The 56788-nt window shown below is 69.3% G+C and carries 51 protein-coding genes, 1 tRNA gene and 1 pseudogene (1 of these 53 running past the window's edge); 16 read left to right on the top strand and 37 right to left on the bottom strand.

Annotation, left to right across the window (positions count from 1 at the left end; translation table 11 throughout):
• From scy to ACF07B_RS26360, 6 genes are all read left to right on the top strand, one after another.
• On the top strand, nt 1–1757 hold the final stretch of the coding sequence (gene scy, locus ACF07B_RS26385) for a polarized growth protein Scy (protein ID WP_392180755.1). Its footprint begins 2092 nt before the window's first position; only the last 1757 of its 3849 coding nucleotides appear in the window; its start codon lies off the left edge, out of view; its stop codon occupies nt 1755–1757.
• A 182-nt stretch (nt 1758–1939) separates the two neighbouring features.
• A complete protein-coding gene (locus ACF07B_RS26380) occupies nt 1940–2875 on the top strand; it encodes a cellulose-binding protein (RefSeq protein WP_326785464.1) in 936 nt (311 codons plus the stop codon).
• A 95-nt stretch (nt 2876–2970) separates the two neighbouring features.
• Nucleotides 2971–3987 (top strand): ABC transporter ATP-binding protein, encoded by a 1017-nt coding sequence (locus tag ACF07B_RS26375; RefSeq protein WP_392180754.1) that lies wholly within the window; start codon nt 2971–2973, stop codon nt 3985–3987.
• 3 nt (nt 3988–3990) lie between these two features.
• Complete coding sequence (locus ACF07B_RS26370; RefSeq protein ID WP_369486345.1) at nt 3991–4758, top strand: ABC transporter permease; 768 nt, start codon at nt 3991–3993, stop codon at nt 4756–4758.
• A gap of 310 nt (nt 4759–5068) precedes the next feature.
• The gene (locus tag ACF07B_RS26365) at nt 5069–6346 is read left to right on the top strand and encodes an ABC transporter ATP-binding protein (protein ID WP_392180753.1); all 1278 of its coding nucleotides are present in this window, start codon (nt 5069–5071) and stop codon (nt 6344–6346) included.
• Nucleotides 6343–7200 carry an ABC transporter permease gene (locus tag ACF07B_RS26360; protein WP_384241137.1) on the top strand — a complete coding sequence of 286 codons (858 nt, stop codon included), beginning with the start codon at nt 6343–6345 and terminating at the stop codon, nt 7198–7200. Before ACF07B_RS26365 ends, ACF07B_RS26360 begins: the two co-directional genes overlap by 4 nt.
• A gap of 105 nt (nt 7201–7305) precedes the next feature.
• Here ACF07B_RS26360 and ACF07B_RS26355 read toward each other — a convergent pair whose 3' ends face one another.
• Nucleotides 7306–7638: an ATP/GTP-binding protein gene (locus ACF07B_RS26355; RefSeq protein ID WP_392180752.1), complete on the bottom strand. Its 333-nt coding sequence runs from the start codon at nt 7636–7638 to the stop codon at nt 7306–7308.
• A gap of 243 nt (nt 7639–7881) precedes the next feature.
• Between ACF07B_RS26355 and ACF07B_RS26350 the strand changes: the two genes are divergently transcribed.
• Nucleotides 7882–8910 (top strand): LLM class flavin-dependent oxidoreductase, encoded by a 1029-nt coding sequence (locus ACF07B_RS26350; RefSeq protein ID WP_369486134.1) that lies wholly within the window; start codon nt 7882–7884, stop codon nt 8908–8910.
• 104 nt (nt 8911–9014) lie between these two features.
• Here ACF07B_RS26350 and ACF07B_RS26345 read toward each other — a convergent pair whose 3' ends face one another.
• Nucleotides 9015–9407 carry an SCO5389 family protein gene (locus tag ACF07B_RS26345; RefSeq protein ID WP_266762851.1) on the bottom strand — a complete coding sequence of 131 codons (393 nt, stop codon included), beginning with the start codon at nt 9405–9407 and terminating at the stop codon, nt 9015–9017.
• A 364-nt stretch (nt 9408–9771) separates the two neighbouring features.
• Between ACF07B_RS26345 and nucS the strand changes: the two genes are divergently transcribed.
• Nucleotides 9772–10443 carry an endonuclease NucS gene (gene nucS, locus ACF07B_RS26340; RefSeq protein WP_351859505.1) on the top strand — a complete coding sequence of 224 codons (672 nt, stop codon included), beginning with the start codon at nt 9772–9774 and terminating at the stop codon, nt 10441–10443.
• A gap of 96 nt (nt 10444–10539) precedes the next feature.
• Here nucS and ACF07B_RS26335 read toward each other — a convergent pair whose 3' ends face one another.
• From ACF07B_RS26335 to ACF07B_RS26320, 4 genes are all read right to left on the bottom strand, one after another.
• A complete protein-coding gene (locus ACF07B_RS26335) occupies nt 10540–13074 on the bottom strand; it encodes an ATP-binding protein (RefSeq protein WP_392180751.1) in 2535 nt (844 codons plus the stop codon).
• Nucleotides 13075–13344: 270 nt separating this feature from the next.
• Entirely contained in the window at nt 13345–13668 is a 324-nt protein-coding gene (locus ACF07B_RS26330) for an STAS domain-containing protein (RefSeq protein ID WP_261707178.1), read from the bottom strand.
• 215 nt (nt 13669–13883) lie between these two features.
• The gene (locus ACF07B_RS26325) at nt 13884–14732 is read right to left on the bottom strand and encodes a 3-hydroxyacyl-CoA dehydrogenase family protein (protein ID WP_369486131.1); all 849 of its coding nucleotides are present in this window, start codon (nt 14730–14732) and stop codon (nt 13884–13886) included.
• Between the two features lie 149 nt (nt 14733–14881).
• A complete protein-coding gene (locus ACF07B_RS26320) occupies nt 14882–15523 on the bottom strand; it encodes a TetR/AcrR family transcriptional regulator (protein ID WP_392180750.1) in 642 nt (213 codons plus the stop codon).
• 81 nt (nt 15524–15604) lie between these two features.
• Between ACF07B_RS26320 and ACF07B_RS26315 the strand changes: the two genes are divergently transcribed.
• The 4 genes from ACF07B_RS26315 to ACF07B_RS26300 all read left to right on the top strand — a co-directional run bounded on the left by ACF07B_RS26315 (nt 15605) and on the right by ACF07B_RS26300 (nt 19932).
• Nucleotides 15605–16387 carry an ABC transporter ATP-binding protein gene (locus ACF07B_RS26315; RefSeq protein ID WP_392180749.1) on the top strand — a complete coding sequence of 261 codons (783 nt, stop codon included), beginning with the start codon at nt 15605–15607 and terminating at the stop codon, nt 16385–16387.
• A 13-nt stretch (nt 16388–16400) separates the two neighbouring features.
• Nucleotides 16401–17150, top strand: a complete 750-nt coding sequence (locus ACF07B_RS26310; protein WP_392180748.1) for an ABC transporter permease — start codon at nt 16401–16403, stop codon at nt 17148–17150.
• Nucleotides 17151–17163: 13 nt separating this feature from the next.
• Nucleotides 17164–17736 (top strand): cob(I)yrinic acid a,c-diamide adenosyltransferase, encoded by a 573-nt coding sequence (locus ACF07B_RS26305; protein ID WP_362398645.1) that lies wholly within the window; start codon nt 17164–17166, stop codon nt 17734–17736.
• Between the two features lie 369 nt (nt 17737–18105).
• Nucleotides 18106–19932 (top strand): glycosyl hydrolase family 18 protein, encoded by a 1827-nt coding sequence (locus ACF07B_RS26300; RefSeq protein WP_392180747.1) that lies wholly within the window; start codon nt 18106–18108, stop codon nt 19930–19932.
• Nucleotides 19933–20026: 94 nt separating this feature from the next.
• Here the strand turns inward: ACF07B_RS26300 and ACF07B_RS26295 are convergent, their stop codons facing one another.
• The 27 genes from ACF07B_RS26295 to ACF07B_RS26165 form a co-directional block, all read right to left on the bottom strand.
• Nucleotides 20027–20473: a DUF2550 domain-containing protein gene (locus ACF07B_RS26295; RefSeq protein WP_328671440.1), complete on the bottom strand. Its 447-nt coding sequence runs from the start codon at nt 20471–20473 to the stop codon at nt 20027–20029.
• Between the two features lie 160 nt (nt 20474–20633).
• Complete coding sequence (locus tag ACF07B_RS26290; RefSeq protein WP_362398653.1) at nt 20634–21008, bottom strand: F0F1 ATP synthase subunit epsilon; 375 nt, start codon at nt 21006–21008, stop codon at nt 20634–20636.
• Between the two features lie 127 nt (nt 21009–21135).
• Nucleotides 21136–22572 (bottom strand): F0F1 ATP synthase subunit beta, encoded by a 1437-nt coding sequence (atpD, locus tag ACF07B_RS26285; RefSeq protein WP_328448113.1) that lies wholly within the window; start codon nt 22570–22572, stop codon nt 21136–21138.
• Complete coding sequence (locus ACF07B_RS26280) at nt 22572–23486, bottom strand: F0F1 ATP synthase subunit gamma (RefSeq protein WP_392180746.1); 915 nt, start codon at nt 23484–23486, stop codon at nt 22572–22574. Before ACF07B_RS26280 ends, atpD begins: the two co-directional genes overlap by 1 nt.
• A 21-nt stretch (nt 23487–23507) precedes the next feature.
• Nucleotides 23508–25097, bottom strand: coding sequence for a F0F1 ATP synthase subunit alpha (gene atpA / locus ACF07B_RS26275; protein WP_328448117.1), 1590 nt, complete (start codon nt 25095–25097; stop codon nt 23508–23510).
• A 127-nt stretch (nt 25098–25224) separates the two neighbouring features.
• The gene (locus ACF07B_RS26270; RefSeq protein ID WP_369484096.1) at nt 25225–26046 is read right to left on the bottom strand and encodes a F0F1 ATP synthase subunit delta; all 822 of its coding nucleotides are present in this window, start codon (nt 26044–26046) and stop codon (nt 25225–25227) included.
• Nucleotides 26043–26588: a F0F1 ATP synthase subunit B gene (locus tag ACF07B_RS26265; protein ID WP_261707168.1), complete on the bottom strand. Its 546-nt coding sequence runs from the start codon at nt 26586–26588 to the stop codon at nt 26043–26045. Before ACF07B_RS26265 ends, ACF07B_RS26270 begins: the two co-directional genes overlap by 4 nt.
• A gap of 42 nt (nt 26589–26630) precedes the next feature.
• A complete protein-coding gene (gene atpE, locus ACF07B_RS26260) occupies nt 26631–26861 on the bottom strand; it encodes an ATP synthase F0 subunit C (protein ID WP_028804225.1) in 231 nt (76 codons plus the stop codon).
• Nucleotides 26862–26933: 72 nt separating this feature from the next.
• Complete coding sequence (atpB, locus tag ACF07B_RS26255) at nt 26934–27755, bottom strand: F0F1 ATP synthase subunit A (RefSeq protein ID WP_351859483.1); 822 nt, start codon at nt 27753–27755, stop codon at nt 26934–26936.
• 225 nt (nt 27756–27980) lie between these two features.
• Nucleotides 27981–28418 (bottom strand): hypothetical protein, encoded by a 438-nt coding sequence (locus ACF07B_RS26250; protein ID WP_392180745.1) that lies wholly within the window; start codon nt 28416–28418, stop codon nt 27981–27983.
• Between the two features lie 294 nt (nt 28419–28712).
• Nucleotides 28713–30068: an MraY family glycosyltransferase gene (locus ACF07B_RS26245; protein WP_392180744.1), complete on the bottom strand. Its 1356-nt coding sequence runs from the start codon at nt 30066–30068 to the stop codon at nt 28713–28715.
• Between the two features lie 129 nt (nt 30069–30197).
• Nucleotides 30198–31436 (bottom strand): serine hydroxymethyltransferase, encoded by a 1239-nt coding sequence (gene glyA / locus ACF07B_RS26240; protein ID WP_392180743.1) that lies wholly within the window; start codon nt 31434–31436, stop codon nt 30198–30200.
• 70 nt (nt 31437–31506) lie between these two features.
• Nucleotides 31507–32154, bottom strand: a complete 648-nt coding sequence (locus tag ACF07B_RS26235; protein ID WP_362398669.1) for a protein-tyrosine-phosphatase — start codon at nt 32152–32154, stop codon at nt 31507–31509.
• A gap of 52 nt (nt 32155–32206) precedes the next feature.
• A complete protein-coding gene (locus tag ACF07B_RS26230; RefSeq protein WP_362398672.1) occupies nt 32207–32854 on the bottom strand; it encodes an L-threonylcarbamoyladenylate synthase in 648 nt (215 codons plus the stop codon).
• On the bottom strand, nt 32855–32977 hold the full coding sequence (locus ACF07B_RS26225) for a hypothetical protein (protein WP_384239938.1): 123 nt from the start codon (nt 32975–32977) through the stop codon (nt 32855–32857). It abuts the gene before it with no gap.
• The gene (gene prmC, locus ACF07B_RS26220; RefSeq protein ID WP_369484102.1) at nt 32974–33813 is read right to left on the bottom strand and encodes a peptide chain release factor N(5)-glutamine methyltransferase; all 840 of its coding nucleotides are present in this window, start codon (nt 33811–33813) and stop codon (nt 32974–32976) included. Before prmC ends, ACF07B_RS26225 begins: the two co-directional genes overlap by 4 nt.
• A 78-nt stretch (nt 33814–33891) precedes the next feature.
• Nucleotides 33892–34968 carry a peptide chain release factor 1 gene (gene prfA, locus ACF07B_RS26215; protein ID WP_362398678.1) on the bottom strand — a complete coding sequence of 359 codons (1077 nt, stop codon included), beginning with the start codon at nt 34966–34968 and terminating at the stop codon, nt 33892–33894.
• Nucleotides 34969–35139: 171 nt separating this feature from the next.
• A complete protein-coding gene (gene rpmE / locus ACF07B_RS26210; protein ID WP_100595864.1) occupies nt 35140–35361 on the bottom strand; it encodes a 50S ribosomal protein L31 in 222 nt (73 codons plus the stop codon).
• A 169-nt stretch (nt 35362–35530) separates the two neighbouring features.
• Entirely contained in the window at nt 35531–36667 is a 1137-nt protein-coding gene (locus ACF07B_RS26205) for an LCP family protein (protein ID WP_392180742.1), read from the bottom strand.
• Nucleotides 36668–36879: 212 nt separating this feature from the next.
• Nucleotides 36880–38697, bottom strand: coding sequence for a trypsin-like serine protease (locus ACF07B_RS26200; RefSeq protein WP_392180741.1), 1818 nt, complete (start codon nt 38695–38697; stop codon nt 36880–36882).
• A 177-nt stretch (nt 38698–38874) separates the two neighbouring features.
• The gene (rho, locus tag ACF07B_RS26195; protein ID WP_392180740.1) at nt 38875–40932 is read right to left on the bottom strand and encodes a transcription termination factor Rho; all 2058 of its coding nucleotides are present in this window, start codon (nt 40930–40932) and stop codon (nt 38875–38877) included.
• A 388-nt stretch (nt 40933–41320) separates the two neighbouring features.
• Nucleotides 41321–42250 (bottom strand): homoserine kinase, encoded by a 930-nt coding sequence (gene thrB, locus ACF07B_RS26190; RefSeq protein ID WP_384233195.1) that lies wholly within the window; start codon nt 42248–42250, stop codon nt 41321–41323.
• Nucleotides 42251–42799: 549 nt separating this feature from the next.
• Nucleotides 42800–43858 (bottom strand): threonine synthase, encoded by a 1059-nt coding sequence (gene thrC, locus ACF07B_RS26185; protein ID WP_326785500.1) that lies wholly within the window; start codon nt 43856–43858, stop codon nt 42800–42802.
• A gap of 6 nt (nt 43859–43864) precedes the next feature.
• Nucleotides 43865–45157 carry a homoserine dehydrogenase gene (locus tag ACF07B_RS26180; protein ID WP_362398697.1) on the bottom strand — a complete coding sequence of 431 codons (1293 nt, stop codon included), beginning with the start codon at nt 45155–45157 and terminating at the stop codon, nt 43865–43867.
• Nucleotides 45158–45401: 244 nt separating this feature from the next.
• A complete protein-coding gene (gene lysA / locus ACF07B_RS26175; RefSeq protein WP_384233194.1) occupies nt 45402–46793 on the bottom strand; it encodes a diaminopimelate decarboxylase in 1392 nt (463 codons plus the stop codon).
• A gap of 34 nt (nt 46794–46827) precedes the next feature.
• Nucleotides 46828–48249 carry an ArgS-related anticodon-binding protein NrtL gene (gene nrtL, locus ACF07B_RS26170; RefSeq protein WP_392180739.1) on the bottom strand — a complete coding sequence of 474 codons (1422 nt, stop codon included), beginning with the start codon at nt 48247–48249 and terminating at the stop codon, nt 46828–46830.
• A gap of 815 nt (nt 48250–49064) precedes the next feature.
• Nucleotides 49065–49553 carry a response regulator gene (locus ACF07B_RS26165; protein WP_392180738.1) on the bottom strand — a complete coding sequence of 163 codons (489 nt, stop codon included), beginning with the start codon at nt 49551–49553 and terminating at the stop codon, nt 49065–49067.
• Nucleotides 49554–49729: 176 nt separating this feature from the next.
• On the opposite strand from ACF07B_RS26165, the gene ACF07B_RS26160 reads away from it, so the two are divergent.
• Nucleotides 49730–49801: transfer RNA gene (locus tag ACF07B_RS26160), tRNA-Arg, on the top strand.
• Nucleotides 49802–49976: 175 nt separating this feature from the next.
• On the opposite strand, the pseudogene ACF07B_RS26155 reads toward ACF07B_RS26160, so the two are convergent.
• Nucleotides 49977–50711: pseudogene (locus tag ACF07B_RS26155) on the bottom strand (transposase family protein); the annotation flags it as partial.
• A gap of 283 nt (nt 50712–50994) precedes the next feature.
• Nucleotides 50995–52161 carry a pentapeptide repeat-containing protein gene (locus tag ACF07B_RS26150; RefSeq protein ID WP_392180737.1) on the bottom strand — a complete coding sequence of 389 codons (1167 nt, stop codon included), beginning with the start codon at nt 52159–52161 and terminating at the stop codon, nt 50995–50997.
• A gap of 220 nt (nt 52162–52381) precedes the next feature.
• Here ACF07B_RS26150 and ACF07B_RS26145 point away from each other — a divergent pair, with 220 nt between their 5' ends.
• The 3 genes from ACF07B_RS26145 to ACF07B_RS26135 all read left to right on the top strand — a co-directional run bounded on the left by ACF07B_RS26145 (nt 52382) and on the right by ACF07B_RS26135 (nt 54874).
• A complete protein-coding gene (locus ACF07B_RS26145; RefSeq protein ID WP_392180736.1) occupies nt 52382–53074 on the top strand; it encodes a transposase family protein in 693 nt (230 codons plus the stop codon).
• Nucleotides 53075–53238: 164 nt separating this feature from the next.
• Nucleotides 53239–54048: a hypothetical protein gene (locus ACF07B_RS26140; RefSeq protein WP_392180735.1), complete on the top strand. Its 810-nt coding sequence runs from the start codon at nt 53239–53241 to the stop codon at nt 54046–54048.
• Nucleotides 54020–54874, top strand: a complete 855-nt coding sequence (locus ACF07B_RS26135; protein WP_392180734.1) for a hypothetical protein — start codon at nt 54020–54022, stop codon at nt 54872–54874. Before ACF07B_RS26140 ends, ACF07B_RS26135 begins: the two co-directional genes overlap by 29 nt.
• Nucleotides 54875–54954: 80 nt before the next feature.
• On the opposite strand, the gene ACF07B_RS26130 is transcribed toward ACF07B_RS26135, so the two are convergent.
• Both ACF07B_RS26130 and ACF07B_RS26125 read right to left on the bottom strand, forming a co-directional pair.
• Nucleotides 54955–56406 carry a tyrosine-type recombinase/integrase gene (locus ACF07B_RS26130; protein ID WP_392180733.1) on the bottom strand — a complete coding sequence of 484 codons (1452 nt, stop codon included), beginning with the start codon at nt 56404–56406 and terminating at the stop codon, nt 54955–54957.
• The gene (locus ACF07B_RS26125; protein ID WP_392180732.1) at nt 56403–56615 is read right to left on the bottom strand and encodes a helix-turn-helix transcriptional regulator; all 213 of its coding nucleotides are present in this window, start codon (nt 56613–56615) and stop codon (nt 56403–56405) included. The genes ACF07B_RS26130 and ACF07B_RS26125 overlap by 4 nt, the downstream gene beginning before the upstream one ends.
• Nucleotides 56616–56788: the final 173 nt, after the last annotated feature.

The following is a 56788-nucleotide window of genomic DNA, read 5'->3' as shown; positions in this document are numbered from 1 at the left end:
GTGCCGAGACGCTGGCCGCCGCGCAGGAGGAGGCCGCCCGGCGCCGCCGCGAGGCCGAGGAGACCCTCGGTTCGGCGCGCCAGGAGGCCGACCAGGAGCGCGAGCGGGCCCGCGAGCAGAGCGAGGAACTGCTGGCTTCCGCGCGCAAGCGCGTCGAGGAGGCACAGGCCGAGGCCGTACGTCTCGTGGAGGAGGCCGACCGGCGCGCGACCGAGATGGTCACCAACGCCGAGCAGACCGCGCAGCAGGTGCGGGACTCGGTGGCGGGGCTGCACGAGCAGGCCCAGGAGGAGATCACCGGGCTGCGCTCGGCCGCCGAGCACGTGGCGGACCGTACGCGGACCGAGGCGCAGGAGGAGGCGGACCGGGTCCGCGCCGACGCGTACGCCGAGCGCGAGCGGGCCTCCGAGGACGCGGCGCGGCTGCGGCGCGAGGCGAGCGAGGAGCGGGAGGCCGCGAGCGCGCTCGCGGAGCGCACGGTCGCGGAAGCGATCGCGGAGGCCGAGCGGATGCGCTCGGACGCCTCCGAGCACGCCCAGCGGGTGCGCACCGAGGTGTCGGACGCCATCGCGAACGCCGACCAGGACGCCGCGCGCACCCGTGCGGACGCCCGGGAGGACGCGAACCGGATCCGCTCGGACGCCGCCGCGCAGGTGGACACGCTCATCACCGAGGCGACGGCGGAGGCCGAGCGGCTCGGGACCGAGACCGCGGCCGAGGCCGAACGGGTACGCGCCGAGTCCGTGGCCAAGGCCGAGAAGCTCATCGCGGACGCGACCGGTGACGCGGAGCGGCTGCGCGCCGAGGCCGCCGAGGCGGTCGGTTCCGCTCAGCAGCACTCCGAGCGGATCCGCACCGAGGCCGAGCGCTTCAAGGTACGGGCGACGGAGGAGGGCGAGCGGCGTACGACGGCCGCGCGCGAGGAGGCCGACCGCCTGCTGGACGAGGCACGCCAGGAGGCCAACAAGAAGCGCTCCGAGGCGGCCGAGCAGGTCGACACGCTCATCTCCGAGACGGCGGCCGAGGCGGACAAGCTGCTCTCGGAGGCGCAGCAGAGCGCGCAGAAGACGACGGCGGACGCCGAGTCGCAGGCCGACACGATGGTCGGTGTGGCGCGTGGCGAGGCCGAGCGGCTCGTCTCGGAGGCGACCGTCGAGGGCAACACCCTCGTGGAGCGGTCCCGTGCGGACGCGGACGAGCTGCTGATCGGCGCGCGCCGGGACGCCACGGCGATCCGGGAGCGCGCCGAGGAACTGCGCGACCGTGTCACGTCCGAGATCGAGGATCTGCACGAGCGGGCGCGCCGCGAGTCGTCCGAGGCGATGAAGAACGCGGGCGACCGGTGCGACGCGCTCATCAAGGCCGCCGAGGACCAGCTCGCCGAGGCCGAGGCGAAGGCCAAGGACCTGGTGGCGGAGGCGAACTCCGAGGCGAGCAAGGTCCGTATCGCGGCCGTGCGCAAGGCCGAGGGGCTCCTCAAGGAGGCCGAGCAGAAGAAGTCCTCGCTCGTCGGCGAGGCGGAGAAGATCAGGTCTGAGGCCATCCAGGAGGCGAAGGCCGCCGTCGAGGAGGGCAAGCGCGACCTGGAGGTCCTCGTCCGGCGGCGTGAGGACATCAACACGGAGATCTCCCGTGTCCAGGACGTCCTGGAAGCGTTGGAGTCCTTCGAGGCTCCCGCGGCCGGCAAGGACGGCGGGGTGAAGGCCGGTGCGGCCGCGGGGGCGGCACGGTCGGGTGGCAAGGCGTCGGAGAGCTAGGCGGAAGCGCGGATTACGTGCTTAGTAGGACGTTTGTCACAGGTTCTGGCAAGTCTTCCGACGGCCGGCCACCCAAAAGGGGTGTCATTCTCCAGATCAAACACGTATCCGCTCGATGACACACCGCATTGCCCCCTAGGATTCCACCTATCACCTCACCGGTCTCATTCGACAGGAACCCCATGAGCGACACTTCCCCCTACGGCTTCGAGCTTGTGCGGCGTGGATACGACCGCGCTCAGGTGGACGAACGCATCTCGAAGCTCGTCTCCGACCGTGACAGCGCTCTGGCCCGTATCACCGCCCTTGAAAAGCGCATCGAGGAACTCCATCTCGAAACGCAGAACGCCCAGGCGCAGGTGAGCGACGCCGAGCCGTCGTACGCCGGTCTCGGCGCACGCGTCGAGAAGATCCTCCGCCTCGCCGAGGAGGAGGCCAAGGACCTGCGCGAGGAGGCCCGTCGCGCGTCCGAGCAGCACCGCGAGCTCGCCGAGTCGGCGGCTCAGCAGGTGCGCAACGACGCCGAGTCGTTCGCCGCGGACCGCAAGTCCAAGGCGGAGGACGAGGGCGTCCGGATCGTCGAGAAGGCCAAGAGCGACGCCTCTCAGCTGCGCTCCGAGGCGCAGAAGGACGCGTCCTCCAAGCGCGAGGAGGCGGACGCCCTCTTCGAGGAGACCCGCGCCAAGGCGGCCCAGGCCGCCGCCGATTTCGAGACGAACCTCGCCAAGCGCCGCGAGCAGTCCGAGCGCGACCTGGCCTCGCGGCAGGCCAAGGCCGAGAAGCGCCTCGCGGAGATCGAGCACCGCGCGGAGCAGCTCCGCCTGGAGGCCGAGAAGCTGCGCACGGACGCCGAGCGCCGCGCCCGCCAGACGGTGGAGACGGCTCAGCGCCAGGCCGAGGACATCGTGGCCGACGCCAACGCCAAGGCCGACCGGATCCGTTCGGAGTCCGAGCGCGAGCTGGCCGCCCTCACCAACCGCCGCGACTCGATCAACGCGCAGCTCACGAACGTCCGCGAGATGCTCGCGACGCTCACGGGCGCCGCGGTGGCCGCCGCCACCGGCCCGGCGGAGGACGAGCCGATCTCCCGCGGGGTTCCGGCACAGCAGTCCCGGTAACCGCACAGCACGACACCAGGGCCCGCTCCCTCTGCCGAGGGCGCGGGCCTTGTCGTCAAGTGGCAGGCCCCCGGGGGCCGTCTTAGCGTGGCCGCATGATCGAGCTCGAGGGGCTGACGAAGCGGTACGGCGAGAAGGTGGCGGTCAACAACCTCACCTTCTCCGTCAGACCCGGCATCGTGACCGGCTTCCTCGGTCCCAACGGCGCCGGGAAGTCCACGACGATGCGGATGATGCTCGGGCTCGACCGTCCCACGGCCGGCGACGTACGGATCGACGGGCAGCACTACGACCGGCTCAAGGACCCTCTCAAGTACATCGGCGCCCTGCTGGACGCCCAGGCCATGCACGGTGGCCGCAGCGCCTTCAACCATCTGCTGTGCCTCGCCCAGAGCAACGGCATCCCGCGGGCCCGGGTGCACGAGGTCCTCGACACCGTCGGCCTCACCGCGGTCGCGCGGAAGAAGGCGAAGGGGTTCTCGCTGGGCATGGGCCAGCGGCTCGGCATCGCGGGCGCGCTGCTGGGCGACCCGCGGATCCTGATGTTCGACGAGCCGGTCAACGGCCTCGACCCCGAGGGCATCCACTGGATCCGCAACCTGATGAAATCCCTCGCGTCCCAGGGCCGTACGGTCTTCGTCTCCTCCCACCTCATGAGCGAGATGGCGCTGACCGCCGACCATCTCGTCGTCATCGGCCAGGGCAGGCTGCTCGCCGACACCTCGATGGCGGACTTCATCCGGCAGAACTCGCGCAGTTACGTCCGGGTCCGCTCCCCGCAGCGCGAGCGGCTGCTCGACGTGCTGACGAGCGCGGGGATCACCGTCGTCCAGACGGGCGGCGGGGCGCTGGAGGTGGACGACGGGAAACCGGAGCGCATCGGGGAGCTGGCCGCGCAGCATCGGCTCGTGCTGCACGAGCTGAGCCCTCAGCAGGCTTCGCTGGAGGAGGCGTTCATGCGCCTGACCGCGGAGTCGGTGGAGTACCACGCGCACACGGACGCGCCGGGGCAGGAACTCGCGCCGGGGCAGGAACTCGCGTCGGGCCCGCCGGACGCGCGCCCCGTCCCCGCCCCTGGCCCGCAGTGGGGCAGCGACTGGAAGAAGGGCTGAGAGATGGCGGCCACCCAGGTCCTCAGGTCCGAGTGGACCAAGATCCGTTCAGTGTCGTCCACGGTGTGGACGCTGAGCCTCGCGGCAGTCGTCACGATCGCGCTGGGCCTGCTCATCTCGATCCTCTCCAAGAACGAGTTCGACAACCTGAGCCGCCAGGACCGGCTCACCTTCGACCCGACGTTCATCAGTTTCGCGGGCATGACCCTCGGCCAGCTCGCGATGATCGTGTTCGGCGTGCTCGTCGTCGGCAACGAGTACAGCACCGGCATGATCCGCACCTCGCTCTCGGCGGTCCCCCAGCGCGGCACCTTCCTGTTCAGCAAGGTCGCGGTGGCGGCCGGCCTCGCCCTGGCCGTCGGGATGATCACCAGCTTCATCACGTTCTTCGTGGGGCAGGCGGCGCTCGGCACGCACAAGGCGTCGATCAGCGACACGGGGGTGCTGCGCGCGGTGATCGGCGGAGGGCTCTACATGACGCTCATCGCCGTGTTCTCGATGGGTGTCGCGGCGATGCTGCGCTCCCCGATGCTCTCGCTGGGCATCCTGATGCCGTTCTTCTTCCTGATCTCCAACATCCTGGGCGCGGTCTCCGCGACCAAGAAGGTCGGCCGCTACCTCCCCGACCAGGCCGGCAGCAGGATCCTGCGGGTGGTGACACCCATCGACGACACCCCCTACGGTCCCTGGGGCGGCCTCGGCATCATGCTGCTGTGGGTGGCCGTGTCCCTGGCCGGCGGCTACGCCCTGCTCAAGAAACGGGACGCGTAGACCGCCCCGACGGATCGTCACCGTCCGGACCGGGGAGAAGTCGGCCCGTCGAAGTCTGACCAGCCACCAGCCGAAGAGTCTCAACGCGATCGACTTGATCAGGGCGACGCATTCTCTTTTCCCGTCCCACCAGGAAAGACGAGTACCTGACAGAACGGCCGTACGAAAACTCGCCCTCTCCTGGATCTTTCACCCGTTGATGGGCGGGACTTTACTTCCCCTTGAGTGGAACCGCCGACGCCCGGATATCCTCCTAACCCTTACGGGGGCGTGCGCCCCGACGTCCTGAACCTTTCGATGGGTGCGGAGAATGATCGAGGCAGTCGGCCTGACGAAGCGCTACGGCGCCAAGACGGCCGTGTACAACCTTTCCTTCCAGGTCCGGCCTGGTGCCGTCACCGGGTTCCTCGGGCCCAACGGCTCGGGCAAGTCGACGACGATGCGCATGATCCTGGGCCTCGACAACCCGACCTCCGGGCAGGTGACGATCGGCGGCTTCCCCTACCGCAGGCTGCCCAACGCGCCCCGCCAGGTCGGCGCGCTCCTCGACGCCAAGGCCGTCCACGGCGGCCGGAGCGCCCGCAACCACCTGCTGAGCCTGGCCCAGCTCTCGGGCATCCCGGCCCGCCGCGTGGACGAGGTGCTCGGTGTCGTCGGCCTCCAGGACGTGGCCCGGAAGCGCTCCAAGGGCTTCTCGCTCGGTATGGGCCAGCGCCTCGGCATCGCCGCCGCGCTCCTCGGCGACCCCCAGGTGCTGCTCTTCGACGAGCCGGTCAACGGCCTCGACCCCGAGGGCATCCTTTGGGTGCGCAACCTGATGAAGTCCCTGGCCGCCGAGGGCCGTACGGTCTTCGTCTCCTCGCACCTGATGAGCGAGATGGCGCTGACCGCCGACCACCTCATCGTGATCGGCCGCGGCCAGCTTCTCGCCGACCAGAACATCAAGGACTTCATCTCGCACAACTCGGCCGACTTCGCCCGGGTGCGCACCCCCGACACCGAGCCGCAGCAGCGCGAGAAGCTGACCGCCGCGCTGACCGAGGCCGGCGGCCAGGTGCTGCCCGAGCAGGACGGCGCGCTGCGCGTCACCGGACTTCCGCTCCCCCGCATCAGCGACCTCGCGCACTCCTCCGACGTCCGCCTGTGGGAGCTGTCGCCGCACCAGGCCTCGCTGGAGGAGGCGTACATGCGGATGACGCAGGGCGCCGTCGACTACCGCTCGACCGTCGACCAGAAGGCCGGGCTCCAGCAGCCGCTGCCGCCGGGCGCCATGCCGCCGCCGCAGATGCCGGTGGCGGGCCAGGGCCAGCCCGGCTGGTACGCGCCGCTGCCGCCCCAGCAGGGCGGGCAGCCCTTCGCCATGCCGCAGGCCGGTCCCTACGGCGCTCCCGCGGCCCCCGAGGCGGGCGCTCCGGGCCCGTACGGCGCTCCGGCGGCCCCCGGCGCCACGGACGTCAACCCGTACGCCCAGGGCCCCGCGAGCCCGCCCGCCGCCGCTCCCGCGCCCGCCGCCCCGGCACCCGCGCCCGAGTCCGCACCCACGACCGCGCCCGCCGCCGACCTGACCAAGCCCGAGGACGCCCGATGAGCACGCCCCAGCCCCCGATGCCGCAGCAGGCCGCCGCTGCCCCCGACTGGCAGGCGGCGCCCGGCCATTCGTACACCTCGCCGATCCCCGTCACCCGCACCCACCTCGGGCACGCGCTCAACTCCGAGTGGACGAAGATCAAGTCGGTGCGCTCCACGATGTGGACGCTCGGGATCTTCCTGCTCCTGGTGGTCGGCATCGGCTTCCTGGTCGCCGCGCAGACCACGAACGAGGACTTCGGCGACGTGCCGTACACGATCCCGGCGTTCTTCGGCCTGATGCTCGGGCAGATCTGCCTGATCACCCTGGGCGTGCTCGTGGTCTCCTCCGAGTACGGCACGGGCATGATCCGGACGACGTTCACGGCCTCGCCGCAGCGGTACCGGGTGCTGGCCGCCAAGCTGGTCATCTTCTTCGCGGTGGCGTTCGGCGTCTCGGCCTTCGCGATCGGGCTCGTCGGTCTGTTCACCGAGGGCATGCACAGCGACGCCTCCGGCGACGCCTCGGACATCGCCTGGGGCGGCACCGTCGTGATGGGCGCGCTGTACGTCTCCCTGCTGGGCGTGCTCGCGCTCGCGGTGGGCTCGATGCTGCGTCACTCGGCGGGCGCGATCACCACGATGCTCGGTGTCGTGCTCCTGCCCGCGATCATGCCCGCGTTCCTGATGATGTCCGAGAGCATGCGCACGATCGGCGAGAAGATGCAGGAGTACAACGCGCCGAACGCCCTCGCCCACGTCTTCCGGCTCGACTCGGAGAACGGCAACGGCGGTGCCCAGCTCGGTCTGCTCGCCGGGGTGACGGCGGCGGCGGTCGTCGGCGCCTTCGTCCTCCTGGAGCGCCGGGACGTCTGACGGCCGCGCCCACCGGCAGGACCGCCCGAACAGGACGGCCGCACAGGACCGCCCGGACAAGGCGGTCCGCGCAGGACGGTCTGCCGCCGGGAACGCCGAAGGCGCCTAGAACCTGGGCGCGTTACGGGACCGCTGCACCCGCGTGGTGCGGCGGTCCTTCGCGTTCCAGCAGGCCTTGTGCCAGTGCCGCCGCTCGTCGACGCCCGAGTGCTCCGGCCAGGCCACCACGTGCGGCACCCCGGAGGGGATCAACTGGTCGCAGCCGGGGCAGCGGTAGGTCTTTCCCTGCGCGCTCGCGCCCGCCACATGGCGCACGCTCCACTCCTCGCCCTGCCAGCTCTCATTGGACTGCCAGCCGCCGTACCGGTCCGACGAGTCCTCCTCCGGGCTCCTGCCGGAGGAGCCGGTGTCCTTCGGACGGTTGCGACGCGGGGACAAGGGACACCTCACGGAGCTATACAGGGAGCAGGGGCCGACACAAGCCTACGCGGCACGCACATGGGTACGCGTACTCCGCCAACCCGCACAGATCCCCTCTCGGACCGTCCTCGGACCGTCTCCGGACAGCCCAATTCCCAGACAATCCGCAAATCTCTCCGCAAGGCCGTGTCTTCGGCACGTGTCAGGCGGTTATGCCGGGTGGGGGAGCTCCGTGTCGGAGCCGAGGAAGCAGGAAGTTCGATGCACGTTGGAAGCTTTGTACTGGCCGCCCAGTTCCCTGGACAGGGCCAGGGAGAGGCCCTGCACCGCGCGGTGCGGTCGGCCGAGGTCGCCGAGGAGGCCGGACTCGACGCGGTCTGGCTGGCCGAACACCACTTCGTGCCGTACGGGACATGCCCGTCTGCCGTCACACTCGCCGCGTATCTGCTCGGCCGTACCGACCGTATCCGGATCGGCACCGCCGTCAGCGTGCTGCCCACCGTCCATCCCGTGGCGCTCGGCGAGCAGGCCGCCCTGCTGCACCTGACGTCCGGGGGGCGGTTCTCCCTGGGGGTCGGCCGCGGCGGCCCCTGGGTCGACCTGGAGGTCTTCGGCGCGGGCCTCGCGGCGTACGAACACGGGTTCCCGGATTCACTCGATCTGCTGCTCCGCTGGCTGCGCGAGCCGTCCGTCGCCGGCACCTCCGAGCGGTTCCCGTTCCGTGAAGTCCCCGTCGTACCACGCCCGTCGGAGGCGCTGAGCGGCGCTCCGGGCCCCGAGGTCGTCGTGGCGTGCACCTCGCCCGCGAGCGTGCGGCTCGCCGCCGAGCGCGGGCTGCCGATGCTTCTCGGCATGCACGTCGGGGACGAGGAGAAGGCCGAAATGGTCGCGCTGTGGAGGCGGCACGCGCGCGCGGCGGGCCGCCCGTCGGACGAGATCCTCACGGCCTCCCATGTCTCCGCCGGTGTCTGCCAGATCGCGGACCGCCGGACGGACGCCGTCGAGACGCTCGTCAAGGCGATGCCGGGCTGGCTGAAGCAGGGACTGGACGCCCACGTGACGGTCGACGGCCGTGCCCGCTCGATGCGGGACCCGGTGGCGTACACCGAACTGCTCTGCGGACTGCACCCGGTGGGCACCCCGCGGCTGTGCGCCGACCGGCTCGCGGCGACCTCGGAGCGGACCGGCATCGCACGGTTCGCCCTGCTCGTCGAGGGTTCGGGCGACCTGGCGGCGACCGAGGAGAACGTGCGGCGGCTCGGGGCCGAGGTCCTGCCCCAGCTCAGGTGACCGCACGGCGTCCGGCCCGACGGGACGGACACGCGGGGAGCTTGCCGCCCCAGTACCAATGCACCTCCCGCGTACGGAGCGGCAAGCAATGCGGCATCAGTGCGTCAGCAGTCCCTGAACTCCGGGGACTGGTTGAGCAGCTGACTGCGGACCGAGGTGAAGCGTGCCAGTGTGTCGTCCACCGAGTCGTCCAGTGGGAACACCGCCACCCGGTGGCAGTTCTGGAAGGCCAGCCGCACTCCGAAGTGCCGCTGCAGCGCGCCGCGTATCGCGTCACTCGCGAGCGCACGCAGCAGCTGGCCACGTGCCTGCTCGTCCGGCGGGGGCGTCTGGTTGTCGGCGAAGTTGCCGCCGTCCACCTTCAGCTGGGCCACCAGGGAGCTGATCATCTCCCACGCGTAGGGCAGGGAGGTCCGGACGCAGTCGACGAATTCAGCTTCATCGACCTCGCCTCGCTCGGCCTGTTGGAGTAGGGCCGGTGAGACGTCGAGCGACATGGGTACTCCTCTCGCACCCCCACACCTCGGGGGTTGCCGGACAGGGACGGGGACCGCGATACCGAACACGCTGAGTACATGTATCGCGACCTCCCGTTCATACGGTAAGCATCGGCAGGTAACGGCACCAGGAGAATGGGCACATAGCGAACCTCCGGTAGGCCGACAATCGGCCACGGAGGAACAGGGAATCTTCAGGATCAATGGGGTGACCCGCGAGAACGCCGGCCGGGCCGGACGACGGAAGCCGGAAGAACAAATGGGGCGAACCATGAGTTCCTCCTCGGGGCCGGGCGCGGGAGGCGTGAGCGGGACGGGCGCGAGAATCGCGTGCACCACCGCCGGTCGAGTAGCGTTGCCGACCATGCGTCTCGTCATTGCCCGCTGTTCCGTGGACTACGCGGGCCGGCTCACCGCCCATCTCCCGTCGGCTCCCCGCCTGATCCTCGTGAAGGCGGACGGCAGCGTCTCCATCCACGCGGACGACCGGGCCTACAAGCCCCTCAACTGGATGTCGCCGCCCTGCACACTGAAGGAGGGGTCCGGCGACGACGAAGGCACCTGGACCGTCATCAACAAGGCGGGCGAGAAACTCATCATCACGATGGAGGAGATCCTCCACGACTCCTCGCACGAACTCGGCGTGGACCCCGGCCTGATCAAGGACGGCGTGGAAGCGCACCTCCAGGAGCTGCTCGCCGACCGCATCGAGACCCTCGGCGAGGGCTACTCGCTCATCCGCCGCGAGTACATGACGGCCATCGGCCCGGTCGACATCCTGTGCCGGGACGCCGAGGGGCAGACCGTCGCCGTCGAGATCAAGCGCCGCGGCGAGATCGACGGCGTGGAGCAACTCACGCGCTACCTGGAGCTGTTGAACCGGGACCCGCACCTCGCGCCGGTCCGCGGCGTCTTCGCCGCCCAGGAGATCAAGCCGCAGGCCCGCGTCCTCGCCACCGACCGCGGCATCGGGTGCGCGGTCCTGGACTACGACGCCCTGCGCGGTATCGAGGACGACAAGCTGCGGCTGTTCTGAACCCCCCGGGTTCGTATACGACACAGGGCCGGGTCCGACATCGGACCCGGCCCTCCCCTTTACCCGGACAGTCCGGTATGTCCGGACCGCGCGGACTCAGATGACCGTGCCGCTCGGTGACGTCGTGGCGAAGCCGGTGCCCGTCGACGCGGTGCCGGCCGACGTCTGCGACGCCGACCTGCTCGGCACGGGGCCGCTCGCGGAGTCGGTGGTGGCCGGGGTCGTCGACGTACTGGCCGACGGCGACGTGGACGGCGAAGGGCTCGACGACTTCGTGGAGGAAGCCGACGGCGAGGCGCTCGACGACCTCGTCGGGGACGAGGAGGGCCTGTGCGTGGGCGGCTTCGACGGCGACGCGGACGACGACTTCGAGGGCTTGCTCGTGGCGGCGTGCGTCCCGCTGGGTTCGCCGGACGGCTGCCGGCTCGCCGTGGCCGTGGGGGTCGGGTCGTCCGAGGTGCCGTACGTGCCGTCGGGGCCCGGGTCGGTGGGGGTGGCCACCACGCCGGCGGAGGAGTCGTCGCCCTTCTTCGGCGTGTCCGCGCCCAGGCTGTCCTCCTGGCTGTCCTGCGTGGCCGACGGGTTGACGCCGACCTTCTCGGACGGCGTCCCGTTGTTGTGCTCCGAGGTCGCTCCGAGGGTCACCACGGTCCCGAGGACGGCGACGAGGAGCGCGCCCGCGCCCGCGGCCACCAGATTGCGCCGGGTGCCGGTGACCAGCCGCCCCGCGACGCTCCGCGGCCCGGCCGCGGGAATGCCGGGGCTGCCCGGGTGGGCGAGCACCGTGACGGTGTCGCCCGACGGGTCGGTGCGGGGGAAAGCGGCCGGCACACCGCCGGGAGGCGACACCGACTCCTCGTGACGCGCGTCGGGCACCTCCTCGCCCGCCGGGGTGCGCCCGCCGGTCAGCTGAAGGGTTCCGGAGCGGTCGGTGACCAGCGCGAGGGCGCGGCGGCCGGCGGTGGTGCCGCGCTTGTCGGCGACTTCGCCGCGCAGGGCGACGGAGGCCTCCAGCTCGGCGCGGGACCGGTCGAGCTGGTGGCCGCAGAGCGCGAGTACACCCAACTCGTGGTGGAAGTAGGCCTGTTCCCCGAGGTCGTCGGCCAGCTCGGAGGCCTCGACGCCGAACCGCAGGACGCGCTCCCAGGCGCTCCAGTGCAGCCCCGCCGCGAAGGCGGGCGCGGCCGTGCGGGCGAGCTGGACGGAGACGCTGTCCTCGTCCTCGTCCTGCGGCACGGTGGTGACCGGGACCCGGACGTCCAGGGCGGCGAGCAGGGCGTCGGCCTCGGCGCAGACCCGCTCCGGGGTGACCGAGGGGTGCCCGGCCCACCAGGTGTAGTGCCGCGCGGCGGCCAGCGCGCTCTCCTGGAGGGTTTCCGTGTATCCGGAGGCCTCCAGCTGGGCCTGCACACCGGCGGCGAGCCGGTAGCGGGAGCCGACCGGGGAGACCAGCGCGGAGGCCGCGAGTTCGGCGAGCGCGGCGTCGGCGTGGGTGTCTCCCACGAGTGCGGGCAGATGGGCCTGGTGGGGCACCTCGCCGCCGAGCGCGACGGCGAAGCGCAGGGTGGCGCGCGCCGACTCGCTGAGCCGGGAGGCGAGCAGCGCGGCGGGCGCGGCGCCCTCGGCGAGGGAGGGCAGTGGTACGTCGGTGCCGTCGCCGGTCGTGAAGGGCGCGTCGGCGGGGGCTTCCTGGAAGACGCCGTAGTCGTCGAAGGCCTCTTCGCTGGCCTGCATCCGGTCGCGCTGCCGCAGCAGTGCTCCGGCCTGTATGAAGCGCAGCGGCAGTCCCTCGGACTCGAACCAGAGGTCGCCCGCCCAGTTCGACTCGTCCTCGGTCAGGACGCGTCCGACGGAGCGCTCCAGCAGTTCGAGGCCGCCGCTGCGGTCGAGGCCGCCGAGGAGGACCTCGTCGAGCTGGGCGTGCACGGAGGGGGCCGGTATGTCGGGGGTGGCGGCGATGACGAAGGCGCACTCGGGGGTGGCGTCGAGCAGCACGTCGAGGGCGGTGCCGCCGATCTCCGCGTCGTCGAGGATGACGACGGCCCCGATCTCGCGGACGAGCCGGTGCAGGTCCTCGTGGTCCGGGCGGTACAGGGGGGCGTCGTAGACGGCGGCGAAGAGGTCGTACAGCACGTCGCCCGCGGTGCGCCCGTGGCCGGACAGGCGGACGACGCCGTCGGGGGCGAGGTCCGCGCAGTCCTCGGCGACGGCGTCCAGCAGGACGGTGCGGCCCGATCCCGAGGGGCCGGTGAGCCGTACCGAGCGGCCGCGCGCGAGGAGGCGTACGACCTGCTCGCGCTCCTCGTGGCGGTCGAGGAGCGGCAGCCGGGGCTGTGCCGGGCCGGGGGGAACGGGCGGCTGGGCCGCGCGGGCCAGTTCGGCGCGTTCGGCGGCGCCGAACCTGGCCGGCGTCGCCGGCCGCTCGTTCGGCGGGCAGTTCTCTATCTCGCTGCCGTCGACGGGGTTGACCGTGAGCGCGAATTCACCCGTGACGAGCCTGACCGTGCGGACGGGCACGGGTTTGTGCTGGCCGAGGTCGGCTGCGAGCGGGTCACGCGGCGGGCGCGGGCGGGTCACCTGACCGTCGTCGTCGTGGCCGTGCTCTTCGGCTCCCCGGTTGATCGGGTCCATGTTCCAAGCCCCCCAAAAGCGTCGTGTGCCGATGCCCTCCCGGCCTGGCTGCACACCGCTTCGTCGCTTCTGGTCCGGTGCCCGCTCGTAGGGTTTCGGTCGGCGGGCAGCCGAACCCTAAACCTTCGCACAGTATCTACGAACAGGCGGGGTACCGCGCCGCCCGAAGCATCACAGCTTCGTGAGGATTGTGCACGGGGTGCCCCCGTGCGCCGGTCGGGCGCGTACGCGGGTCACGCACGCGAGGCGGCGACGGGGCGCGCGCTCAGCTCACACCCGGGGCAGGGACTCGACCCCGATGCCACCCTCGATCGCCAGGATCCGGTGCAGTCGGGTAGCCACCAGCAGACGCTGCATCTGCGGCGGTACGCCGCGCAGCACGAGCCGCCGGCCGCACCGCCCGGCGCGTCGGTGGGCCCCCATGATGACGCCGAGGCCTGTGGCGTCCCAGGAATCCAGCTCGGACAGATCCAGCACGAGGTCGCCGGCACCGTCGTCGACGGCCGAGTGCAGGACCGTACGGGCGTCCGCCGCGCTGCGTACGTCGAGGCGGCCCCCGACGACCAGCTCGGCGTGGTCGCCCCTGATGTACATATGCGCTCCCCGAGAATGCGTCTCGTAACTCCGCGTGTGTCTGTTTCCGCGTCTTCGCGTCTGCATGTTGTGCATGGTCTGACTGCCTGAGGGCCGTGGAGGTTGCCGTCTGTAAGCGAACCGATACCGAATTCACCTCATGGAGTGACATCCGCGAGGCGTGCACGGCTTCCGCGACACATGCGGCGACCGGATCCCGGTCGCCGCATGATCGTTCAGTGCTTGTAGAAGCCCTGCCCGCTCTTGCGCCCGATGTCACCGGCGTCAACCATCCGGCGCATCAGCTCCGGCGGGGCGAACTTCTCGTCCTGGGTCTCGGTGTAGATGTTGCCGGTGGCGTGCAGCAGGATGTCGACGCCCGTGAGGTCGGCGGTGGCCAGGGGCCCCATGGCGTGGCCGAAGCCCAGCCGGCAGGCCAGGTCGATGTCCTCGGCGGTGGCCACGCCCGACTCGTACAGCTTCGTCGCCTCGACGACGAGGGCCGAGATGAGGCGGGTGGTCACGAAGCCGGCGACGTCGCGGTTGACGACGATGCAGGTCTTGCCGACGGACTCGCTGAACTCCCGTGCGGCGGCGAGCGTTTCGTCGCTGGTCTTGTAGCCGCGGACCAGCTCGACGAGCTGCATCATCGGCACCGGCGAGAAGAAGTGCACGCCCACGACCCGCTCCGGGCGCTCCGTGGCCGCCGCGATCTTGGTGATCGGGATCGCGGAGGTGTTGGAGGCGAGCACGGTGTCAGGGCGGACGATCTTGTCCAGGGCCTGGAAGATCTCGTGCTTGACCTCGAGCTTCTCGAAGACCGCCTCGACGACGATGTCCGCGTCGGCGGCCGCGTCCAGATCGGTGGTCGCCGTGATCCGCGCGAGCGCGGCGTCCGCGTCGGCGGCCTCCAGCCTGCCCTTGCTCACGAACCTGTCGTACGAGGCCCTGATGCCGTCGAGACCGCGGTTCAGCGCCTCGTCGGTGACATCGCGCAGAACGACGTCCCAGCCCGCCTGCGCGGAGACCTGGGCGATACCGGACCCCATGAGTCCGGCTCCGATGACGGCGAGCTTCCCAGCCACTCAGACTCCCTTAACACGCTGCTTGTGTATGCCTCTTCGGCGGAGAGTAGCGTTCGGAAGGGGGCGGGAAACCCGTAAGTAACGCGTGTCACGGTCTCAGGGCGTGAGACACCCGTCACGTCCGGTCCGGAAGCGTCACGGACCCCGGATCAGCCCTCGGCCCGTACGGCGTAGCCGAGAACCTTCGGGCTCAACAGCTCCTCCATGTCGTCGAGGAGCACGAGGATCTCGCGCGACACCTCGTCCGGGGCACGGCCCGCCTTCATCTCGCGGCCGATGGCCGTCGTGACGGTCTGGTGGACCCAGTTGATCTGGCCGGCGACGAGGCCCGGCAGAGGGTCCCCGGGCGGCGCGCCGGTCTCCTCGCGCAGGGCTTCCTCCAGGCTCTCCAGGGCTTCCTGACCGATCGCCCAGAGCCGCGAGCGGAGCGCGGGGGCTTCGTCGACGACCTGCATGAAGCGGGCGACACCCGCCGCCAGGCCGAGCCGGGGCGAGACCGCCTCCACCTCCTCGCGCAGTTCACGCAGGACGGCGACGGCGGCCGACTCGCCCTTCGGGCGGCCGCGCACCCAGCGCGCGAGCCGGTCGACCACGCCCGCGGACCGGTCGAGGAAGAGGTCCTCCTTGGCCGGGAAGTAGTTGTAGACGGTGTTCACGGAGACGTTCGCGGCGTCCGCGATCTCCGCGACCTTCACGGCGTCGAAGCCCCGCTCCAGGAACAGCCCGGTGGCGACATCGGAGATGTACTGCCGGGTCTGCCGCTTCTTCCGCTCCCTGAGCCCCTCGGTCATGCACGCATCGTAGCTTTCGCTGGAGCTTCTGAATTTTTGGAGTCATTGCAAATTTTCAGTGACTCTGTTTTTCTTGACGGCATGGCAATCATCAGTACGGCCGGCCTGGCCCGTACCTTCGCGACGAAGCACGGCCCGGTCGAGGCGGTGCGCGGCATCGACCTCACGGTGCGGCCCGGCGAGATCCTCGGCCTCCTCGGCCCCAACGGCGCGGGCAAGACCACCACCCTCAAGATGCTCACCACCCTGCTCGCGCCCACCGGCGGCGCGGCGACGGTCGCGGGCCACGACCTGGCCGGCGATCCGGCCGGTGTGCGCCGCGCCTGCGGCTATGTGGCCCAGTCGGGCGGCGTCGACCCGCAGGTGACGGTGCGGGAGGAACTCGTCACCCAGGGACGGCTGTACCGGCTGACGAAGCCGCGGGCGGCCGAGCGCGCCGGGGAGCTGGCCCACGAGCTCGGCCTCACCGACGTGCTGGACCGCCGGACGGCCGCGCTCTCCGGAGGGCAGCGACGGCGCCTGGACATCGCGCTCGGCCTCACCCACCGCCCCGAGGTGCTGTTCCTCGACGAGCCGACGACCGGTCTCGACCCCGGCAGCCGGGCCGGCCTCTGGGACCTCGTCCGCGAGCTGCGCGACGCCTACGGCACCACGGTCTTCCTGACCACCCACCACCTCGACGAGGCGGACGCGCTCGCGGACCGGATCGTGATCGTCGACCGGGGCGTCGTGGTCGCCGACGGCACGCCCTCCGCGCTCAAGCTCGCCCACGCCGGTTCCCTCGACGCGACCCTCCAGGACGCGTTCCTCGCCATCACCGGCCGCGGCCCCGAGCCCGCCGGCGCCGCCCCCGCAGCCGTATAGGACGTACTGGCCGATGCTTCTCCACGACACCGCGCTGATCTTCGGGCGCTACGCCCGCCAGACCCTGCGTTCCCGCTTCGCGATGCTCTTCGGCGTCCTCATGCCCCTGCTCTACCTGCTCCTCTTCGGCCCGCTCCTGACCGGTCTGCCGCTCGGTGCCCGGGGCACGTCCTGGCAGATCCTCGTCCCCGGACTGCTTCTCCAACTGAGCCTGTTCGGCGCCGCGTTCGCCGGGTTCTCCGTCATCGTCGAGAAGAACCTGGGCGTCGTGGAGCGCATGCGGGTCACCCCGGTGAGCCGCCTCGCGCTCCTGCTGGGCCGCATCCTCCGCGACGCCGCCGTCCTGGTGCTCCAGTCCGTGCTGCTCGTCCTGGCGGCGCTGGTGACGGGTCTGCGCGCGCCGCTCGCCGGCGTCCTGATCGGCTTCGCCTTCGTCGCCCTGCTGGCCCTCTCGCTCGCCTCCCTGTCCTACGCGCTCGCCATGAAGGTCCGTACACCCCAGGAGTTCGGCCCCGCCGTCAACGCGCTCACCGTGCCGTCCATGCTGCTGTCCGGCCTGATACTGCCGATGGCGCTCGCCCCCGGCTGGCTGGACGTCCTCTCGCACCTCATGCCGCTGCGCTACCTCGCGGACGCGATGCGGGACGCCTACGTCGGCTCGTACACCACCGCCCACATGCTGTACGGGGTGCTGGTGACCCTCGCCCTCGGCGCGCTCGCCGTGACGGTGGGCACACGGGCGTTCCGCACGGCCGGGGCATAACTAGGCTGGGCTCATGGTCAATCTGACGCGCATCTACACCAGGACCGGCGACCAGGGCACCACCGCCCTAGGCGACATGAGCCGGGTCGCCAAAACCGATCTGCGGATCTCGGCGTACGCCGACGCCAACGAGGCGAACGCGGTGATCGGAACGGCGATCGCCCTGGGCGGCCTGGAGGACGAGGTCGTCCAGGTCCTCACCCGCGTCCAGAACGACCTGTTCGACGTGGGCGCGGACCTGTCGACACCGGTGGTCGAGGACCCGAAGTACCCGCCGCTGCGGGTCGAGCAGTTCTACGTCGACCGACTGGAGGCGGACTGCGACCTGTTCAACGAGCGCCTGGAGAAGCTCCGCTCCTTCATCCTGCCCGGCGGCACCGCCGGCGCGGCGCTCCTGCACCAGGCGTGCACGGTCGTGCGCCGGGCCGAGCGCTCGACCTGGGCGGCGCTGGAGGTCCACGGCGAGGCGATGAACCCGCTGACCGCCACCTACCTCAACCGTCTCTCCGACCTGCTGTTCATCCTGGCCCGCACCGCGAACAAGGACACCGGTGACGTGCTGTGGGTCCCGGGCGGGGAGCGCTGAGCGACTCCCGGCCACCCGCCGAACCGGACGAAGGGCGTCCGCGCAGGGCCCGAAGGTCACTTCGGGCCCGCCGCCGCGGGCGCCCTTCGCCGTCCCCGCCCGGGGTTCCGGCCGGCCGCGCACAGGGCTCCGGCCGGCCCCTTACCGAGGCACGAAGGCCCACGTCAGCCGCCTGCCGGACCGTCAGAACCGCACAGTCGTTCGTCAATGCGCGGCACCCGCACGGGAGTTGAGGATCAAGAGTGGCAGCGAAACAGTGGTCCAGACCTATTGACCTGTGGTCCAGACCTTCCTATCCTCACGGGCACCGTGGGTGTGAAGGCTCAGTCACGCCCCCCTCTCCCCCAACTCCCCCTGAGGAGGCGCGGAATGCGCTTCAGACAACGAGCGACGGCAGGGCTCGCCACCCTGCTGCTCCCCCTGGCCGGCCTGGTCGGTCTGGCGAGTCCGGCGCACGCCGCCGACAGCGCCACCGCCACCTACAGCAAGACCCAGGACTGGGGCACGGGCTTCGAAGGCAAGTGGACCGTCAAGAACACCGGTACCACCGCGATCAGTTCGTGGACGATCCAGTGGGACTTCCCCTCCGGCACCTCGGTCACCTCGGCCTGGGACGCGGACGTCACCAGCTCGGGCAACCACTGGACCGCCAAGAACAAGTCCTGGAACGGCACCCTCGCCGCGGGCGCCTCCGTCTCCTTCGGCTTCAACGGGGCAGGCTCCGGCTCACCGTCCAACTGCACGCTCAACGGCGGCAGTTGTGACGGCGGCACCACCGTCCCCGGCGACAACCCGCCCTCCGCGACGGGCACCCCCACCGCGTCCTCGATCACCGACACCTCGGTGAAGCTCTCCTGGAGCGCGGCCACCGACGACAAGGGCGTCAAGAACTACGACGTCCTGCGCGGCGGCAGCAAGGTCGCGACGGTCACGACGAACTCGTACACGGACACCGGCCTGACCGCCGGCACCGACTACTCGTACACCGTCCAGGCCCGTGACACCGCCGACCAGACCGGTCCGGTCAGCGGCGCGGTCGCGGTCCACACCACCGGTGGCACCACCAACCCGCCGCCCACCGGCAAGAACGTCAAGCTCGGCTACTTCACCGAGTGGGGCATCTACGGCCGCAACTACAACGTCAAGAACCTGGTGACGTCCGGCTCGGCCGCCAAGATCACGCACATCAACTACGCGTTCGGCAACGTCACCAACGGCCAGTGCGCGATCGGCGACTCCTACGCCGACTACGACAAGGCCTTCACCGCCGACCAGTCGGTCAGCGGCGTCGCCGACACCTGGGACCAGCCGCTGCGCGGCAACTTCAACCAGCTCCGTGAGCTGAAGGCCAAGTACCCGAACATCAAGATCCTCTGGTCCTTCGGCGGCTGGACCTGGTCCGGCGGCTTCGCCCAGGCCGCCGCCAACCCGGCCGCCTTCGCGCAGTCCTGCTACAACCTGGTCGAGGACCCGCGCTGGGCCGATGTCTTCGACGGCATCGACATCGACTGGGAGTACCCGAACGCCTGCGGTCTGTCCTGTGACAGCAGCGGCGCCGCGGCCTACAAGAACCTCATGCAGGCCCTGCGCGCCAAGTTCGGCACGAGCAACCTGGTCACCGCGGCCACCACGGCCGACGGCACCTCCGGCGGCAAGATCGACGCGGCCGACTACGCGGGCGCCTCGCAGTACGTCGACTGGTACAACGTGATGTCGTACGACTTCTTCGGCGCGTTCGCCGCGCAGGGCCCGACCGCCCCGCACTCCCCGCTCACCTCGTACAGCGGCATCCCGACGCCCGGATTCACCACGGCCGACGCGATCGCCAAGTTCAAGTCGAAGGGCGTGCCCGCCAGCAAGCTGCTCATCGGCATCGGCTTCTACGGCCGCGGCTGGACCGGGGTCACCCAGTCCGCGCCCGGCGGCACCGCGACCGGCCCGGCCGCCGGTACGTACGAGCAGGGCATCGAGGACTACAAGGTCCTCAAGACGTCCTGCCCCTCCACCGGCCTCGTCGCCGGCACGGCGTACGCCTACTGCGGCAACAACTGGTGGTCCTACGACACCCCGGCCACCATCGGAACGAAGATGTCGTGGGCCAAGAGCCAGGGCCTGGGCGGCGCCTTCTTCTGGGAGTTCAGCGGTGACACCAGCAACGGTGAACTCGTCAGCGCCATCAACAGCGGCCTGAGCTGATCGCAGGCCCAGACCGGACACCGCTCCACCCCGCACCACGAAACGAACCGCGGGCAGACCTCATGGTCCGCCCGCGGTTCGCTGTCTCGGTGCCTCAGGCGACGTTCACCCGTTGTCCGGGCGGGGCCGCCTCCAGCCAGGCGAGGAATCCCGTCAGCGCGTCCTCGCTCATCGCCAGTTCGAGACGCGTCCCGCGGTGGAGGCAGGCCAGGATGATCGCGTCGGAGAGCAGCGCCAGCTCCTCCTCGCCGGCGGCGGCACGACGGCCGTCCACCTCGATCGCCGAACGTTCGAGGACGCGGCGCGGGCGGGGGGCGTACGAGAAGACGCGGTACCACTCGATCCGGTCGCCGTTGTAGCGGGCCACTCCGTAGCTCCAGCCCTTGCCGCTGGGGTCACCCTTCTCGGCGACGTCCCAGCGCAGACTGCAGTCGAACGTTCCGCCGGAACGCTGGATGAGCCGGCGGCGGAGGCCGAAGACGAACAGCCCCACCACCACGAGCGCCACTACCACTCCGCACACAGTCAGAGCGAGGACCATCGACACCGACCTCCTCGTCTCCTAGGTAACGGAAAAGAAAAAACTTCCGGATTCGCCTCAGCCGCGGCCAGGGCCGGAGTGATCCGGTCCCAGCCGCGGCTGAGTCAAAGCCTTGCACAGTGCTCCCCCAGCGCCTGCGGCGCCGGGGTCACACCGATGGTCAGCGGGTCGACACCGCACGCAGGCGGACGTCCGCGCGACGCTCGGCGGACGCGTCGGCGTCCGACTTCGCGCGCTCGAGCGCCCGCTCCGCACGCTGGACGTCGATCTCGTCCGAAAGCTCGGCGATCTCGGCCAGCAGCGACAGCTTGTTGTCGGCGAACGAGATGAAACCGCCGTGCACCGCGGCGATGACCGTTCCACCATCACTCGTACGAATGGTCACCGGGCCCGACTCCAGCACACCGAGAAGCGGCTGGTGACCGGGCATGACGCCGATGTCGCCGGACGCGGTACGCGCGACGACCAGGGTGGCCTCGCCGGACCAGACACTGCGGTCCGCGGCGACGAGCTCGACGTGCAGCTCAGTAGCCAAGGTGGGCTCCTCGGGTCACCACCCGGCGTTGCTGCCGGGTGTTGGGTCAAAGTCTAGTAGGCGTACGGAGGGGGAAGGACCGCACCCCGCGAGGCGCGGTCCAGCCCCCTCACTCAGAACACGAGGTTCAGGAGACGCCGAGCTCCTTGGCGTTGGCCTTGAGGTCCTCAATGCCACCGCAGAGGAAGAACGCCTGCTCCGGGAAGTGGTCGTACTCACCGTCGATGATCGCGTTGAAGGCCGCGATCGACTCGTCCAGCGGGACGTCCGACCCGTCGACGCCGGTGAACTGCTTGGCGACGTGGGTGTTCTGGGACAGGAAGCGCTCCACGCGACGGGCGCGGTGGACGGTGAGCTTGTCCTCCTCGCCCAGCTCGTCGATACCGAGGATCGCGATGATGTCCTGAAGGTCCTTGTACTTCTGAAGAACCGACTTGACGCGCATCGCGGCCGCGTAGTGGTCCGCCGCGATGTAGCGGGGGTCCAGGATGCGGGACGTGGAGTCCAGCGGGTCCACGGCCGGGTAGATGCCCTTCTCGGAGATCGGACGGGAGAGAACCGTCGTCGCGTCGAGGTGGGCGAACGTGGTGGCCGGGGCCGGGTCGGTCAGGTCGTCCGCGGGGACGTAGATCGCCTGCATCGAGGTGATCGAGTGACCACGGGTCGAGGTGATGCGCTCCTGGAGGAGACCCATCTCGTCGGCCAGGTTCGGCTGGTAACCCACCGCGGAGGGCATACGGCCGAGCAGGGTCGAGACCTCGGAACCGGCCTGCGTGAAGCGGAAGATGTTGTCGATGAAGAACAGCACGTCCTGCTTCTGCACATCGCGGAAGTACTCCGCCATGGTCAGACCCGCGAGGGCCACGCGCAGACGGGTGCCCGGGGGCTCGTCCATCTGGCCGAAGACAAGCGCCGTCTTGTCGATGACGCCCGACTCGGACATCTCCGCGATGAGGTCGTTGCCCTCACGCGTGCGCTCACCGACACCGGCGAACACGGAGACACCGTCGTGGTTGTTGGCGACGCGGTAGATCATCTCCTGGATGAGCACCGTCTTGCCGACACCGGCACCACCGAACAGACCGATCTTTCCACCCTTGACGTACGGGGTGAGAAGGTCGATGACCTTGACGCCGGTCTCGAACATCTCGGTCTTCGACTCGAGCTCGTCGAAGCGCGGGGCCTTGCGGTGGATGGTCCAGCGCTCGCCCGAGTAGGTCTCGTCCGAGTTCAGCACCTCACCGAGGGTGTTGAACACCTTGCCCTTGGTGAAGTCGCCGACCGGGACGCTGATGCCCGTTCCGGTGTCGGTGACCACGGCCTGGCGGACCAGACCGTCGGTGGGCTGCATGGAGATCGTACGGACCAGGCCGTCACCCAGGTGCTGGGCGACTTCCAGGGTCAGCGTCTTCAGCTCGCCGGCGTTGGCCGGGTCGGCCACCTCGACGTGAAGGGCGTTGTAAATCTCCGGCATCGCGTCGACGGGGAACTCCACGTCGACGACCGGGCCGATGACCCGGGCGACGCGGCCCGTGGCAACGGCCGTCTCAGAAGTCGTCGTCATTACTTGTCACTCCCCGCGGTCGCGTCGGCAAGGGCTGCGGAGCCGCCGACGATCTCGCTGATTTCCTGGGTGATTTCGGCCTGGCGGGCCGCATTGGCAAGTCGGGAGAGCGTGGTGATCAGGTCTCCCGCGTTGTCGGTCGCCGACTTCATCGCGCGGCGCGTGGCGGCGTGCTTGGAGGCAGCCGACTGGAGCAGCGCGTTGTAGATACGGCTCTCGACGTAGCGCGGCAGCAGGGCGTCGAGGACGTCCTCCGCCGACGGCTCGAACTCGAACAGCGGGAGGATCTCGCCCTTCGGCGCCTCCTCCGCGACCTCTTCGAGGCGAAGCGGCAGCAGACGGCCGTCGATGGCCGACTGCGTCATCATCGAGACGAACTCGGTGTAGACGATGTGGATTTCATCCACGCCGCCGTCCGCCGTGTCCTTCTCGATGGCCTCGATCAGCGGACCCGCGACCTTCTTCGCGTCCGCGTAGGTGGGCTCGTCGGTGAAACCCGACCACGACTCCACGACCTTGCGCTCGCGGAAGTTGTAGTGGGCCAGACCTCGGCGGCCGACGATGTACGTGTCGACCTTCTTGCCCTCGGCCTCGAGGCGGGCGGTCAGCAGCTCCGCCGCCTTGATGGCGTTGGAGTTGAAGGCGCCGGCCAGACCGCGGTCGCTCGTGAGGAGCAGCACCGCGGAACGGGTCGCCGTCTCCGCCTCCGTGGTCAGCGGGTGCTTGGTGTTCGAGCCGGTGCCGACCGCCGTGACCGCGCGGGTGAGCTCGGTCGCGTACGGCGTGGAGGCCGCCACCTTGCGCTGCGCCTTGACGACGCGCGAGGCGGCGATCATCTCCATCGCCTTGGTGATCTTCTTGGTCGCGGTGACGGATCGGATGCGACGCTTGTAGACCCGGAGCTGGGCTCCCATGAGTCAGGTCCCTTCCTTACGTCACTTGGCGGCGGCCGGAGCGTCCTCGCCGAGAAGCTTCCCGTCCGAGGTCTCGAACTGCTTCTTGAACTCCGTGATGCCGTCGGCGATGGCGGTGAGCGTGTCGTCCGACATCTTGCCGCCCTCCTTGATGGAGGTCATGAGGCCCTGCTCCTTGCGGTGCAGGTACTCCAGGAGCTCCTTCTCGAAGCGGCGGATGTCGGCGACCGGAACGTCGTCCATCTTGCCCGTGGTGGCGGACCACACGGAGACGACCTGGTCCTCGGTCGGCATCGGCTGGTACTGAGCCTGCTTGAGCAGCTCGACCAGACGCTGACCGCGCTCCAGCTGCGCCTTCGACGCGGCGTCCAGGTCGGAACCGAAGGCGGCGAACGCCTCCAGCTCGCGGTACTGGGCCAGGTCGAGGCGAAGACGGCCGGAGACCTGCTTCATCGCCTTGTGCTGGGCCGAGCCACCGACGCGGGAGACCGAGATACCGACGTTCAGGGCCGGACGCTGGCCGGCGTTGAACAGGTCGGACTCCAGGAAGCACTGGCCGTCGGTGATGGAGATGACGTTGGTCGGGATGAACGCCGACACGTCGTTCGCCTTGGTCTCGACGATCGGCAGACCCGTCATCGAACCGGCGCCCAGGTCGTCGGAGAGCTTCGCGCAGCGCTCCAGCAGACGGGAGTGCAGGTAGAAGACGTCACCGGGGTAGGCCTCGCGGCCCGGCGGACGGCGGAGCAGCAGGGACACGGCGCGGTAGGCGTCGGCCTGCTTCGAGAGGTCGTCGAAGATGATGAGGACGTGCTTGCCCTCGTACATCCACTGCTGACCGATGGCCGAACCGGTGTACGGCGCAAGGTACTTGAAGCCGGCCGGGTCGGACGCCGGGGCGGCGACGATGGTCGTGTACTCCAGCGCGCCGGCCTCTTCGAGGGCGCCACGCACGGAGGCGATGGTCGAACCCTTCTGGCCGATGGCGACGTAGATGCAGCGGACCTGCTTCTTCGTGTCGCCCGAGCGCCAGTTGTCGCGCTGGTTGATGATCGTGTCGACGGCCAGCGCGGTCTTGCCGGTCTGACGGTCGCCGATGATCAGCTGACGCTGGCCACGGCCGATCGGGGTCATCGCGTCGACGGCCTTGTAGCCCGTCTCCATCGGCTCGTGCACCGACTTGCGGACCATGACGCCCGGGGCCTGCAGCTCGAGGGCGCGGCGGCCGGACGTCTCGATCTCGCCGAGGCCGTCGATCGGGTTGCCGAGCGGGTCGACTACGCGGCCGAGGTAGCCCTCGCCCACGGCGACGGACAGCACCTCACCGGTGCGCTGCACCGGCTGGCCCTCTTCAATACCGCTGAACTCGCCGAGGACGACCGCACCGATCTCGCGCTCTTCCAGGTTCAGCGCGAGGCCGAGGGTTCCGTCCTCGAACTTCAGCAGCTCGTTCGCCATGGCCGAGGGAAGACCCTCGATCTTGGCGATACCGTCGCCGGCGACGGTGACCGTACCGACCTCCTCGCGCGAGGCCGCGTCCGGCTGGTACGACTGGACAAAGTTCTCCAGTGCGTCCCGGATCTCCTCCGGCCGGATCGTGAGCTCCGCCATCTGGGTTCCCTGCTCTCCTTGTTGGGCCCGAAGTTTCACTTGGGGGGATGGGGGACTCCCCCCGATGAGAGGTGAATCCTCTGCACGGCCCAACCAGGGCCGTAATTGCGTACTGCTTGTGTGGTTACTAGCTCGCCATGCGGCGGGCGGCGTCCTCGAGACGGTCCGCTACGGAACCGTTGATGACCTCGTCGCCGACCTGCACCCGGATCCCGCCGAGGACATCGGGGTCCACGTCGAGGTTGAGGTGCATCGGGCGGCCGTAGAGCTTGGCCAGAGAGGCGCCGAGGCGCTGCTTCTGTCCGTCGCTCAGCGGCACCGCCGAGGTGACCACGGCGACCATGCGGTCACGGCGCTCGGCGGCGAGCCTGGACAGGGACTCGAGTCCCGCTTCCAGGCTACGTCCGCGGGGCGCGGTCACGAGGCGCGTCACCAGACGCTCGGTCGTCACGTCGGCCCGGCCGCCGAGCAGACTGCGCAGCAGCCCGCTCTTGGCCGCCGTGGTGGCGGCCCGGTCGGTCAGCGCGGCGCGCAGCTCGGTGTTCGAGGCGACGATCCGGCCGAAGCGGAACAGTTCGTCCTCGACGTTGTCGAGCGCGCCCGTCCGCTGCGCCGCCGTGAGGTCGGCGGTGGCGGTGAGCTCCTCAAGGGCGTCCACCAGGTCGCGGGGCTGCGACCAGCGGGAACGCACCATGCCGGAGACCAGGTCGGCGGCGGTGCCGCCCACCTGGGTGCCCAGCAGGCGCTGGACCAGCTCGGCCTTGGCCTCGCCGGGCTGCGCCGGGTCGGTGAGGACCCGACGCAGCGACACCTCGCGGTGGAGCAGCGCGGTGACCGCGGCCAGCTCGTCGGCGAGCTGTGCCGCGTCCACGGACGTCGAGTCCGTCAGCGCGTCGAGACGCTCACGTGCGGCTGCGGTTGCCTCGCGGCTCGCTCCGTGTGCAGTCATCGAGCCGCCTCGGCCTTCTCCTCAAGCTCGGAGAGGAAACGGTCGATGACGCGGCTCTGGCGGGCGTGGTCCTCGAGGGACTCGCCGACGAGCTTGCCGGCCAGGTCGGTGGCCAGGTGGCCGACGTCCTGACGCAGCGCCTGAGCGGCGGCCTTGCGGTCTGCCTCGATCTGCGTGTGACCGGCGGCGACGATCTCCTCGCGCTGCCGCTGGCCTTCCGCGCGCATCTCGGCGATGAGCGTGGCGCCCTGCTCCGTGGCTTCCTGGCGCAGGCGCGCGGCCTCGTGACGGGCCTCGGCGAGCTGAGCCTTGTACTGCTCAAGAACGCTCTGGGCCTCTGTCTGCGCGGCCTCGGCCTTTTCGATACCGCCCTCGATGGCCTCGCGACGCTGCTCCAGAACCTTGTTGATGTTCGGGAGCAGCTTCCAGGCCAGGAAACCGAAGACGATGACGAAGGCGAGCAGGCCGATGACAAGCTCGGGGATCGGCGGGATGAGAGGGTTTTCCTTCTCCTCGGCCGCCAGAATGAGCAAGTGGCTCATGTCAGTGCCTTTCGTCTAGTGGGCTGTCGCTGATCGGGTGGATCAGGTGCCGTAGACGAACGGCATGACCAGACCGATGAGGGCGAGCGCCTCACAGAAGGCGAAGCCGAGGATCTGGTTGGCGCGGATCAGACCGGCGGCCTCGGGCTGACGGGCGAGAGCCTGGGTGCCGTTACCGAAGATGATGCCGACGCCGACGCCGGGGCCGATGGCCGCGAGGCCGTAACCGATCGAGCCGAGCGAGCCGGAGACAGCGGCAAGGGTCTGGGACATGCCAGTTCTTCCTTTTCTTTACGGACCGGTGGGGGTTGGCCACCGGACGACTGCGGGTTCAGAGACGGGCGCTCAGTGGTGCTCGGCCAGCGCGCCCTGGATGAAGGTGCAGGTCAGCAGCACGAACACGTACGCCTGCAGGGCCTGGATGAACAGCTCGAAGGCCGTCATGACGATGACCATGACGAACGAGACGCCGGCGTAGGCGATCCCGAAGCCGTTGAGCAGGTACCAGGACGCGATCGTGAACAGCAGCAGCAGGGTGTGACCCGCGAACATGTTCGCGAAGAGTCGCACCGCGTGCGTGAACGGCCGGACGATCAGGTTGGAGAGCAGCTCGATGAACATGGCCAGCGGAAGAACCGGGCCCAGCGACTTGTCGTAGCCGCTGAAGTTCTTGAACGCTCCGACGAATCCGTGGCGCTTGAACGTCAGGGACACCCAGACGACGTAGACGATCAGGGCGAGTACCGCGGGGTAGGCGATGATCGCCGTGACCGGGAACTGCGCGACCGGAATGATCGACCAGAGGTTCATCATCCAGATGAAGAAGAACAGCGAGACGATCAGCGGAACGTACTTCTCGCCCTCCTTCTTGCCGATGGTCTCGTAGACGACGCCGCGGCGGATGAAGTCGTAGCCGGTCTCGGCGACCATCTGCAGCTTGCCCGGGACGACCTTCGGCTTACGGAAGGCGGCCCAGAAGAAGCCGACGACGACGATCGAGCCGAGCAGCGCCAGGAGCATCGTCTTGTTGAAGTACAAGTTGCTGTCCCCGTCGCCCCAGAGGGGCTCGAACAGGAACGAGTGCAGCCCGGGAGCCGGGAAGCCACAGCCGTCGAAGATGTGGCAGTCGGTCTCGAAGGCGAGCACCTGCGTCGGGTCAGCACTCACCGCGGGCTCCTTCAGCGTGGCGCATAGGTACGGCAACCTCGTTGTGTCGGCGCGGCGCGCAGCCGCGGTTCGGCACTGGACTGGTGTTACGGATGTGGGGGCGGCAGTGGGGCATCAAGCCTCGCGATCGAACAGGCGTCAGCTCAGATGCCCGCGCCCGCGATGCCGCAGTTGGCACCGGACGATAGCAGGATCTCCCGCGTGCACTTATCCCGGCCCTACCCCTCACGACGAGTGCCCCTTGTTTTCGGGCTTTTCGGCCTTCGAGGAGTCGGGTTCGACGTAGAGGATCTTGGCCTTCATATGGGCACGTGCCTGTGCGCCGATCCACACGAGTGTGGTGACGACCAGGGTGAGCGCGAAGGACTTGGGATTGAACAGCGATGTGTTCTTGAACGCGGCGACAAAAATGAAGAGCAGAAGAATCTGCGCCGTGTAGAGCAGGAGACCCATCGCCTGGAACAAGTGCGGAAGCGATTTGGCGGTGCGCTGCAGGACGTAGAGGCCGAGCCCCATGAAGAGGATCACCACCAGCGTCGCGACGACCGCCCCGAGCGCTCCCTCGCCGCCGGCGACCACACCGCTGACGACGGCGGCAATCGCGCCGACGGCAGCTGTGGGTACAGCGGCCTGAAGGAGGATCCGGGCGTCATTGGACGGCATGGCGGCAACTCCGCTTGCTAAGGGGGGCGTGTCGTCATGGACGAGCGTAGTCCCGGGCTGAGAGAGAACCTCACGCCAGAGGACCGTCGTACTGGGGTCCTTCGGCTCTGCCCTGGGTTCTCGTGAACCGTATCACAAACTATTTGATGAGGTCTTTACCTGGTTGGTGTGCTGACTGTCACACATGAGAGTGAAGCTGCGCGTCTGTGCATTCCAAGCGCCCATTTGTCTGGTATTGGGGCGCTTTACTTCCCCACGATTTGGTCACGCGTTAGTCAGATTCTTACCTTCGGCTCAGCGCGAGGACTCGGCCTCACGCCGGTCCAGAAGTCGCGCACGGGTACCGATCGCCGTCGCTCCGTTGACTCCTGAGACTCCGGCGGCCGCCGGAGCACGGTGCTCACGCGCCTCGTCCGGCTCGCTCTCGGGCGCCGCCTCGTGGGTCACGGGCGCGACGTCCGGAGCCGCGGCCCGGGCGGCCCTGCGGCGGCGGTAGCGCGGCGGCAGGAGGTGCTCGGCCCAGCGCGGGGCACGCGGTGTGAAGCGCGGCAGCAGGAGCAGCACGAGGCCGATGGCGCTGAGCGCCGCGATGGTGAGCACGCTCCACATGGCCCCGGAGTTGACCGAGTACGCGAGGGCGCCGAAGGCGATCAGCGCCGACCAGAAGTACATGATCAGGACCGCGCGGCTGTGCGAGTGGCCGACCTCCAGGAGGCGGTGGTGCAGGTGGCCCCGGTCGGCGGCGAACGGCGACTGCCCGCGCCAGGTGCGCCGCACGATGGCGAGCACCAGGTCGGCTGCCGGGATCGCGATGATCGTCAGCGGCAGCAGCAGCGGGATGAACACGGGCACCGTCTGGTGCACGGTGTTGCGCGGGGATCCGGTGAAGAGGTTCATCACGTCGGGGTCGATCTGCCCGGTGATGGAGATCGCGCCCGCGGCCAGGACCAGACCGATGAGCATCGACCCGGAGTCGCCCATGAAGATCCGCGCGGGATGCATGTTGTGCGGCAGGAAGCCCAGGCACATGCCCATCAGGATCGCCGCGAAGAGCGTCGCCGGGGCGGCCGCCTCGATGCCGTACGAGTACCAGATCCGGTAGGCGTACAGGAAGAACGCGGCGGACGCGATGCACACCATGCCGGCGGCCAGTCCGTCGAGGCCGTCCACGAAGTTGACCGCGTTGATGGTGATGACGACGAGCGCCACCGTCAGCAGCGTGCCCTGCCACTGGGTCAGCGCGACCAGGCCGACCCCGGGGATCGGCAGCCACAGGATCGTCAGACCCTGCATGACCATCACGCCGGCGGCGATCATCTGGCCGCCGAGCTTGATCAGGGCGTCGATCTCGAACTTGTCGTCCAGCACGCCGATCAGCCAGATCAGCGCGGCGCCGGAGAGCAGGGCGCGCGGCTCGTTCGAGTTGGCGAAGACCTCGTTGAGGTTCGCCAGGTGGTCCGCGACCAGCAGACCGGCGCACAGACCGAAGAACATCGCGATGCCGCCGAGCCTCGGCGTGGGTTCACGGTGCACGTCACGCGCCCGGATTTCCGGCATGGCTCCGGCCACGATCGCGAATTTCCGTACCGGCCCTGTCAGCAGGTACGTCACCGCGGCCGTGATGCAGAGCGTCAGCAGGTATTCACGCACGGGCTTCCCCACAGGTTTCGCTGGCCATCACAGCCCCACACCCTAGCGATGCACGCATATGGTTGAGGACTTTCGGGTAGCGACGATGGTTGCACGTGTGGCTGTGCGGCTCGGTACGCGTACCCCCGGTCAGTCCGGATAGGGCGGAAATCTTCCGGTCAGTTCCCGTACTTCCTCGCGTGCCGCCCTGCTGTCCATCTCGTCCCGCAGCACGCCCGCGAACAGTGCCACGACCCGTGCCATCTCCGGCTCGCCCATCCCCTGGGTGGTCAGCGCCGCGGTGCCCAGCCGCAGGCCCCGGGCGTCGCCGTGAGGCAGCGCACAGGTGTCGAGGACCATACCGGCGGCGGCCAGCCGGCCGCGCGCGGTGCGCCCGTCGACGCCGAGCGGTACCGGATCCGCGACCAGCAGATGGGTGTCGGTGCCGCCCGTGGTGACCGCGAGCCCCTCCGCCTCCAGCCCCGCGGCCAGCACCCGGGCGTTGGCGGTCACCTGATGGGCGTACGCCGTGAAGGCCGGGGTCTCCGCCTCGCCGAACGCGACGGCCTTGGCCGCGATGCTGTTCATCTGCGCACCGCCCTGGGTGAACGGGAAGACCGCCCGGTCGACCCGCTCGGCCAGTTCGCCACCGCACAGGAGCATGCCGCCGCGCGGCCCCCGGAGCACCTTGTGCGTGGTGGCGCACACGACATCGGCGTACGGCACCGGGTTCGGCGCCGCTCCCCCCGCGACGAGCCCGATGGGGTGGGCGGCGTCCGCGATGAGATAGGCGCCGACCTCGTCGGCGATCTCCCGGAACAGCGCGTAGTCGATGTGCCGCGGGTACGAGATCGACCCGCAGACGACGGCCTTGGGGCGACGGGCGCGGGCCAGGGCGCGCACCTGCTCGTAGTCGATCAGTCCCGACTCCGCCTCGACGCCGTAGCCGACGAAGTCGAACCAGCGGCCGGAGAAGTTCGCGGGCGACCCGTGGGTGAGATGACCGCCGAAGGGCAGGCCCATCGCCAGCACGGTGTCACCGGGGCGCAGCAGGGCGGCGTACGCGGCCAGGACGGCCGAACTCCCGGAGTGGGACTGGACGTTGGCGTGATCGGCGCCGAAGAGGGCCTTGGCGCGGTCGACGGCGATCCGCTCGGCGACGTCGACGATCTCGCAGCCGCCGTGGTGGCGGGCGCCGGGATACCCCTCGGCGTACTTGTTCGCCAGCGGCGAGCCGAGCGCGGCCAGCACGGCGGGCGAGGTGAAGTTCTCCGCCGCGGTGAGCTGCAGCGTGGTGGACTGCCGGTCCAGCTCACCGAGCAGGATCTCGGCGAGCTCGGGATCCTGTCGGCGCAGGACATCCGCTTCGGGCATGGTGGCGACCGGCATGGTGGACTCCGGACATCTGCGGGGGACGCTTATGTCCAATGTAGAACCGGGACCGGTCGCACGCCCGGTGTCACGTCCGCGCGGGTACCCCCGTCAGAGCGGTGACGACCGGGTCCAGTGCCTCGTTGATCTCGTCCCCGATGGCCCGGAAGAACGGCAGGGGCGCCCCGTAGGGGTCGAACACCTCGTCGGCCTCCGCGGTCGGGGCCAGCAGCCAGCCGCGCAGCGCCGCGGCGGCCCGCACCAGGGCGACGGCGCGCTCGATCACGCCGTCCTGGAGGGGCGGCAGCGTCGCCGTGTCTATGGCGCGGACCAGCCGGGTGAACTCCTTCAGGGTGAAGGTGCGCAGGCCGGCGGAGTGGCCCATGGAGATGACCTGGGCGCGGTGGTCGCGGGTGGCCGTCAGGACCAGGTCGGCGCGGATCACGTGGTCGTCGAGGAGCTCGCGCCCCACGAAGCCGGAGGGGTCCGCGCCGAAGTCGGTCAGGACGGTCGCGGCGTTGGCCTCCATGGGCGCGCCCTCGTGGCCCCAGGTGCCGGCGCTCTCCACGATGAGGCCGCCCCACAGGGGGTCGCCCAGCCGGTCCGCCAGGGCATGCCGGGTCAGCCGCTCGGTGATCGGCGAGCGGCACACGTTGCCGGTGCTGACGTGGAGGATGCGGAAGGACCCGCTCGGGGATCCGCCGGTTCCGTTGAACCCCGCGCCTATGCCACGCATGGGACTGCCCCCTGCTCCGGCCGAGCCGGGAGCCCGGAGGACTCGGGGGCTGTCAATTCGCCACCTCGAGGTCGGGTACGACCTTGCGGAGCTCCTCCGCCGACAGGGCGCCCGCGCGCAGCAGGACGGGGACCTTGCCGGTGACGTCGACGATCGAGGAGGGCACGTTGCCCGGGGTCGGGCCGCCGTCCAGGTAGACCGAGACGGAGTCGCCGAGCATCGCCTGGGCGGCGTCGCAGTCCTCCGGCGCGGGGTGGCCGGTGAGGTTGGCGGAGGAGACGGCCATCGGGCCGACCTCCGTGAGCAGCTCGATGGCGACGGGGTGCAGCGGCATACGGATCGCCACCGTGCCCCGGGTGTCCCCCAGGTCCCACTGGAGCGACGGCTGGTGCTTGGCGACGAGGGTCAGGGCGCCGGGCCAGAACGCGTCGACGAGCTCCCAGGCCATCTCGGAGAAGTCCGTGACGAGGCCGTGCAGGGTGTTCGGGGAGCCGATGAGGACAGGGGTGGGCATGTTGCGGCCCCGGCCCTTGGCGTCGAGCAGGTCGGCGACGGCCTCCGAGGTGAAGGCGTCGGCGCCGATGCCGTAGACGGTGTCGGTGGGGAGGACCACCAGTTCGCCACGGCGGACGGCGGACGCCGCCTCACGCAGACCTGTGGTGCGGTCGGTCGCGTCGTTGGTGTCGTATCGCCGTGCCATTTAGCGGGCCTCCTCATACACGTACTGCTGGCTGGGGGTGCGAAGAAACGCGATGCGGTCGAAGGCGACGCGCGGACGCACCACGGCGCCGCCGCGCGCCGGGACCGTGAAAGCCGTGCTCACGGCATCGCCTTGCGGGCGGTCGCGAACCGCGGCCGGTTGTTGAGGTCCGGGTGGTCGGCCGCGTCGGCCCAGCCCCGCTCCTCGGTGAAGATCCACGGCACCTGTCCGCCCTGGGTGTCGGCGTGCTCGATGACGACGACGCCGCCGGGGCGCAGCAGCCGGTGCGCGGTGCGCTCGATGCCGCGGATGAGGTCGAGTCCGTCCTCGCCGGAGAACAGGGCGAGCTCCGGGTCGTGGTCCCGGGCCTCCGGCTGCACGTACTCCCATTCGGTGAGCGGGATGTACGGAGGGTTGGAGATCACCAGGTCGACCTGGCCGTCGAGGTCGGGGAACGACGTGAGGGCGTCTCCCTGGCGCAGGTCGACCCTGGACCCCTCGACGTTCTTGCGCGTCCACCGGAGGGCGTCCTCGGACAGCTCCACGGCGTGCACACGGGAGCGCGGGACCTCCTGGGCGAGGGCGAGCGCGATCGCGCCCGAGCCCGTGCACAGGTCGACGATCAGCGGTTCGACGACGTCCATCGCGCGGACGGCGTCTATGGCCCAGCCGACGACCGACTCGGTCTCCGGGCGGGGGACGAAGACGCCGGGCCCCACCTGGAGTTCGAGGTAGCGGAAGTAGGCGCGCCCGGTGATGTGCTGGAGCGGCTCGCGGGCCTCGCGGCGCGCGATCACCTCCCAGTAGCGGGCGTCGAAGTCCGCGTCCTTGACGCTGTGCAGCTCGCCCCGCTTCACACCGTGCACGAAGGCGGCGAGCTCCTCCGCGTCGTTGCGCGGCGAGGGCACGCCGGCGTCGGCCAGCCGCTGGGTGGCCTGGGCCACTTCCGCGAGCAGCACGCTGCGGGGGTTTGGGGGTCGACCCCCAAAATGTTGCTGCACGCTGGTCCTCCGGGGCTGAGCTGTTGTCGTTTGCTGTTACGCGTTGGCGAGCTTGGCGGCCGAGTCCGCGTCGACGCAGGCCTGGATGACCGCGTCGAGCTCCCCGTCCAGCACCTGGTCCAAGTTGTACGCCTTGAAGCCGACGCGGTGGTCCGAGATGCGATTCTCCGGGAAGTTGTACGTACGGATCTTCTCGGAGCGGTCGACGGTGCGGACCTGGCTGCGCCGGGCGTCCGCGGCCTCACGCTCCGCCTCCTCCTGCGCCGCCGCGAGGAGCCTGGAGCGCAGGATACGCATCGCCTGCTCCTTGTTCTGCAGCTGGCTCTTCTCGTTCTGGCAGGAAGCGACGACTCCGGTGGGAATGTGCGTGATGCGCACGGCGGAGTCGGTCGTGTTGACGGACTGGCCGCCGGGGCCCGAGGAGCGGTAGACGTCGATACGGAGATCGTTCGCGTGGATCTCGACGTCGACCTCCTCGGCCTCGGGCGTGACCAGGACACCGGCGGCCGAGGTGTGGATACGCCCCTGCGACTCGGTGGAGGGCACGCGCTGCACGCGGTGCACGCCGCCCTCGTACTTCATCCGGGCCCAGACGCCCTGGCCGGGCTCGGTGGCACCCTGGCCGCCCTTGGTCTTCACGGCGACCTGGACGTCCTTGTAGCCGCCGAGCTCGGACTCGGTGGCGTCGATGAGCTCGGTCTTCCAGCCGACGCGCTCGGCGTAGCGCAGGTACATGCGCAGCAGATCACCGGCGAACAGGGCGGACTCGTCGCCGCCGGCGCCCGCCTTGATCTCCAGGATGACGTCCTTGTCGTCGCTCGGGTCGCGCGGGACCAGGAGCAGGCGGAGCTTCTCGGTGAGCTCCTCGCGCTGCTTCTCCAGGTCCTTGACCTCGGCGGCGAAGTCGGGGTCGTCGGCGGCGAACTCCTTCGCCGTGCCGATGTCGTCCCCGGTCTGCTTCCAGGAGCGGTACGTCGCGACGATCGGGGTCAGCTCGGCGTAGCGCTTGTTGAGCTTGCGCGCGTTGGCCTGGTCGGCGTGCACCGACGGGTCAGCGAGCTTCTTCTCCAGATCGGCGTGCTCGCCGATCAGTTCCTCGACCGCCTCGAACATCTCCGGCTCCAATGGACTGTCCCCAGCTCTGTACAGGGCGCGGGGACGTAGGTACGGCGTTGGGGTTCCCCTGCTCGAACGTGTCGAGAGCCCGGGGAGGGGGCTGGACCGCAAAGCGCCGGTCCCCAAGTCCCCGTGCGGGGGACTCCGAAGACCGGCGCTGTGGGCTCGCTACTTGTTGGCAGCGGCAGCCTTGCCGAAGCGGGCCTCGAAGCGGGCCACACGGCCACCGGTGTCGAGGATCTTCTGCTTGCCCGTGTAGAACGGGTGGCACTCGGAGCAGACCTCGGCGCGGACGGTGCCGCTGGAGATCGTGCTGCGGGTGGTGAACGACGCGCCACAGGTACAGCTGACCTGCGTCTCGACGTACTCGGGGTGGATGTCGCGCTTCAAGGTGTCTCCTAGTTTCGGGAGGGCACCGGGTCGCCGCCGCTGGATGCGGATGCGTGAACCGGGGCCGACGTACCAGTCTGCCAGCACTGGCCGTATCCCCCAAAACGGGGGGACGCGACGATCTATTCCCCGGCCGGCCCGCACGCGGCCGCGGGGGCCCGGCCGGGGCTCAGCCGGGGCTGACGACGCCCTTCGCGGTGCCGGTGGCGGTTCCCTCGGTGGCCGCCTTCGGGATCGGCTCGTCGGCCTTCAGCGCCTTCCACACCAGCTCGGCCTTCTTCTTCTCGACCAGGACGCGGTTGGCGTCGGCCGGGTCGTACCGGACCGGCATCGTCACCATGGTCATGCGGGACGAGCCGATGCCCTTGAGGCCGCCCGCGAAGGAGGCGAGGTCGGTGACGCTGCCGAGGTCGGAGTCGGTGGTCACGGTCTTGGTCGCGGTGTCGGCGAGGTCGTACAGCTTTTTGGGGTTGGACAGGAGCCCGATGTGCTTGACCTGGTCGACCAGGGCCTTCATGAACGCCTGCTGGAGCTGGATGCGGCCGAGGTCGGAGCCGTCACCGACGCCGTGCCGGGTGCGGACCAGGCCGAGCGCCTGCTTGCCGTTGAGCTCGTGGGACCCGGCCGCCAGGTGCAGATGGCTCTCGTGGTCCGAGATGGCCTTGGTCGTGGTGATCGTGACACCGCCGAGGTCGTCGATCAGCTTCTGGAAGCCGCTGAAGTCGATCTCGATGTAGTGGTCCATGCGGATGCCGGTCATGGACTCGACGGTCTTCACGGCGCAGGCGGCGCCGCCGGTGGAGTAGGCGGAGTTGAACATCGCGCCGGAGACCGCGCCGTGGACGGTGCCCTTGGAGTCGGTGCAGGAGGGCCGCTCGACGAGGGTGTCACGGGGCACGGAGACCACACTGGCCCGCTTGTGGCCCTTGTACACGTGGACGATCATCGCGGTGTCGGAGCGGGCGCTGCCGTCGTCGGCGCCGCCGCCGAGCTTCTTGTTGGTGCCGGAGCGGGTGTCGGAGCCGAGGACCAGGATGTTCTCCGAGCCGTTGTCGACCTTCAGGGGCCGGTCGCTGCCGAGCGCCTGGTTGATGTCGACGCTCGTGAGGTTGCCGTTGAGCTTGAAGAACAGATAACCGGCTCCGGCGCCGCCGAGCGCCACGACACCCGCCGCGGTCCAGGCCGTGACGAGCAGGGCCTTGCGCCGGGGGCTGCGGGCCTTGCGGCGGCTGCCTTTCGGGCGGGGCGGCGTGCTGTCGCCGGGGTCGCCCGGTATGACGGGCTCCGGCGTGCTCTCGGCGGGCATGTGTACCTCGGCTTCCTCTTTACGGTCGGTTACCCCCTGCTTTCAGGGCCAGGCCCATCCGGTCGTGACAAGGCGTACCGCTCCATGGTCACTCCGTACGGTCAGACGGGGAAACTCGGGAAAGGGTTGCACGACGCAAAGTGCCCACCGCGTGACGCGGTGGGCACCCTGTGCAGCCGGCCGGAGCGGGAAGAACCCGCTCACCTGCGATGTCAGCCGAAGATGTCGTACTGCTTGAAATCGGTACCGACCGAGATCCTTGTGGCAAAGATCTCGGAGGTGGCCTTTCCGGTCCCGGGGTACAGGTAGAGCGTGCCGCCGGGGGTGCGGGCCAGGAAGTCGGCCTTGCCGTCACCGGTCACGTCACCGGGGGCGTCGAAGGCGTTGTAGTCGGCCCAGGTGCGCACCTTGATGCGCGCGGAGAAGGCGTCGCTGCCGGTCTTGCCGGTGCCCTTGTACAGGTAGACGTACGACCCGGACGAGCTGCGCGCGATCAGGTCGGCCTTGCCGTCGCCGGTGAAGTCACCGTGCGCGCGGATGGAGTTGTACTGGTTCCAGCCGGTGCGGACCTGGACGCGCGCCGAGAAGGTGCCGTTGCCCTTGCCCGGGTACTCCCACATCGCTCCGGCGGAGTCGACGGAGAGCATGTCGGGCAGGCCGTCGCCGGTGAGGTCGCCGGGGGCGATGATCCGGGTGCGGGTCTTCCAGTTGGTGAAGATCTTGTCGTTGGCCCAGTCCTCCACGGACGGCAGCCAGTGCATCCAGTGGACGTCACCGGTGGCGCTCTCGCGGACGACGAAGTCCTGGTAGCCGTCCCGGTTGAGGTCGGCCTGGAGCACGACGTTCACGCCGTCCCACGAGCCCCACGACTGACGCGCGGCGAACGAGGTGCCGTTGGAGTCCTTCTCGTAGCCCGTCTTGGTCGACGAGTTGCGGACCCACAGGTCTGCCTTGTGGTCGTCGTTCAGGTTGGCGTCCTCGACGCGCGGCCAGGCGGCGCCGACATAGGTGCTGACCTTCGAGAAGACGCTGTACGCGCCCTTCGCGACGCAGTCCTCGACACCCCAGGACACGACACCGACGATGCGGCCGCCCACGATCAGCGGACCACCCGAGTCACCGTTGCAGGCCGTGGTGGTGCCGGCGTCGGTGCCGGTCGCCTTGGTGCCCGCGCAGACCATGTGGCCCGCGACGAAGTCGGTGCCGTACGCGGTCTTGCAGGTGGTGTCCGAGTTGATCGGCAGCGTGGCCGTCTTCAGCGTCTCGGAGATGTCCTGCGTGGTGGACGTGGTGCGGCCCCAGCCGTACAGCGTCGCCTTGGTGTTGGCCGCGTACGAGGTGGTGTCACCGGACGTCGTCATGCGGATCGGCTTGGCCGTGACGGGCCTCGCCAGGGTGATGACCGCGATGTCGTTGTTGATGGTCGTCGAGCTGTACGACGGGTGGTTCCACTGACGCCAGGCGCCGGTGACCGTACCGCCGTGCAGGTCGGTGTCGCCCGCCGAGTCGCTCGTCGGCAGCTGGGCGGTGCCGGTGATGACGGCGCCGTTGGCCTTCCAGTCGTAGCCCTTGACGCAGTGCGCGGCGGTGAGGATCTTCGTCGGCGACACGACGGAGCCACCGCAGAAGAAGCCGAGGTCGTCGGCCTCGCTGGTGGTGCCCTTGTCGTCGTAGTACCAGAGCTGCGCCATCCACGGGGCCGTGGAGATGGTGGTCGTGGTACCGCCGATGATCTTCGGGTCGACGCGTGCCGTGTTCGTGGCCGCGCTCAGGGACGCCTTCTGGGTCGTCCGGCCCGCGGTGTCGTCACCGGCCAGAGCGCCCGCGACACGCTTCTCCAGCGCGGCCTGGGACGGCGCGGAGTTGGTGAGGTTCACGGTGGGCGCGGGCAGCGTCGTGCTGGGCGCGGCGTTCGCGGACGACATCAGAAGCGCGCCGGCGACCACCGCGGCGAGGCCCGCCGCGGCGACCGGGACGGCGATCCGTATGCGGCGTCTGTGCCTACCGCCCCCGGGCGTGGACGTATCCACTCAAGTCCCCCCTCAGAGATAAGAGTTCAGATCTGCTTCAGCAGAAGTTCAAGGGCGCGATCGTACACGTGTCCCGAACAGCGCAAAGGGCCGCCCCCGTCACCTGGGTGACGGGGGCGGCCCTTTGCGGTTCTGCCCTGCGAACTCCGGTCGCGGACGACCTCGGTCGCGAAGACGTCAGTCGTTGTTGTTACCCGGCGACGGCGTCGTCTTCTGGATCTGGAGCAGGAACTCGGCGTTCGACTTCGTCTGCTTCATCTTGTCGAGCAGCAGCTCGATCGCCTGCTGCTGGTCGAGCGCGTGGAGCACGCGGCGCAGCTTCCAGGTGATGGCGAGCTCGTCGCTGCCGAGCAGGAGCTCTTCCTTACGGGTACCGGACGCGTCCACGTCCACCGCCGGGAAGACGCGCTTGTCGGCGAGCTTCCGGTCGAGCTTGAGCTCGGCGTTGCCGGTGCCCTTGAACTCCTCGAAGATGACCTCGTCCATGCGCGAGCCGGTGTCGACGAGCGCGGTGGCCAGGATGGTCAGCGAGCCGCCGTCCTCGATGTTGCGCGCGGCACCGAAGAAGCGCTTCGGCGGGTACAGCGCGGTCGAGTCGACACCACCGGACAGGATGCGGCCGGAGGCCGGGGCGGCGAGGTTGTACGCACGGCCCAGACGGGTGATCGAGTCGAGCAGCACGACGACGTCGTGGCCCAGCTCCACCAGACGCTTGGCGCGCTCGATGGCGAGCTCGGCGACCGTGGTGTGGTCCTCGGCCGGACGGTCGAAGGTCGAGGAGATGACCTCGCCCTTGACCGACCGCTGCATGTCGGTGACCTCTTCCGGACGCTCGTCGACCAGGACGACCATCAGGTGGCACTCGGGGTTGTTGACGGTGATCGCGTTGGCGATCGCCTGCAGGATCATGGTCTTGCCGGTCTTCGGCGGGGCCACGATCAGACCGCGCTGGCCCTTGCCGATCGGCGCGACGAGGTCGATGATCCGGGTCGTCAGCACACCCGGGTCGGTCTCCAGGCGGAGCCGGTCCTGCGGGTAGAGCGGCGTCAGCTTGTTGAACTCCGGGCGCCCGCGCCCGGATTCGGCCGCCATGCCGTTCGCCGAGTCGAGGCGGACCAGCGCGTTGAACTTCTCGCGGCGCTCGCCGTCCTTGGGCTGACGGACCGCGCCGGTGACGTGGTCACCCTTGCGCAGGCCGTTCTTGCGGACCTGGGCGAGGGAGACGTACACGTCGTTGGGACCCGGCAGGTAGCCCGACGTACGGATGAACGCGTAGTTGTCGAGGATGTCGAGGATGCCCGCGACGGGGATCAGCACGTCGTCGTCGGCGACCTGCGGCTCGGCGATCTCGTCGCGTCCACGACGGCCACGGCGGTCCCGGTAACGGCCGCGCCGGCCGCGGCGGCCGCCCTCGAAGTCGTCGTCGTCCTGCGGTCCGTTGTCGCGCGGACCGTTGTCACGCGGACCACTGTCACGCGGCTGCTGGCGGTCCTGACGGCCGCCGCCCTGCTGCTGACGGTCCGGACGGTCCTGGCGCTCCTGACGGTCCGGGCGCTGCTGGCCGGCGCCCTGGCCGCTGCCGCCCTGCTGCTCGTCACCCTTGGCCGGGCGGCGGTCGCGGTCACGGCCACCCCGGTCGCGGTCACGGCGGTCACGGCGCTCGCGGCGGCCCTCGGCGCTCTCGGCGTCGCCCTGCGTCTCGGTCTTCGCCTCGGCGGTGACCGTCTCGGGGCTGCCCGCGTCGGCGGTGGCACGGCGACGGCGGCGCTCGGCGGGGGCGTCGTCTCCCCCGCGGTCGGCCTCGCCGGTGCGGGAGGGACCGCCGGCCGGCTGGCCGGGGATCTCGATCTGCTGCTGGGCCACTGCCTTCTCGGCGGCCTTCTCGGCCTTGGCCACGGCCGGCGCGGCGGCCTCGTCACCCGTACGGGCCTTCGAGGTGGACCGGCGCTTCGGCTTGGTCTCGGCGGCGGCGTCGGACGCCGTCTTGGCCTGAGCACCCCCGCCGGCCTGCGCCTCCTTGATGACCTCGATCAGCTGGCTCTTGCGCATCCGCGCGGTGCCCCTGATACCGAGGCCGGATGCGACCTGCTGCAGCTCGGCCAGCACCATGCCCTCGAGGCCGGTACCGCGGCGTCGCCTGGAGCCGGCACCGGTGGCAGGCGCGGAGGCGTCCGTGGCGGGCGCGGCAGCGGTCTCCTCGACACGTGCGCCCATCAGATCGGTGGTGTCGCTCACGAAGGGTCCTTCCCTGGAGCGGACGTCGGCCTGTCTGGCTCGGCGACCGGTTGTGCTGTCCGGCATTGGTCCTTGCTGTGTGGACCGTGCCGGGGCGGTGGTCCGCCTAAGCGGCGGAAGACATTGCTGGTGATGACGATTCCGGAGCCGTGGCACTGAGGTTCGGTGTCATCGGCTCGGTCACGCCGGTTCCGGAGCGTGCTCAGCACTGCTCAGCGCATAGCACCCAATGCAAGGCACGTAGCAGTTTGGGAGGCTCCCGGAAGAATGGGTGTCCCGGACAGGGACGCGAAGCACCTCGCCATGGTGGGGTCGGGTGCAGACTTGAGGTTAACACTACCGGATCCAACAAACATTCCCCCTCTCCAAATCCGGCGACCGTGCGTCGTCAATCGACCTCGACGGGTGCGAGGGGCAGCACGCACGCCCCCTGCGCGTCGAGGTCCAGACGGTTGGCCGCCCAGCCCTGACCTGCGAGATCGGCCACCTTGTCGGCCGACGCGCGGTCCGCCAGCGCGAGGACGGTGGGTCCCGCTCCGGAGATCACCGCCGGGATGTCGTCGGCGCGCAGGCGCTCCACGAGGGCGGCGCTCTCGGGCATCGCCGGAGCGCGGTACTCCTGGTGCAGCCGGTCCTCGGTCGCGGGCAGCAGCAGCTCGGGGCGGCGGGTCAGCGCCTCGACGAGCAGTGCGGCGCGGCCCGCGTTGGCGGCGGCGTCGACATGCGGGACGGTGCGCGGCAGCAGACCGCGCGCGGTCTCGGTGAGCACGGGCTTCCCGGGCACGAAGACCACCGGAACGATGGAGTCGGCGGGGTCCATCCTGATGGCGCGCGCGGCGCCGGACTCCATCCAGGAGAGCGTGAATCCGCCGAGCAGACAGGCCGCGACGTTGTCGGGGTGCCCCTCGATCTCGGTGGCGAGCTCCAGGAGCGCGGTGTCGTCGAGCCTGCTGTCCCCGCCTATCGTCACCGCGCGGGCGGCGACGATGCCGGCGCAGATGGCGGCCGACGAGGAGCCGAGACCCCGGCCGTGCGGGATGCGGTTGGCGCAGACGATCTCGAGGCCGCGCGGCTGTCCGCCGAGCAGGTCGAAAGCGGTGCGCAGGGAACGTACGAGGAGATGCTTCTCGTCGCGGGGCAGCGTCTCGCTGCCCTCACCCGCGATGTCGATGTGCAGTCCTGAGTCGGCCACCCGGACGACCACGTCGTCGTAAAGCCCCAGTGACAGGCCGAAGGCGTCGAAACCCGGGCCGAGGTTGGCACTGGTGGCGGGGACGCGCACCCGGACGGCGGCGGCGCGGAACGCTGGACCGGCCATCGCTCGATGACTCTCCTTGAGCTGCGTGATGTACGAGATTGACGAGAACTGCGAGATGAACAGCGAGATGTACTGCGACGAACGGGCACCAGGACCCGGAGTCCGCAGAGACCGCGCGGCACCGCGGCATATGCGGCGGGCGGGTTCGGTACAGCCTATCGAAGGAAGGTTCTGTGGCGACATAGGGCGCACAGGAGGCGCACGATGCGTGTCGTAAGCCCCTCGTGCACCCCCCGCCGGGTCGGCATCGGGATACCCCCCGCGAGCGGGCGGTTTCCGTCGGCTTTCGGACGGTTTCCCGCCCGTCCACAGCGAGTTCCCCACGGTGGGACGGCTCCGGGAGTCCGCCCGCCCCGTGCTCCGGGGTTCACGCCCGGCGTGTCGTCACCGGCGAATTCACGCCGGAACAGGGCCGACTTCACGCCGATCCGAGCCGCTTTCCGGCCGGACCTGCCGTGACGCCGCCCCGGATCGGGAGCGACTTCAAGCCGGACCGGCCCCGCCCGCACCCCGGAACCGGCCCGGCGTCACACCGGGCCGGGCACGGAACTACGCCAGACCGAGCCGCTCCGCCGCCGTCGCCGCGTCCACCGGGACCGTGACCGGCTGGGGAGCGCCCGCGACGGCCCAGTCGGGGTCCTTGAGACCGTTTCCGGTGACGGTGCAGACGATGCGCTGCCCCGGGTCGACCTTGCCCTGCTCGGCGGCCTTCAGCAGACCGGCGACGGACGCGGCGGACGCGGGCTCGACGAAGACGCCCTCCTGTGCCGCCAACAGCCGGTAGGCGCGCAGGATCTCACGGTCCGTCACCTCGTCGATGAGGCCGCCTGATTCATCCCGGGCGGCCAGCGCGAACTGCCACGAGGCCGGGTTGCCGATCCGGATCGCGGTGGCGATGGTCGACGGGTCCTTGACCACCTCGCCGCGCACGATGGGCGCGGAACCGGAGGCCTGGAACCCCCACATGCGCGGGGTCCGTCCGGCGATGCCGTCGGCGGCGTACTCCGTGTACCCCTTCCAGTACGCGGTGATGTTGCCCGCGTTGCCCACCGGAAGGACATGGATGTCGGGCGCGTCGCCGAGCATGTCCACGATCTCGAAGGCGGCGGTCTTCTGGCCCTCGATGCGCACCGGGTTGACCGAATTGACCAGCGCCACCGGGTAGTTGTCGGACAGCGAGCGCGCCAGCGTCAGACAGTCGTCGAAGTTGCCGTCGACCTGGAGGATCTTGGCGCCGTGGATGAGGGCCTGGCCCATCTTGCCGAGCGCGATCTTGCCCTGCGGCACGAGGACGGCGCAGACCATCCCGGCGCGTACGGCGTACGCCGCGGCGCTCGCCGACGTGTTGCCGGTGGAGGCGCAGATGACGGCCTTCGCGCCCTCCTCCTTCGCCCGCGTGATGGCCATGGTCATTCCGCGGTCCTTGAAGGAACCGGTCGGGTTGGCGCCCTCCACCTTGAGGTGGACCTCGCAGCCCGTGCGCTCGGAGAGCACCTGCGCGGGCACGAGCGGCGTACCGCCCTCGCGGAGCGACACGACCGGCGTGCTGTCGGACACCGGAAGCCGGTCCCGGTACTCCTCGATGATTCCGCGCCACTGGTGGGTCATTGCTGGTTACTCTCCTTCAACCCGCATGATGCTGGCGACACCCCGCACGGTGTCGAGGCCGCGCAACGCCTCGACCGTCCCGGCGAGGGACGCGTCGGACGCGCGATGAGTGACGACGACGAGGGAGGCCTCGCCGTCCTTGCCCGACTGACGCACGGTGTCGATGGACACCCCGTGCTCGGCGAAGACCGTGGCGACCTGGGCGAGGACACCGGGCTTGTCGGCCACGTCGAGGCTGATGTGGTACCGCGTGACGACCTCGCCCATGGGCGAGACGGGGAGCTGGGTGTACGCGGAGTCGCCGGGGCCGGTGGCGCCGCCGAGTTTGTTGCGGCAGACGGCCACCAGGTCGCCGAGGACGGCGGACGCGGTCGGGGCACCGCCGGCGCCCGGCCCGTAGAACATGAGCTGACCGGCGGCCTCCGCCTCGACGAACACGGCGTTGTACGCGCCGCGCACTGAGGCGAGGGGGTGGGTCAGCGGAATCATCGCGGGATGCACGCGCGCCGTCACCGAGCCCCCGTCGGCGGCCCGCTCACAGATGGCGAGCAGCTTGATGGTGCAGCCCATCCCCCGCGCCGAGGCGAAGTCGGCGGCGGTGACCTCGGTCATGCCCTCGCGGTAGACGTCGTCGAGGCGCACCCGCGTGTGGAAGGCGATCCCGGCGAGGATGGCGGCCTTGGCGGCGGCGTCGAAGGCCTCGACGTCGGCGGTGGGGTCGGCCTCGGCGTACCCGAGCGCGGTGGCCTCGTCGAGGGCCTCCTGGTAGCCCGCCCCCGTGGAGTCCATCTTGTCGAGGATGAAGTTGGTGGTCCCGTTGACGATGCCCATCACGCGGTTGATCTTGTCGCCGGCGAGGGACTCGCGCAGCGGCCGGATCAGCGGGATGGCACCGGCGACGGCGGCCTCGTAATAGAGGTCCCTGCCGTGCTCGTCGGCCGCCGCGTGCAGGGCGGCACCGTCCTGGGCGAGCAGCGCCTTGTTCGCGGAGACGACGGAGGCGCCGTGCTCGAACGCGGTGGTGATCAGCGTACGGGCGGGCTCGATGCCGCCGATGACCTCGACGACCACGTCGATGTCCCCGCGTTTGACGAGGGCGGTGGCGTCGGTGGTGACGAGACCGGCGTCGATGCCCTCGCGCACCCGGGAGGGCCGGCGGACGGCCACGCCCGCCAGCTCGACGGGGGCTCCGATCCTGGCCGCGAGGTCGTCGGCGTGCGTCGTCATGATGCGCGCCACCTCTGAGCCGACAACCCCGCAGCCCAGCAGCGCCACCTTCAGCGGACGCGTACGCATCATCCGACCTCGTTTCCTCATACCGTCTTCGGTTGGACCAGTCTCACTCACCGGACGGGAGTTTCTACCCTTCGTCCGGATCGTGAGACGTCCATTTCATTTTTCTGGCAGGCGACGACAGGAGATCTTCCGCCCCGGTCCCCACCCTGCCGTACCGGTCCATCCGACCACCTGAAGTCACCCCCTGTCACTTGACGTCACCCTGCATCAACCGGGGACCGCACCGTCGTACTCCCCGCTCCTCCACTCACCCGACGTCGAGACGCAGGAGGTCCTCCTCCGTCTCACGGCGGACGATCACCCGCGCCGCGCCGTCCTTCACGGCGACGACCGGCGGGCGGAGGGCGTGGTTGTAGTTGCTGGCCATGGACCGGCAGTACGCGCCGGTGGCCGGCACGGCGATCAGGTCGCCCGGCGCGAGGTCGGCCGGCAGGAAGGCGTCCTTGACCACGATGTCCCCGCTCTCGCAGTGCTTGCCGACGACGCGTACGAGCATCGGCTCCGCGTCCGAGGTGCGCGAGACGAGGGCGACGCTGTACTCGGCGTCGTACAGCGCGGTCCGGATGTTGTCGGACATGCCGCCGTCGACGGAGACGTACGTCCGCAGCCCGTCGAGCGGCTTGACCGTGCCGACCTCGTACAGGGTGAAGGCGGTCGGCCCGACGATGGCCCGCCCGGGCTCGACGGAGATGCGCGGCGTGCGCAGCCTCGCGGCCTCGCACTCACGCGTCACGATCTCGCTCAGCGCCTTGGCGATCTCGTGCGGCTCGCGCGGGTCGTCGTCGCTGGTGTACGCGATGCCGAGACCGCCGCCGAGGTCGATCTCGGGCAGCTCGACGCCGTGCTCGTCGCGCACGGCGGCCAGCAGCGCCACGACCCGTCGGGCGGCGACCTCGAAGCCGGCCATGTCGAAGATCTGCGAGCCGATGTGCGAGTGGATCCCGACGAGTTCGAGCGCGTCGAGCGCCAGCGCCCGCCGCACGGCCTCGGCGGCCTGCCCGTCGGCGAGCGCGATCCCGAACTTCTGGTCCTCGTGCGCCGTGGCGATGAACTCGTGCGTGTGCGCTTCCACGCCCACGGTCACCCGGATCTGCACCCGCTGCCGCCGGCCCAGGGACTGGGCGATGTGGGCGACCCGCACGATCTCCTGGAAGGAGTCGAGCACGATCCGCCCGACACCGGCCTCGATGGCCGTACGGATCTCGTGCCCGGACTTGTTGTTGCCGTGGAAGGCGATGCGGTCGGCGGGCATCCCGGCGGACAGGGCCGTCGCCAGCTCACCGCCGGAACACACGTCCAGGTTGAGCCCCTCCTCGTGCAGCCACCGGACGACGGCGCGCGAGAGGAAGGCCTTGCCCGCGTAGAAGACATCGGCGTCGTGCCCGAACGCGGTGCGCCAGGCACGCGCCCGCTCGCGGAAGTCGCTCTCGTCGAGGAAGTACGCCGGAGTGCCGAACTCCTCGGCCAGCGCGGTGACTTCGAGCCCGCCGACGGTCACGACCCCGTCCTCCGTACGACTCACGGTGTGCGACCACACCTTCGGGTCGAGGGCGTTGAGGTCGGCGGCCGGGGCGCTGTAGTGGCCCTCGGTGAGGACGTCGGCGTGACGGGGCCCGGCGGGGTGTGCGGAACGGCTCATGTCTGTAGGGCTTTCTGCTGTGTCATCTGCTGAGTCAGAGATGTTCGGGAGCGCTGATGCCGAGCAGGGACAGGCCGCCGGCCAGCACCGTCCCGGCGGCTTCGGCGAGCGCGAGCCGGGCGCGGTGGGCGGCCGAGGGTTTCTCGTCGCCGAGCGGCAGCACAAGGTGCTGAAAACCGAGAACGCCATCGGCGATCACGACAAGCTGCCGCGCCAGCCGATCAGGCCCCCGATCCCGCGCGGCAAGCCGCAGGGCATGCGGATACCCGGCCAGGGCGAGGAGGAGATCGGCTTCGGCGGGGGTGGGTTCGGGGAGGGGACCGGCTTCGGCGGGCGTGGGTCTGACGAGGGGATCAGCCTCGGCCGGGGTGGAGCCGGGGAGGAGATCGGCTCCGGCGGACGTGGACCCGGGGAGGAGATCGGCTTCGGCCGGGGCGGACCCGACGAAGGGACCGGCCTCGGCCGGGGTGGAGCCGGGGAGGAGATCGGCTCCGGCGGGCGTGGGCCCGAGGAGGGGATCGGCTTCGGCCGGGGCGGACCCGACGAAGGGACCGGCCTCGGCCGGGGTGGAGCCGGGGAGGAGATCGGCTCCGGCGGACGTGGGTCCGAGGAAGGGATCGGCTCCGGCCGAGCTGGACCCGGGGAGGGTGGAGCCGGCTGTCCGGAGCGGGACACCCGCACGACGGGCGTCACCGGGGCCACCCGTATGTACGTCCGCACCAGCCGGAACGTCGGAACGGCCCGCGGGGCGTACGTCCCGGAAGGGGGCGCGGGTGTAGCCGAGGGCGGCGGCGTTGCGGCGCAGGGCCCGGGTGCGGGCGTGGGCGTAACGGACGCGGAAGAGAGGGTTGCTCTCGCGCTGGACGAGATGGTCGGCGCTGATCCGGGGCCGGTCGTGCGGCGCGGGGTGGAGCAGCGCCCAGCGAGCGGCGTCGTGGCCGAGGGGGGCGGGGTCCTCGGGCGCGGGCACCGGCCGGAGGTTCACCGGTTCGAGGTGGCGGACCTCGACACGTCCGCCCTGGGTGGCGACGATCCGTACGAGGGTGTCGGCGACGATCTCGGCCCGGGTGTCGTAGGGCACGCGCAACTCGACGACCTGTCCGGCGAGGGTGTCGCCGTACCCGTACCGCGTCCCCTGCTCCAGAACCACCTCCACCAGGTCGGCGAGGGCACCACCCGCGAGGGTGATGTTGAGGAAACCGGGTCCGGTGACGGTCACGTCGGCGACAGCGGGATCACGCGCGATGTACGGCCGCAGGATCTCGGCGACCTCGGGGGCCGGCCGCCCGGCCGGACCGGCGAGCCGCAACGCGACGTTCGTCGCGTAGTCCCCGCACCCACCCGGCCCCGGCGGGGTGACCACCGCACTCGCGGGCACGGCGACGCTCAGTTCCCCCACGTCGACAGCACAACGCACCGCGCGCAGCACGGTCCGGGAGAGCTCGACGGGAGTCACGGCACAAGCCTAGGGGAGGAGGGGGGTGGGAATGCGAGCCGGTTTGGCCGATGGTCCGGGATGTGGACGGGGAGGGAGAGAGGCCGTCGGCGGGGAGGGGGTGCCGAGGGGAGTCACCGAGGGGGTGGGGCGGTGGACGGGGGTGCGGTTGCTGGGGGTGCTGACGCTGGGCCGGAACGGGGGTCGGCGGGTCGGCGGGTCGGCAGGGGCCGGCTTCGCCGTCGCCGGCGTGCGGAGGTGCTGGACCGGGGGCGCGGCACCGCCAGCACCGAGGCCAGACACGCGGGGTCTCGCCGACGTGGCCGGGTCGGGTCGGGTCGGGTCGGGTCGGGGAAGCCTCCGCCGAGGTCGGGGAGGTGAGTCTCGCGGACGAGGCCGGGGGGTGAGTCTCGCCGACGAGGCCGGACGCGGAATCGCCGACGTCGAGGCCAACCGGAGCCGGATCGGTGCAACTGAGCCGGGTTCGCACACGTGGCCCGAGCAGGTGAGGGGCGAGCCCTGGACGGAGACGAGCGCGCACGAGACGCGCGCGAGAGGACGGCGCGGGAGACACGCACGCACCCCGGCGATCGATCGACGGCGGACCGGCGTACTCAGATGACGACCGGAGCAGGTGCACACCCAGGCACACAACACACAGCCTGTCGTCCGACCAGCGAAGAAGCCCCCGCTGCCCCAGCCCGGGAGCCCAGCCCACAGGACGCCCGACATCCAACACGGCTCTACCGCGCCCCTACGCCCCTATACCCCCATGCCCGCGCACTCTCGCACCTCGCACCCACCCCGACACCCACACACCCACACACCGACACGCCTCAATGACCACTGCGCCCGGCGCGCTCGGTCTCCTCGACGGTGGCGTCCGCGGCACCGCCCACGTCACGCCGCTCCATCAACTGCTTGACAAGGTCCACGAGTTCGGACGGCTCGAAAGGCTTGGCGAGAAAGGCGTCGACACCGACGTCGAGCCCGCTCTCGACCTCGTACTGCGTACAGGCGCTGACGATGGCGAGGGGCAGATTCCGGGTCCGGGGGTCGGCACGCAGCCGAGCCGCGGTACGCAGACCGTCGAGCCGGGGCATCACGACGTCGAGGGTGACGACATCGGGCCGAACCTGATGGACGACGTCCAGGCACTCGGCACCGTCAGCCGCGGTCACGACCTCGAGACCCTCCAGCTCGAGATTGACCCTGATCAGCTGCCGGATGACCTTGTTGTCGTCCACAACAAGCACCCGACCGGAAGCGCCTGGCACAACTCGAGAGTAGGTCCGCGCCCACCGCCGCGTCCGGGTTTTCCCCACTTCCACCCCGTGCGGCCCCCACCACCCCCCACAGCCCCACCCGAGCCACCCACCACACCCGTCCAGTGCTCCTCCCCCACTCCCGCAACACCACCCGACCCGGACCAAAACACGTGGCGATCACCCCTGAAAGAGCTGGTAGGGTTCTACCCGTCGCCGCACAAAGCGCCCGACACGCCCCCGTAGCTCAGGGGATAGAGCAACGGCCTCCGGAGCCGTGTGCGCAGGTTCGAATCCTGCCGGGGGCACTCCAGCCCGGACAGCGTGATCAAACCGCTGACCTGCTGAAGTGCCGAAGACAAAGGGCCGGACTCAGTCTCACTGAGTCCGGCCCTTTGTCGTTGTCTGTTACTGATCGCGAGTGAGTGGCGAGTGGAGGCTGATGGCGCCGGCGACCCACTGAGCTTCTTCAGCGTTGCCGCTCAGGGTGAGGATGGCCTTGGCGATTGACGTCATTCGATTCGGGCTGCACCGGGACCTGCGGAAGATGCGCCAGGACTTCAGGCGGGCGACGCCGCGCTCGACCGGCGCCCGCGCCGAGGCCAGGGCACGGTTGAGGGTCGTCTCGGTGAGGGTGAGTTCCTGCAGGGGCTTGCGTTTGATGCCGGTGGTCAGCCACGGGCCGCCGCCCTGGTAGGCGAGATCGGCCAGGACGGGAACGCCCTGGCGCTCGCAGATACGGATGATCCGGTGGGTGCGGGCCGCGGTTAGGTAGTGAGTCCGGCCCGGCAGAGCGGGTGAGAGCCATAGCAGCCGGCCGTCGGGGTCGGTGACGACCTGCACGTTCACGCCGTGGCGCCGGTGTTTGTGGGAATAGTCGGCCCGTCCGTCGCCGACCCGGTCGCACTTGGCGAGGGTGCCGTCCAGCAGGACGAAGTCGGCCATGGTCTCGCGCAGGACCTTCAGCAGACCCGGTGCCCGGCCGGCGAGCAGGTCGATGACCTGGCTGGTGTAGGCGTGGGCGGTGGACTCGCTGATCCCGAACACGGCGGCGATCTTTACCAGGGTGGTGTGTTCGCGCAGGTACACCAGTGCCACCATCGCGCGTTGGGACGGGTGGAGCTTGCAGCGGCGGTCGCCCTCACGAGTGACGATCAGCATCGTCACCCACTCCACGAGCGCATGCGGCAGGTCGAGTGCGGCAGGATGGATGACCAACGAGGCCCCCGAGCAACGTGATTGAGACGTCAGACATCTCGATCAACAGCCCGGGGGCCTCGCTCGTTGCGCTTCACCGGCCATCACCTGATCGGTGGCCAATTCGAAGAAGTTCACTGAAAAGGCAAGGGGCCCCTGGACGGTTCGCGGCCAGAACGGGGGCCCTGCGCCCCGTGGCGTCGCAGCCGCTTTCACCATCGCTCGTGCGCTGCGGTCGCGCGTGTCTAGGATGTCCGATCTTCCGGGGAGTGCCTTCGTACACGGCCCTGAGCAGCCCCACCGGTTAGCTTGCTGACCAAGAGACCGCCGATGCCCCAGTCGAGACATAGAAGCGTGGCGGCAACTTCGTGTCTTCATCGGTACGGGCCGAAGTGATCTGCGCGGGAACCAGAGATTTTGCGGTCGACAAGTCGCTGGCCCTCAGGTCGGCCTTTGTCAGCGTCGCCTCGCGCAGGCTGACCTCTGTGAGTTTCGCCCCGCTAAGCCTCGCCTCTGTGAGCGACGCCGAGCCTAGGTTGGCACTAGTGAGGGTCGCCCCGGTCAGGTCGGCCTCTGTGAGTGTCGCGCCGAACAGGTTGGCACCTGTGAGCGTCGCGGCGGTCAGGTCGGCATTTGTGAGCGTCGCCCTGAACAGGGTTGCCCCTGTGAGTTTTGCCCCGACAAGGTAGGCCCTGCTGAATTGAGCCTCGACAAGCTGGGCCCCTGTCAGCGACGCTGAGTGCAGGTTGGCCCTGGTGAGCGTCGCCTTGCTGAGGTCGGCATCTGTGAGCGTCGCCCCCATCAGGTCGGCATCCGTGAGATCAGCACCATGGAGTCGTGCGCCGGCAAGGTGAAGGCCTCGAAGATCGAGCCGTTCACGGGGGTCGATATGGGTGCGGGATTCAGTGCGGGTGAGGGCCGTAAGGGCTGCTTGTACATCGGCCTCCGGTTCAGTCGGCAGCGGGTTGCTGCTGGCCTCAGCTGCGGCGGGCTGGGTTTCGGCTTTGGGGGCTCGATGGCGAACGAAGTGGCCAAGGACTCGAGCGGCGTCCGTGGCGGCTTGTTCGGGTGCGTCCTGAACGATCTGTTCGAGAGCGAGGACGCCGCCAATGCGTACGTAGATTTCGGGTGAGCCGAGCCGTTCGAGAGCCTTGGTGAAGCGGTCAGTGATCTGTCCCCGCCGGGTCAGGCGGTAGGTGCGGGCGGTGTAGAGCAGAGCAACGCCAGCGCCCAGGGCAGCGGTGAACGCGACCACCGCGGTCCGGATGCCCGTTACCAGAGCCGCTGATCCCTTTCTCAACTCGCCCTCGTCGAGGTGACCTGCATCGATGACATAGGGACCGCGCCAGATTACGTAGGGCAAGCCGACCAGCAGAAGTGCCGCGCCCGCCGTGATCAGCGCGATGGTGCCCCAGCGTCGGGCGCGGGCCTTTCGTTGGGCTCGTCTACGGCGTCGCAGTGACGCGGTCATCTCGTCCCGAAAAAGCTTGGAGACGCGCAACGCTTCCCTGTCAAACGCGAGGATCCGTCGGTACTTCCGCACATGTTGTTGGGCCGGCCGCAGACGTTGGGGTGTTCTCACAACACGTACATGCCGGTCTGGGCCAGTTCGGTTGCAGCAAGTCTCGTGCCGCGCCGGCGCAGAAGCGTCTCCAACAGGGTGCCCACTGCGCGAACTGGGATGGGTGACCATGCTGGTCGTCACCCGTGAGGGCGAGCGGCGCTGCAAGCTCCGCCCGTCTCAGCGTGCGATGGTGGCACTGGTGTACCTGCGCGAACACTCCACCCTCGCGAAGGTCGCTGCCGGGTTCGGGATCAGCGAGTCCACCGCCCACGCCTACACCAGCCGGGTCATCAACCTGCTTGCCGACCGTGCGCCGGGTCTGTTGAAGGTCCTGTGCGAGACCGACCCCGACTTCGTCCTGCTGGACGGCACCCTCGCCGAGTGCGACCGGGTCGGCGACGGACGCGCCGACTACTCCCACAAGCACCGCCAGCACGGCGTGAACGTGCAGCTGCTCACCGATTCGGACGGCCGGCTGCTGTGGCTGTCGCCCGCGTTGCCGGGCCGAACCCACGACCTGACCGCGGCCCGTACCCACCGGATCATCCGCATCTGCGAGCGTCAGGGCGTCCCCGTCGTGGCCGATCTCGCCTACCAGGGCGGCGGTCCCTGGGCGACCACGGGCATCAAACGCAGGCCCCTGCAGGAACTCACCCTCACCGAGACGACCCTCAACCGTGCCCTGGCCTCGGCGCGGGCGCCGGTCGAGCGCGGCGTCGCTCGCCTGAAGTCCTGGCGGATCTTCCGCAGGTCCCGGTGCAGCCCGAATCGAATGACGTCAATCGCCAAGGCCATCCTCACCCTGGAGCGGCAACGCTGAAGAAGCTCACTGCTTGCCCCCCCCCGCTTCCGCCCAGGCAACGCGGGGCGCACGACCCGCGATCGAACGACGGGGAGTCACTGCGTCAGACGCCAACGTGCGGCACACTGTGGTCCGATCCACACAGAAGCGTCACACCACGGGACCCGAATGCTCTTCTCGAAATGACTGACCAGATCACAGATCAGTTTGAGGCCTTCCTCCAGCGCATCACACTTTCAGACGGCGAGAAACTCAATGCCCTAGAGCAGGGACAGCGCCTCTCGCGAAGAATCGAGCAACGACCCGAAGTGCGAGAGTGTCTCATCACGGGCTCGATGGTCAGATCTACAGCCATTCGAAAATTCTCGGATGTCGACATCGTAGCTGTCATCGAACCCAATGATCAACTTGTCCGGTCAGAACCCGCAACATTGGTCTCCACTGTCGCGCAAATGCTGCGAGAGATGGAGTCTGACGTACAGGTATCCGAGAACGCCGTCCGCGTCACGTATATAGACGATAGAGCGGTCGATGTGCTCGCTTCAATCCATCTCGGAATAAACAGCGAGGGTGATCACGAGTACCGAATTCCAACCGCTCACCGGGAGGGATGGGAAGTATATGCACCCGAAGCACAGAACAGAAGAATCCGAGAGGCTACCGCACTGCTGGGAGAGGATTTTAAGAGGCTGATCCGTCTGTGTAAGTGGTGGAACAAGACGCACGGTCAGCCAATTTCTTCTCACGAGATCGAACTTTTCGCCTACGAAACATTCCATCAGGCAATTCCAGAGCTCCCATTGGCAGTCGTCCATTTTTCCGATTTCTGCAGACGCCATATCGACGGAAGCCCGCTGACCCAGGCGAGACTCCTGGAGTTCAACAGACTAGCCCAAGATGCCTACACGAAGCAGACTTCGGGCGATATCCAGAAATCAAGCGAGCTATGGGGGAGGGTGTTCGGTGACGAATTCACAGCTGTCATCGCTTGAGGTGATCGGCCTGGCAGATGACCAGCTCGCCAAGGCGAATAAGTACTACAAGTGGAGTCGCAGGCTACCTATTGCCACTTTCATCTTGAGCATAGTTTCGATCTTTATCTCCAACCCGTACACTTACATCCCTGCAGCCCTGGCCCTTGCCGTGCAGGTCAGTTCTTGGCTGGCACGGGACAAGGCCAGCAGTCTCCACAGTGCCGGTGAAGAAGGGAGGACGCACGGACTCTCCCTAAATGCACTAGGGACCCCAGAGGAACGACTTGAACTTAACAAGTGGCTCAGTCGCGTCACGCCCAGAGTCCCCAGTCAGACAACAGACCCAGCCGCATCAGACTACTATGCGAGCAATTCCCCCATTGGCTTGCGGCGGCTCTGCGACAATCTGCAAGAAAATTCCTTCTGGAACGCACATCAATACCAGAAGACAGCAACTCATTATATCCGACTTCTATGGATATTTGCCGGGGCGACAATCGCCGTAACACTTGCGGCGATCCCGCTCACTTCCGGAGATGGCAATCTCGTTCTCGCGCGGATCCTTGTCGCCCTTCTGGCATCCGGTGCAGCTCTGACTCAACTCAGCGAAGTTCGGTCCTGGAAATCTGCTGAGGCCAAGAGTGAACGCCTTGACATCCGTCTCGACGCGCTAGCTTCTTTCTCTGAGGATGAGCTGAGAGAGAAGAAGCTCGGGACAATCCTTGCCATCTTCGGCGACTATCGAGTCACCACGGCCAGTGCACCCCCCATTCCCAAGTGGATGTACCTGCGTGAAAAAGATCGCCTAAATGACCTCTGGGCTAGACGCTCAGACGCCTCGTAGCGGAGGATTAAGAAGAGGGCGACCACTCAAGAAAATTATAACTCTCAGATGGTCGCCGATCTCCAATATGTTTACATCCGCTAGGTCCACCCCATAGCTCTTTCAATCTTCGCGTTGTTGACTTCTTCATGGCCGTCGATGCAGCCCTCGTAACGGCGGTGAATAACCTCAGGCGAGTTACCCGCTCGTCGGGCCACTTCTGCGACGGGAACGCCCGCGTTCAGCCAGTTCGTAATGCATGTGTGCCGCAGGTCGTACGGACGATGGGCGAGCGGGGACTCCGCCTTGTCTGGCGGAAGGGCGATCGGCCGGGCTTCCTGCCAGACCCTCCAGTAGCTGGACGTCCCGAGTACAGCGCCGCGCTCGTTGGCGAAGAGCCGGCCGTCCTTCGCCGTACCGAACTCCGCTATGTGCGCGCGAAGCATAGCGACGAGCGTCGGAGGGATCGGGACGGGGCGGTCCGCCTTGGGCTCCCGGGACTTGAGCCCGCGCTTGTCATGGCGTTGCCCCGAGTCCGTCCATCGCTTACCGGACACCGGCCGGGTCTCCTTGAGCGTGAGCGTCCCCCACCCCTTCTCAGGGAGGTAGCAGTCCTTCTTCCTGAGCCCTACCGCCTCGGCCGGCCGCATCGCCGCGTATATCTGGCAGGCGAAGAACGCAACAAGTCGGCGCCCGCGGTTCCGGTGGACGGAGCCCACGTAGGAGATCGCCGTGAGGAGCTGTTCCCCCTGGACGGCATTGACCAGAACCCGGGGGTCCACCACGTCACCCTTGGTGGCCCCCGCACGCTTCACCCCCGCGAGCGGGTTCTCATCCAGGTACCCGCACTCAATGGCGTATTCCATCGCCGTGTTGAAGCCTCGGCGGCGGCGTTTATACGTCTCTGCCGCCGCAGGCGTGTCGTCGAGCTTGAACGAGAGTCGGTATTGAATGTCTCGCGCCACTCTCGGATCTGTGAGGGTCGACAGCGGAAGCGAGCGGGTCGCGAGCCAGTTGCAGGCTGCCTGCAGCTCGGGCGGCGGCTCTTCTCCGTTGTGTGCCGGTACAACAGCCCAGCGCACTGCCAACCTTGTCTCTTCTGGCGTCGGCGCCTTCGCTCCGTCGCCTCTCATGGCGAGCGCCGCAGTGGCAAGGCTGTCCGCGAGACCTTCGCGGGTCTTTGCAGCCGTGGTACGCCAGCGGATCGCCATGTACTCGCGGCTGAAGTCCCACCACGTCGGATCGGGCCTGATGTTCTTCTTGGCTATGGCAGCGCGGAGTTCGGACTCTGGCAACCCCGTGTCGACATCGAATGCCTCACCTCTGCGCATCGCCTGCCACAGCTCGGAGCGGCGGCTTTCCGCAAGAGCAACGGTGCTGAAGCTGGCCGTCTTGACCTTGCCCGCGATGATCCAACGAAGCTGGTAGGGAGCCCTCTTGCTCCGTACTTGATTGATCTTCCATACCCGGACGTCCGTGGACAGATTCGGTTCCGCGTCCGCAGGCGGGCGCCCGCTCTCGCGGACGCCCTTCGAGTTGTCCCGGTAGGTCACGCGGCTTCCTCCATCGTCTCGATCCAGCGCTCCAGTTCCGACCGTCGGATGCGCACCGAGCCGTTGGGGAGCTTGATGGCCTTCGGGCCTTTCCTGAGCTGTCGCCAGCGGTAGAAAGTCGCTCGGGGCACACCTATCTCTTCGATGACCTCTGAGATGGACAACAGTTCGTCTTTCGCCAGGCAGCGCTGACGGGTTGGGGTGGTCATTCAGCTTTCTCCTCGGGGCGAGAAGACCGGGGGCGCGGGTCAGACGAGTTGGCGTCACATTGCTGTGGACCGCGGACCATCGCGGACCACCCTCCTTGACCTGCGGTTTTGTGGGGGTGGCGGGCGGGCCCAACCCGGCCCCCCGGGTCGCGCGTGGGGGGGCACAACCGGGG

Origin of the sequence: Streptomyces sp. NPDC015532 (assembly GCF_043078065.1) — a bacterium.
Classification (GTDB): Bacteria; Actinomycetota; Actinomycetes; order Streptomycetales; family Streptomycetaceae; genus Streptomyces.
This window is presented reverse-complemented; position numbering and strand designations above follow the sequence as displayed.

What these genes read in the sequence shown, in the direction of transcription:
- ACF07B_RS26380 (WP_326785464.1), top strand. Translation starts at nt 1,940, where the DNA reads ATGAGCGACACTTCCCCCTACGGCTTCGAGCTTGTGCGGCGTGGATAC.
- ACF07B_RS26375 (WP_392180754.1), top strand. Translation starts at nt 2,971, where the DNA reads ATGATCGAGCTCGAGGGGCTGACGAAGCGGTACGGCGAGAAGGTGGCG.
- ACF07B_RS26370 (WP_369486345.1), top strand. Translation starts at nt 3,991, where the DNA reads ATGGCGGCCACCCAGGTCCTCAGGTCCGAGTGGACCAAGATCCGTTCA.
- ACF07B_RS26365 (WP_392180753.1), top strand. Translation starts at nt 5,069, where the DNA reads ATGATCGAGGCAGTCGGCCTGACGAAGCGCTACGGCGCCAAGACGGCC.
- ACF07B_RS26360 (WP_384241137.1), top strand. Translation starts at nt 6,343, where the DNA reads ATGAGCACGCCCCAGCCCCCGATGCCGCAGCAGGCCGCCGCTGCCCCC.
- ACF07B_RS26350 (WP_369486134.1), top strand. Translation starts at nt 7,882, where the DNA reads ATGCACGTTGGAAGCTTTGTACTGGCCGCCCAGTTCCCTGGACAGGGC.
- ACF07B_RS26345 (WP_266762851.1), bottom strand. Translation starts at nt 9,407, where the DNA reads ATGTCGCTCGACGTCTCACCGGCCCTACTCCAACAGGCCGAGCGAGGC.
- nucS (WP_351859505.1), top strand. Translation starts at nt 9,772, where the DNA reads ATGCGTCTCGTCATTGCCCGCTGTTCCGTGGACTACGCGGGCCGGCTC.
- ACF07B_RS26335 (WP_392180751.1), bottom strand. Translation starts at nt 13,074, where the DNA reads ATGGACCCGATCAACCGGGGAGCCGAAGAGCACGGCCACGACGACGAC.
- ACF07B_RS26330 (WP_261707178.1), bottom strand. Translation starts at nt 13,668, where the DNA reads ATGTACATCAGGGGCGACCACGCCGAGCTGGTCGTCGGGGGCCGCCTC.
- ACF07B_RS26320 (WP_392180750.1), bottom strand. Translation starts at nt 15,523, where the DNA reads ATGACCGAGGGGCTCAGGGAGCGGAAGAAGCGGCAGACCCGGCAGTAC.
- ACF07B_RS26315 (WP_392180749.1), top strand. Translation starts at nt 15,605, where the DNA reads ATGGCAATCATCAGTACGGCCGGCCTGGCCCGTACCTTCGCGACGAAG.
- ACF07B_RS26310 (WP_392180748.1), top strand. Translation starts at nt 16,401, where the DNA reads ATGCTTCTCCACGACACCGCGCTGATCTTCGGGCGCTACGCCCGCCAG.
- ACF07B_RS26305 (WP_362398645.1), top strand. Translation starts at nt 17,164, where the DNA reads ATGGTCAATCTGACGCGCATCTACACCAGGACCGGCGACCAGGGCACC.
- ACF07B_RS26300 (WP_392180747.1), top strand. Translation starts at nt 18,106, where the DNA reads ATGCGCTTCAGACAACGAGCGACGGCAGGGCTCGCCACCCTGCTGCTC.
- ACF07B_RS26295 (WP_328671440.1), bottom strand. Translation starts at nt 20,473, where the DNA reads ATGGTCCTCGCTCTGACTGTGTGCGGAGTGGTAGTGGCGCTCGTGGTG.
- atpD (WP_328448113.1), bottom strand. Translation starts at nt 22,572, where the DNA reads ATGACGACGACTTCTGAGACGGCCGTTGCCACGGGCCGCGTCGCCCGG.
- ACF07B_RS26280 (WP_392180746.1), bottom strand. Translation starts at nt 23,486, where the DNA reads ATGGGAGCCCAGCTCCGGGTCTACAAGCGTCGCATCCGATCCGTCACC.
- atpA (WP_328448117.1), bottom strand. Translation starts at nt 25,097, where the DNA reads ATGGCGGAGCTCACGATCCGGCCGGAGGAGATCCGGGACGCACTGGAG.
- ACF07B_RS26270 (WP_369484096.1), bottom strand. Translation starts at nt 26,046, where the DNA reads ATGACTGCACACGGAGCGAGCCGCGAGGCAACCGCAGCCGCACGTGAG.
- ACF07B_RS26265 (WP_261707168.1), bottom strand. Translation starts at nt 26,588, where the DNA reads ATGAGCCACTTGCTCATTCTGGCGGCCGAGGAGAAGGAAAACCCTCTC.
- atpE (WP_028804225.1), bottom strand. Translation starts at nt 26,861, where the DNA reads ATGTCCCAGACCCTTGCCGCTGTCTCCGGCTCGCTCGGCTCGATCGGT.
- ACF07B_RS26250 (WP_392180745.1), bottom strand. Translation starts at nt 28,418, where the DNA reads ATGCCGTCCAATGACGCCCGGATCCTCCTTCAGGCCGCTGTACCCACA.
- glyA (WP_392180743.1), bottom strand. Translation starts at nt 31,436, where the DNA reads ATGCCGGTCGCCACCATGCCCGAAGCGGATGTCCTGCGCCGACAGGAT.
- ACF07B_RS26235 (WP_362398669.1), bottom strand. Translation starts at nt 32,154, where the DNA reads ATGCGTGGCATAGGCGCGGGGTTCAACGGAACCGGCGGATCCCCGAGC.
- ACF07B_RS26230 (WP_362398672.1), bottom strand. Translation starts at nt 32,854, where the DNA reads ATGGCACGGCGATACGACACCAACGACGCGACCGACCGCACCACAGGT.
- prfA (WP_362398678.1), bottom strand. Translation starts at nt 34,968, where the DNA reads ATGTTCGAGGCGGTCGAGGAACTGATCGGCGAGCACGCCGATCTGGAG.
- ACF07B_RS26205 (WP_392180742.1), bottom strand. Translation starts at nt 36,667, where the DNA reads ATGCCCGCCGAGAGCACGCCGGAGCCCGTCATACCGGGCGACCCCGGC.
- thrB (WP_384233195.1), bottom strand. Translation starts at nt 42,250, where the DNA reads ATGGCCGGTCCAGCGTTCCGCGCCGCCGCCGTCCGGGTGCGCGTCCCC.
- thrC (WP_326785500.1), bottom strand. Translation starts at nt 43,858, where the DNA reads ATGACCCACCAGTGGCGCGGAATCATCGAGGAGTACCGGGACCGGCTT.
- ACF07B_RS26180 (WP_362398697.1), bottom strand. Translation starts at nt 45,157, where the DNA reads ATGATGCGTACGCGTCCGCTGAAGGTGGCGCTGCTGGGCTGCGGGGTT.
- lysA (WP_384233194.1), bottom strand. Translation starts at nt 46,793, where the DNA reads ATGAGCCGTTCCGCACACCCCGCCGGGCCCCGTCACGCCGACGTCCTC.
- ACF07B_RS26150 (WP_392180737.1), bottom strand. Translation starts at nt 52,161, where the DNA reads ATGACCGCGTCACTGCGACGCCGTAGACGAGCCCAACGAAAGGCCCGC.
- ACF07B_RS26145 (WP_392180736.1), top strand. Translation starts at nt 52,382, where the DNA reads ATGCTGGTCGTCACCCGTGAGGGCGAGCGGCGCTGCAAGCTCCGCCCG.
- ACF07B_RS26140 (WP_392180735.1), top strand. Translation starts at nt 53,239, where the DNA reads ATGACTGACCAGATCACAGATCAGTTTGAGGCCTTCCTCCAGCGCATC.
- ACF07B_RS26125 (WP_392180732.1), bottom strand. Translation starts at nt 56,615, where the DNA reads ATGACCACCCCAACCCGTCAGCGCTGCCTGGCGAAAGACGAACTGTTG.